This is a genomic window from Ensifer sp. GW101-20A05, from assembly GCF_059424735.1.
The window spans coordinates 111,460-167,464 of the sequence record NZ_JBWKZT010000006.1; the positions used below are offsets into that span (position 1 = coordinate 111,460).

General features: G+C 62.7%; 53 protein-coding genes and 1 other RNA gene (2 of these 54 running past the window's edge). 21 read left to right on the forward strand and 33 right to left on the reverse strand.

From position 1 onward, the window contains the following. The 9 genes from glmM to tolQ all read right to left on the reverse strand — a co-directional run. Positions 1-652 carry the start of a phosphoglucosamine mutase gene (gene glmM, locus AC070A_RS17025; RefSeq protein WP_112997170.1) on the reverse strand. 701 nt of this gene lie to the left of the window's left edge, so 652 of the gene's 1,353 nt are visible here — the first part of the coding sequence; the start codon lies at positions 650-652; the stop codon falls past the left edge of the window. Positions 653-967: 315 nt separating this feature from the next. Further along, positions 968-2,908, reverse strand: a complete 1,941-nt coding sequence (ftsH, locus tag AC070A_RS17030; protein WP_112997171.1) for an ATP-dependent zinc metalloprotease FtsH — start codon at positions 2,906-2,908, stop codon at positions 968-970. Positions 2,909-3,009: 101 nt separating this feature from the next. Beyond that, positions 3,010-4,350, reverse strand: a complete 1,341-nt coding sequence (gene tilS / locus AC070A_RS17035; protein ID WP_112997172.1) for a tRNA lysidine(34) synthetase TilS — start codon at positions 4,348-4,350, stop codon at positions 3,010-3,012. Next, entirely contained in the window at positions 4,340-5,377 is a 1,038-nt protein-coding gene (gene ybgF, locus AC070A_RS17040; RefSeq protein ID WP_058321045.1) for a tol-pal system protein YbgF, read from the reverse strand. Before ybgF ends, tilS begins: the two co-directional genes overlap by 11 nt. A 275-nt stretch (positions 5,378-5,652) precedes the next feature. Further along, the gene (pal, locus tag AC070A_RS17045; RefSeq protein ID WP_057254697.1) at positions 5,653-6,186 is read right to left on the reverse strand and encodes a peptidoglycan-associated lipoprotein Pal; all 534 of its coding nucleotides are present in this window, start codon (positions 6,184-6,186) and stop codon (positions 5,653-5,655) included. A gap of 245 nt (positions 6,187-6,431) precedes the next feature. Further along, the gene (gene tolB, locus AC070A_RS17050; protein WP_057254696.1) at positions 6,432-7,742 is read right to left on the reverse strand and encodes a Tol-Pal system beta propeller repeat protein TolB; all 1,311 of its coding nucleotides are present in this window, start codon (positions 7,740-7,742) and stop codon (positions 6,432-6,434) included. Between the two features lie 79 nt (positions 7,743-7,821). Further along, positions 7,822-8,901, reverse strand: coding sequence for a cell envelope integrity protein TolA (gene tolA, locus AC070A_RS17055; RefSeq protein WP_112997173.1), 1,080 nt, complete (start codon positions 8,899-8,901; stop codon positions 7,822-7,824). Between the two features lie 9 nt (positions 8,902-8,910). Beyond that, on the reverse strand, positions 8,911-9,363 hold the full coding sequence (gene tolR / locus AC070A_RS17060) for a protein TolR (RefSeq protein WP_110879104.1): 453 nt from the start codon (positions 9,361-9,363) through the stop codon (positions 8,911-8,913). 27 nt (positions 9,364-9,390) lie between these two features. Next, a complete protein-coding gene (gene tolQ / locus AC070A_RS17065) occupies positions 9,391-10,113 on the reverse strand; it encodes a protein TolQ (RefSeq protein ID WP_057254694.1) in 723 nt (240 codons plus the stop codon). 295 nt (positions 10,114-10,408) lie between these two features. Here tolQ and AC070A_RS17070 point away from each other — a divergent pair, with 295 nt between their 5' ends. Both AC070A_RS17070 and ligD read left to right on the forward strand, forming a co-directional pair. Continuing rightward, complete coding sequence (locus AC070A_RS17070) at positions 10,409-10,717, forward strand: hypothetical protein (RefSeq protein WP_110879105.1); 309 nt, start codon at positions 10,409-10,411, stop codon at positions 10,715-10,717. After that, complete coding sequence (gene ligD, locus AC070A_RS17075) at positions 10,717-12,462, forward strand: non-homologous end-joining DNA ligase (RefSeq protein WP_112997174.1); 1,746 nt, start codon at positions 10,717-10,719, stop codon at positions 12,460-12,462. The genes AC070A_RS17070 and ligD overlap by 1 nt, the downstream gene beginning before the upstream one ends. Here ligD and ybgC read toward each other — a convergent pair. Then, a complete protein-coding gene (gene ybgC / locus AC070A_RS17080) occupies positions 12,459-12,944 on the reverse strand; it encodes a tol-pal system-associated acyl-CoA thioesterase (protein WP_112997175.1) in 486 nt (161 codons plus the stop codon). The genes ligD and ybgC overlap by 4 nt on opposite strands. A gap of 126 nt (positions 12,945-13,070) precedes the next feature. Here ybgC and AC070A_RS17085 point away from each other — a divergent pair, with 126 nt between their 5' ends. From AC070A_RS17085 to AC070A_RS17095, 3 genes are read left to right on the forward strand one after another with little or no spacing between them, the layout of a single operon-like run. Continuing rightward, entirely contained in the window at positions 13,071-14,291 is a 1,221-nt protein-coding gene (locus AC070A_RS17085; protein ID WP_058321039.1) for an NAD-dependent epimerase/dehydratase family protein, read from the forward strand. Continuing rightward, positions 14,288-15,148 (forward strand): glycosyltransferase, encoded by an 861-nt coding sequence (locus AC070A_RS17090; protein ID WP_057254689.1) that lies wholly within the window; start codon positions 14,288-14,290, stop codon positions 15,146-15,148. Before AC070A_RS17085 ends, AC070A_RS17090 begins: the two co-directional genes overlap by 4 nt. Beyond that, complete coding sequence (locus AC070A_RS17095) at positions 15,145-16,047, forward strand: NAD-dependent epimerase/dehydratase family protein (RefSeq protein WP_057254688.1); 903 nt, start codon at positions 15,145-15,147, stop codon at positions 16,045-16,047. Before AC070A_RS17090 ends, AC070A_RS17095 begins: the two co-directional genes overlap by 4 nt. A gap of 21 nt (positions 16,048-16,068) precedes the next feature. Here the strand turns inward: AC070A_RS17095 and AC070A_RS17100 are convergent, their stop codons facing one another. The 4 genes from AC070A_RS17100 to ruvC form a co-directional block, all read right to left on the reverse strand. Further along, positions 16,069-16,971 (reverse strand): metallophosphoesterase, encoded by a 903-nt coding sequence (locus AC070A_RS17100; protein WP_057254687.1) that lies wholly within the window; start codon positions 16,969-16,971, stop codon positions 16,069-16,071. After that, positions 16,972-18,012, reverse strand: coding sequence for a Holliday junction branch migration DNA helicase RuvB (ruvB, locus tag AC070A_RS17105; RefSeq protein ID WP_057254686.1), 1,041 nt, complete (start codon positions 18,010-18,012; stop codon positions 16,972-16,974). 95 nt (positions 18,013-18,107) lie between these two features. Beyond that, positions 18,108-18,725 (reverse strand): Holliday junction branch migration protein RuvA, encoded by a 618-nt coding sequence (gene ruvA, locus AC070A_RS17110; protein WP_057254685.1) that lies wholly within the window; start codon positions 18,723-18,725, stop codon positions 18,108-18,110. A gap of 119 nt (positions 18,726-18,844) precedes the next feature. Next, on the reverse strand, positions 18,845-19,357 hold the full coding sequence (ruvC, locus tag AC070A_RS17115; RefSeq protein ID WP_057254837.1) for a crossover junction endodeoxyribonuclease RuvC: 513 nt from the start codon (positions 19,355-19,357) through the stop codon (positions 18,845-18,847). A gap of 171 nt (positions 19,358-19,528) precedes the next feature. Between ruvC and AC070A_RS17120 the strand changes: the two genes are divergently transcribed. Beyond that, the gene (locus AC070A_RS17120; protein WP_057254684.1) at positions 19,529-20,530 is read left to right on the forward strand and encodes an LLM class flavin-dependent oxidoreductase; all 1,002 of its coding nucleotides are present in this window, start codon (positions 19,529-19,531) and stop codon (positions 20,528-20,530) included. 8 nt (positions 20,531-20,538) lie between these two features. On the opposite strand, the gene AC070A_RS17125 is transcribed toward AC070A_RS17120, so the two are convergent. The 8 genes from AC070A_RS17125 to AC070A_RS17160 form a co-directional block, all read right to left on the reverse strand. Then, positions 20,539-21,168 carry an HAD hydrolase-like protein gene (locus AC070A_RS17125; RefSeq protein ID WP_057254683.1) on the reverse strand — a complete coding sequence of 210 codons (630 nt, stop codon included), beginning with the start codon at positions 21,166-21,168 and terminating at the stop codon, positions 20,539-20,541. A 71-nt stretch (positions 21,169-21,239) separates the two neighbouring features. Continuing rightward, the gene (locus AC070A_RS17130) at positions 21,240-21,986 is read right to left on the reverse strand and encodes a YebC/PmpR family DNA-binding transcriptional regulator (RefSeq protein ID WP_057254682.1); all 747 of its coding nucleotides are present in this window, start codon (positions 21,984-21,986) and stop codon (positions 21,240-21,242) included. Positions 21,987-22,071: 85 nt separating this feature from the next. Continuing rightward, positions 22,072-22,554, reverse strand: coding sequence for a hypothetical protein (locus AC070A_RS17135; RefSeq protein ID WP_255571290.1), 483 nt, complete (start codon positions 22,552-22,554; stop codon positions 22,072-22,074). Between the two features lie 17 nt (positions 22,555-22,571). Then, positions 22,572-23,405 carry an MBL fold metallo-hydrolase gene (locus AC070A_RS17140; protein ID WP_113479395.1) on the reverse strand — a complete coding sequence of 278 codons (834 nt, stop codon included), beginning with the start codon at positions 23,403-23,405 and terminating at the stop codon, positions 22,572-22,574. Between the two features lie 279 nt (positions 23,406-23,684). Then, the gene (locus AC070A_RS17145) at positions 23,685-26,864 is read right to left on the reverse strand and encodes an efflux RND transporter permease subunit (RefSeq protein ID WP_113479396.1); all 3,180 of its coding nucleotides are present in this window, start codon (positions 26,862-26,864) and stop codon (positions 23,685-23,687) included. After that, positions 26,861-28,015: an efflux RND transporter periplasmic adaptor subunit gene (locus AC070A_RS17150; RefSeq protein ID WP_058321033.1), complete on the reverse strand. Its 1,155-nt coding sequence runs from the start codon at positions 28,013-28,015 to the stop codon at positions 26,861-26,863. Before AC070A_RS17150 ends, AC070A_RS17145 begins: the two co-directional genes overlap by 4 nt. A gap of 482 nt (positions 28,016-28,497) precedes the next feature. Then, the gene (locus AC070A_RS17155; RefSeq protein ID WP_065375266.1) at positions 28,498-29,322 is read right to left on the reverse strand and encodes a TIGR00282 family metallophosphoesterase; all 825 of its coding nucleotides are present in this window, start codon (positions 29,320-29,322) and stop codon (positions 28,498-28,500) included. A 213-nt stretch (positions 29,323-29,535) separates the two neighbouring features. Continuing rightward, a complete protein-coding gene (locus AC070A_RS17160; RefSeq protein WP_113479397.1) occupies positions 29,536-30,108 on the reverse strand; it encodes a 5-formyltetrahydrofolate cyclo-ligase in 573 nt (190 codons plus the stop codon). A 374-nt stretch (positions 30,109-30,482) separates the two neighbouring features. Here AC070A_RS17160 and AC070A_RS17165 point away from each other — a divergent pair, with 374 nt between their 5' ends. Then, entirely contained in the window at positions 30,483-30,680 is a 198-nt protein-coding gene (locus tag AC070A_RS17165; RefSeq protein ID WP_492384738.1) for a transcriptional regulator, read from the forward strand. A 125-nt stretch (positions 30,681-30,805) separates the two neighbouring features. On the opposite strand, the gene AC070A_RS17170 is transcribed toward AC070A_RS17165, so the two are convergent. After that, complete coding sequence (locus tag AC070A_RS17170) at positions 30,806-31,024, reverse strand: hypothetical protein (RefSeq protein ID WP_113479399.1); 219 nt, start codon at positions 31,022-31,024, stop codon at positions 30,806-30,808. Positions 31,025-31,136: 112 nt separating this feature from the next. On the opposite strand from AC070A_RS17170, the gene AC070A_RS17175 reads away from it, so the two are divergent. After that, positions 31,137-32,006, forward strand: coding sequence for a LysR family transcriptional regulator (locus AC070A_RS17175; RefSeq protein WP_058325933.1), 870 nt, complete (start codon positions 31,137-31,139; stop codon positions 32,004-32,006). A gap of 24 nt (positions 32,007-32,030) precedes the next feature. Here AC070A_RS17175 and ssrS read toward each other — a convergent pair. The 3 genes from ssrS to AC070A_RS17190 all read right to left on the reverse strand — a co-directional run bounded on the left by ssrS (position 32,031) and on the right by AC070A_RS17190 (position 32,901). Beyond that, positions 32,031-32,188, reverse strand: a non-coding RNA gene (gene ssrS / locus AC070A_RS17180) — 6S RNA. A gap of 54 nt (positions 32,189-32,242) precedes the next feature. Continuing rightward, positions 32,243-32,620 carry a cell division protein ZapA gene (locus tag AC070A_RS17185; protein ID WP_113479400.1) on the reverse strand — a complete coding sequence of 126 codons (378 nt, stop codon included), beginning with the start codon at positions 32,618-32,620 and terminating at the stop codon, positions 32,243-32,245. Between the two features lie 11 nt (positions 32,621-32,631). Next, a complete protein-coding gene (locus AC070A_RS17190; RefSeq protein ID WP_057254674.1) occupies positions 32,632-32,901 on the reverse strand; it encodes a DUF4164 domain-containing protein in 270 nt (89 codons plus the stop codon). Between the two features lie 339 nt (positions 32,902-33,240). On the opposite strand from AC070A_RS17190, the gene tkt reads away from it, so the two are divergent. The 6 genes from tkt to AC070A_RS17220 all read left to right on the forward strand — a co-directional run bounded on the left by tkt (position 33,241) and on the right by AC070A_RS17220 (position 40,546). Continuing rightward, positions 33,241-35,223 (forward strand): transketolase, encoded by a 1,983-nt coding sequence (tkt, locus tag AC070A_RS17195; protein WP_058321030.1) that lies wholly within the window; start codon positions 33,241-33,243, stop codon positions 35,221-35,223. A 75-nt stretch (positions 35,224-35,298) separates the two neighbouring features. Beyond that, positions 35,299-36,309 carry a type I glyceraldehyde-3-phosphate dehydrogenase gene (gene gap, locus AC070A_RS17200; protein WP_057254672.1) on the forward strand — a complete coding sequence of 337 codons (1,011 nt, stop codon included), beginning with the start codon at positions 35,299-35,301 and terminating at the stop codon, positions 36,307-36,309. 5 nt (positions 36,310-36,314) lie between these two features. Then, the gene (locus AC070A_RS17205) at positions 36,315-36,905 is read left to right on the forward strand and encodes a putative glycolipid-binding domain-containing protein (RefSeq protein WP_113479401.1); all 591 of its coding nucleotides are present in this window, start codon (positions 36,315-36,317) and stop codon (positions 36,903-36,905) included. Continuing rightward, on the forward strand, positions 36,905-38,101 hold the full coding sequence (locus AC070A_RS17210) for a phosphoglycerate kinase (protein WP_113479402.1): 1,197 nt from the start codon (positions 36,905-36,907) through the stop codon (positions 38,099-38,101). Before AC070A_RS17205 ends, AC070A_RS17210 begins: the two co-directional genes overlap by 1 nt. Before the next feature lie 248 nt (positions 38,102-38,349). Next, positions 38,350-39,375 (forward strand): class I fructose-bisphosphate aldolase, encoded by a 1,026-nt coding sequence (locus AC070A_RS17215; protein ID WP_113479403.1) that lies wholly within the window; start codon positions 38,350-38,352, stop codon positions 39,373-39,375. A 235-nt stretch (positions 39,376-39,610) separates the two neighbouring features. Further along, the gene (locus AC070A_RS17220) at positions 39,611-40,546 is read left to right on the forward strand and encodes a PhzF family phenazine biosynthesis protein (RefSeq protein WP_113479404.1); all 936 of its coding nucleotides are present in this window, start codon (positions 39,611-39,613) and stop codon (positions 40,544-40,546) included. Positions 40,547-40,665: 119 nt separating this feature from the next. Here the strand turns inward: AC070A_RS17220 and AC070A_RS17225 are convergent, their stop codons facing one another. Beyond that, positions 40,666-41,217, reverse strand: a complete 552-nt coding sequence (locus AC070A_RS17225; RefSeq protein WP_113737113.1) for a TetR/AcrR family transcriptional regulator — start codon at positions 41,215-41,217, stop codon at positions 40,666-40,668. Between the two features lie 104 nt (positions 41,218-41,321). On the opposite strand from AC070A_RS17225, the gene AC070A_RS17230 reads away from it, so the two are divergent. Beyond that, the gene (locus AC070A_RS17230) at positions 41,322-42,836 is read left to right on the forward strand and encodes an MFS transporter (protein ID WP_113737112.1); all 1,515 of its coding nucleotides are present in this window, start codon (positions 41,322-41,324) and stop codon (positions 42,834-42,836) included. Positions 42,837-42,862: 26 nt separating this feature from the next. Here the strand turns inward: AC070A_RS17230 and AC070A_RS17235 are convergent, their stop codons facing one another. Then, positions 42,863-44,800, reverse strand: a complete 1,938-nt coding sequence (locus tag AC070A_RS17235; RefSeq protein WP_113737111.1) for a tetratricopeptide repeat protein — start codon at positions 44,798-44,800, stop codon at positions 42,863-42,865. Between the two features lie 111 nt (positions 44,801-44,911). Then, on the reverse strand, positions 44,912-45,067 hold the full coding sequence (locus AC070A_RS17240) for a hypothetical protein (RefSeq protein ID WP_093233901.1): 156 nt from the start codon (positions 45,065-45,067) through the stop codon (positions 44,912-44,914). Between the two features lie 305 nt (positions 45,068-45,372). Between AC070A_RS17240 and AC070A_RS17245 the strand changes: the two genes are divergently transcribed. From AC070A_RS17245 to rcdA, 3 genes are all read left to right on the forward strand, one after another. Then, positions 45,373-46,674 (forward strand): MFS transporter, encoded by a 1,302-nt coding sequence (locus AC070A_RS17245; RefSeq protein ID WP_093233947.1) that lies wholly within the window; start codon positions 45,373-45,375, stop codon positions 46,672-46,674. Then, the gene (locus tag AC070A_RS17250; RefSeq protein ID WP_057254664.1) at positions 46,661-46,849 is read left to right on the forward strand and encodes a DUF1192 domain-containing protein; all 189 of its coding nucleotides are present in this window, start codon (positions 46,661-46,663) and stop codon (positions 46,847-46,849) included. The genes AC070A_RS17245 and AC070A_RS17250 overlap by 14 nt, the downstream gene beginning before the upstream one ends. A 355-nt stretch (positions 46,850-47,204) precedes the next feature. Continuing rightward, on the forward strand, positions 47,205-47,723 hold the full coding sequence (gene rcdA, locus AC070A_RS17255; protein ID WP_043610604.1) for a protease adaptor protein RcdA: 519 nt from the start codon (positions 47,205-47,207) through the stop codon (positions 47,721-47,723). 76 nt (positions 47,724-47,799) lie between these two features. Here rcdA and AC070A_RS17260 read toward each other — a convergent pair whose 3' ends face one another. Then, a complete protein-coding gene (locus AC070A_RS17260) occupies positions 47,800-49,008 on the reverse strand; it encodes an MFS transporter (protein ID WP_113737110.1) in 1,209 nt (402 codons plus the stop codon). A 13-nt stretch (positions 49,009-49,021) separates the two neighbouring features. After that, entirely contained in the window at positions 49,022-49,264 is a 243-nt protein-coding gene (locus AC070A_RS17265) for a DUF1127 domain-containing protein (protein WP_255571292.1), read from the reverse strand. 115 nt (positions 49,265-49,379) lie between these two features. Here AC070A_RS17265 and AC070A_RS17270 point away from each other — a divergent pair, with 115 nt between their 5' ends. Then, complete coding sequence (locus AC070A_RS17270) at positions 49,380-50,888, forward strand: winged helix-turn-helix domain-containing tetratricopeptide repeat protein (protein WP_113737109.1); 1,509 nt, start codon at positions 49,380-49,382, stop codon at positions 50,886-50,888. A gap of 82 nt (positions 50,889-50,970) precedes the next feature. Here AC070A_RS17270 and rpmE read toward each other — a convergent pair whose 3' ends face one another. Then, the gene (rpmE, locus tag AC070A_RS17275) at positions 50,971-51,192 is read right to left on the reverse strand and encodes a 50S ribosomal protein L31 (protein WP_034806140.1); all 222 of its coding nucleotides are present in this window, start codon (positions 51,190-51,192) and stop codon (positions 50,971-50,973) included. 207 nt (positions 51,193-51,399) lie between these two features. Here rpmE and AC070A_RS17280 point away from each other — a divergent pair, with 207 nt between their 5' ends. Then, entirely contained in the window at positions 51,400-53,202 is a 1,803-nt protein-coding gene (locus AC070A_RS17280) for an ABC transporter transmembrane domain-containing protein (protein ID WP_113737108.1), read from the forward strand. 132 nt (positions 53,203-53,334) lie between these two features. Next, positions 53,335-54,327 carry a Bug family tripartite tricarboxylate transporter substrate binding protein gene (locus tag AC070A_RS17285; RefSeq protein WP_093233897.1) on the forward strand — a complete coding sequence of 331 codons (993 nt, stop codon included), beginning with the start codon at positions 53,335-53,337 and terminating at the stop codon, positions 54,325-54,327. 130 nt (positions 54,328-54,457) lie between these two features. Here AC070A_RS17285 and AC070A_RS17290 read toward each other — a convergent pair whose 3' ends face one another. Further along, positions 54,458-56,005, reverse strand: partial view of an FAD-binding dehydrogenase gene (locus tag AC070A_RS17290; protein WP_113737107.1) — the 3' portion only. It continues 99 nt past the right edge of the window; the window shows 1,548 of its 1,647 coding nt (coding positions 100-1,647); the start codon falls outside the window, past its right edge — the gene reads right to left on this strand; its stop codon occupies positions 54,458-54,460.

The following is a 56,005-nucleotide window of genomic DNA, read 5'->3' on the forward strand; positions in this document are numbered from 1 at the left end:
CGAGGTTGATGTTGAGGCCGTTCGGTTCGGTGCCGATGGTGACGACTTCCGCGCCAAGCTCCCAAAGCGCCGTCGGCGCTACCTTGTAGGCGGCACCATTGGCGCAATCGACGGCGATCCTGAGACCTTGAAGCGTGACGTCGCGTGGCAGCGTGCGCTTTGCGTGTTCCAGATAGCGATAGATGTCGCCATCGACGCGCTTCGCGCGACCGATGTCTTCCGACTTCGCCAGCTGCCCCGAGAGATCCTGGTCGAGCAACGCCTCGATCTTCGCCTCGATATCGTCGGAAAGCTTGTAGCCGTCTGGGCCGAAAAGCTTGATGCCGTTGTCCTGGAAGGGATTGTGCGAGGCAGAGATCATCACGCCGATATCGGCGCGCAGCGAGCGGGTAAGCATGGCGACGCCCGGCGTCGGGATCGGCCCGAGCAGGAAAACGTCAAGACCAGCGGCCGTGAAGCCCGCCACCATGGCGTTCTCGAGCATATAGCCCGAAAGCCGCGTATCCTTGCCGATCACCACACGGTGGCGATGAGCGCCGTTGCGAAAGATCGTACCGACCGCAATGCCGACCCGCATCGCCAGATCCGGTGTCATCGGAAACAAGTTGGACTGGCCGCGGATACCGTCGGTGCCGAAATACTTTCGCTTCATAAGAACTCCATCGTTCTGCCGGGTCAGGGCTGGCTTGGCCACCTCCGCCTGTCTGCGTTTTCCGCGACTGGGTTTCATTGACCGGACCTCATTCATACTTCTTGGATGCCGTCTGCTTGGCGATCAGCATTCCGTTCAAGGACAGCCATCGCAAACACGTCATGTCTTCTTTGACACAAAAGCGCAGCAAACGGCAGCGAGCCTGACATCAGAAATCGTTACATCCCGTTACCAAATGCCAGAGGCCGCGTGGCAACGAAAAGCCGCCACTCCACTTGAGGAGCGGCGGCTCGGATATACTGCCAACTGTGGCAATTATTGCGGCTGCGGCTCGAACCCACCTTCGGATTCTTCGCCCTTGCCCGCCGGACCTTCCTTCTTGGAACCTGCCGAAGGAACGGCCGAGCCGCGATGCGGCGGCGTGTCGTCGCCAAGGTCGCGCGCCGGCTTTTCGCCGCGGATCAGCGCCTTGATCTCTTCGCCCGTCAAGGTTTCGTATTCCAGCAGCCCTTCCGCCAGCGCCACGAATTCGTGGTTCTTGTCGGTGAGGATTTTGCGGGCGGTCTCGTAGGCCTCATCGATCAGACGACGGATTTCGTTGTCGATCTTCTGCGCGGTCGCCTCAGAAACGTTCTTCTGCTGCGCAACGGAGTGGCCAAGGAAGACTTCCTGCTGGTTCTCACCATAGGAAACCTGGCCGAGCTGGTCGGAGAAGCCCCACTGCGTCACCATCGCACGGGCAAGCTTGGTTGCCTGCTCGATATCCGACGATGCGCCCGAGGTGATGTTCTCCTTGCCGAAGGTCAGTTCCTCAGCAACGCGTCCGCCCATCATGATGGCAAGGCGCGAGACCATCCACTTGTAGCTCATCGAATAGCGGTCGCCTTCCGGCAGCTGCATGACCATGCCAAGCGCCCGTCCACGCGGAATGATCGTCGCCTTGTGCAGCGGATCGGCCGAGGGAACGTTGAGCGCCAGGATCGCGTGACCGGCTTCGTGATAGGCGGTCAGCTTCTTCTCGGCTTCGGTCATGGCCGACGAGCGACGCTCCGCACCCATCATGATCTTGTCCTTGGCATCCTCGAATTCGAGCATGGTGACAAGACGCTTGTTTCGGCGGGCGGCCATCAGCGCCGCCTCGTTGACGAGGTTCATGAGGTCAGCACCGGAGAAGCCGGGCGTACCGCGTGCAAGCACCTTGAGGTCGACGTTCGGCGCCAGCGGCACGTTGCGCACATGCACCTTGAGGATGCGTTCGCGGCCGTTGATATCCGGGTTCGGCACGACGACCTGGCGGTCGAAACGGCCCGGACGCAGCAGTGCCGGATCGAGAACATCAGGACGGTTGGTCGCCGCGATCAGGATGATGCCTTCGTTTGCCTCGAAGCCGTCCATTTCGACCAGCAACTGGTTGAGCGTCTGTTCGCGCTCGTCATTGCCGCCGCCGAGACCGGCGCCACGATGGCGACCGACAGCGTCGATTTCGTCGATGAAGATGATGCAGGGCGCATTCTTCTTTGCCTGCTCGAACATGTCGCGCACACGGCTGGCGCCGACGCCGACGAACATTTCGACGAAGTCGGAACCGGAGATCGTGAAGAACGGCACGTTGGCTTCGCCTGCGACGGAGCGGGCAAGCAGCGTCTTACCGGTACCGGGAGGGCCGACGAGCAGCACGCCGCGCGGAATGCGTCCGCCGAGGCGCTGGAACTTCTGCGGATCGCGCAGGAATTCGACGATTTCTTCCAGATCCTGCTTGGCTTCGTCTACGCCGGCAACGTCGTCAAAGGTGACGCGGCCATGCGCTTCGGTCAGAAGCTTGGCCTTGGACTTGCCAAAGCCCATGGCGCCGCGCGACCCGCCCTGCATCTGGCGCATGAAGAACAGCCAGACGCCGAGGATCAGAAGCATCGGAAGAAGCGTGCCGATGTAGCTCAGGAAGCCGGACGAGCCGTCGGTTTCCGGGCGAACCGTGACCGTCACGTCCTTGGCTTCGAGGCGCTCGGTCAGCGCCGTATCGACTGAAGGCGCGTAGGTCTGGAACGTTGCGCCGCTTTCGGAATAGCTGCCGATCACTTTCGAGCCGGTGATCACGACTTCTTTGACGCGGCTCGCATCCACGTCCTTGAGGAATTGCGAGAACGGAATCTCGCGCGAGCCGGTGCGCTCCGTCGGCTGCTGGAACATGCTGAACAACGCGATCAGCAGAAGCGCTATGATTGCCCAAAGGGCAAGATTACGAAAATTAGGGTTCATCGAACTCCCCGGAACCTGTCACGGCCCGCGCATTTCGCCGGGCCGCTGTCTTGCTCCCTAACATAGGGTTCTGGCGACGCATTGCCAAGGCAAACCGGCTTCTACCGTTCCATTTCTGTCAATAGATCGTGAACCGGTGGCGGAAGATAACGCTCTCGTCCGAACAATCCCGCGATCCTGTCCGCCATGATCCTGTCGAAACTCGGCAAAAAGGTGTCGTAGAGGCCGATCCTCGGCTCGATTGTGGCAGATGCGACATTTTTGACGTCGTCGGACACGATGCGGGGCGCCGACAACGACACACGACCGGCAACGCCCGGTGGCAGGCCTGCGGCAATAAGTCTCTGCTGTTGTGGTCCGCGACCGCCTTCCACGGTCAGCGCAAGAGGACCGTCGCCAGCATTGCGGATCAGAAAGCGGTCATCCCAGACGCCGGTTTGCCCAGCCTGCACCGTCAGATCCTCGATACCGCGCGCCTCGCGATAGAGATAGAGCCCAGTCGAGCGCCGGTCGAAGACGACGCGTCCCGCGGTCAGCCGCCCCGGTGTCCCTTGCTCCAGGAAATTTACCAGCCGTTCCACCGTCTCGGCCGCAGGCAGATGTGCACGGCCGCCGAGGACGGTCGCCAGCGCAAGCAGCGCCCGTTGCCAATCGATGTCGCGGCATTGGCCGGCCATCGAAGAAGGGATTTCCGCGACCAACCCCGCATGCACCCGCACGTGCCGTTCGAGCAGGGCGGCGGCAGCTGCCGACGATCGCGCCCGGGACCGGGCGTCCCAGGCGCCGGCACCGGTCTCCAGCGAAGATGCCAACGCGGTCCGCGCACGTACCCGCTCGAAGCGCGTGTTCAGGTTGCTCGGATCATCGAACCAGCCGACTTTGCGGTCGGTGAGAAAGGCGCGAATGGCTGTGCGGTCGAGCGTGAGGAACGGTCGCAGCACCCAGATGCGCCGGTCATAGAGCGTGGCCTCCGCCATGCCCGCGGCACCGGGTCCCTCCCCGCGCTGTGCGCGCATCAGGATCGTCTCTCGCTGGTCGTCGAGCGTGTGACCGGTGACGATTGAGGACGTTTCGAAGCACTGCGCAGCGTCGGCCAGCAATGCATAGCGCGCCTCGCGCGCCGCCGCCTGAATGCCGGTACTGGGCTTCGGCCCGTCCCATCGGGTGATGATATGCGGTACGCCCAGGCTCTCGCAAAAGGCCGCGACACCGCGCGCCTCATCGGCCGATTCCGGCCGCAGCGCATGATCGACCGTGCAGGCGGCCAGGAAAAACTGTGTGGGCTTGGTTGCCTCGATCGCCTCGTTGAGAGCGAGAAGCAGTCCTTTCGAGTCGCTGCCGCCGGAGACGGCCACGAGAATACGTGCTGGTCTATCGAAGGAGGCAAAAAATCGTTTTGCCGTTTCGACAACGGCCAGTGGCGGGTGGGCCTCAGCAGCCAAAACGGCTCTGCTCGCTCGTCACCTTTGCCTTTACCGCCGGCGAAGCCTTCGGGTAGCGCTTGTTGACCTCGCGCAGCGTCGCGCAGGCCGTTTCCTTGTTGTCGAGCGCACCGAGCGACATGCCGAGCTTCAGCAGCATCTCCGGCGCCTTCGGCGACTTGCCGTGGGCCTGGTGCGCGTTCAGGAAGGTCTTGGCCGCGTCACTGTATTTGCCCTGCGAATATTGCGCCTCGCCCAGCCAGAAGCTGGCATCGGCCGCCTTGTCGCCCTGCGGGAACGCGGCCAGATAGTCGCCGAATTCCTGTTCCGCCGTGCTGTAATCGCCGGAAAGAACGTGGCCGTAGGCCGACTGGTAGAGATCGCCGGGATTGTCGAGCGAGGCGGTCTGCTGATTGCCCGGGTTAGCGTTCAGGCCACCATCGTCGGCGGGCAGACCCGCGCCGGCTTCGACACCCGGAGGCGTAGCGTTCGCGCCAGGTTGAGCATCGGTTGTCGCCGAGACCGGATTGCCGCTCTGGTCGAAGACGATCTGGCCAAGCGTGGTCGGCGCAGCCGCGCCATTGGAACCCTGGCTACCAGCCGAAGGAAGACCGGAGGCAGCCATGTCGCTGCCGCCGCCTGCCGGTGCCATCGTCTGGCTATCCGTCACCCCGGGGGTGACGGACGCCTGATCGCTGGTCTTCGGCGTCTGCAATGCGCCGCTCTTCTTCGGGGAGGCCTTGCCGCTTTCCAGGTCCTGGAAGCGGAACTCGTTGTCCTCCTGGAACTTCCGGATCTGCTCCTGCATCTGCAGCAGCTGGAAGCTCATTTCCTCGATACGCCCGTTGAGCGAGCGGATCTGTTCCTCAAGCTGGCCAAGCCGTGCGGTCTCGGCCGACTGCACCTTCACCACGGGCAGGTTCTGCGCGCCGGCTTGAGTTTCAGTCGTTCGGGCCAGCAGCCCTGAAAGCGGCATGGCGTTCGCCGTCTGGCCCAGGCCCGCAAGGGCCGCAAGACCGATCAGCCCCGCCACGACAAATTTCTTCATTTCATTTGTCCTGTTCGAATACCGGTTGTCCCACCCTTGACCAGGGGCCCGCAATACATCTCGCCGAGTCAACTGGGTGATTGCCGCACAGTTTTCCAATTGCCCTGAAAAAGCAACGGAGTTCGGCCAAAGTGTGGTAAAAAAGCAAAGGGCGGCTGAGAGCCGCCCTTTTAATTTAGAAGTCTGTGATCTTAGGAACACGGTGTGTTCCCTGGAACACGGGCATTCCCCCGAACACGTCATGCTACCCGACCGAGCCAGGCTCGGCCGTGAGATTACATGCCAGCGCCACCGAGGACGGTAACCGCGCGGCGGTTCTGCGACCAGCACGAGATATCGTCGCAGACGGCAACCGGCTTTTCCTTGCCGTAGGAGATCGTCTTCATGCGGTTTGCCGGAACACCCTGGCTGACGAGGTAGTCGCGCGTGGAGGCCGCACGGCGGGCGCCGAGCGCAAGGTTGTATTCGCGCGTGCCGCGTTCGTCGGCATGGCCTTCGATCGTGATTGCGTAGTTCGGGTACTTGGCGAGCCACTGGGCCTGGCGGGCGAGCGTCTGCTGCGCGTCGGCGCGGATCGAGGTGGAGTCGGTGTCGAAGAAGATGCGGTCGCCGACGTTGACGGTGAAGTCCTGCTGCGAACCCGGCGTTGCGGCGCCCGCGCCGCCGAGGCCGAGCTCGTTGGCATTGTTCGGCATGTTCTTCTTCGATGCACAGCCAGCGATAGCAAGCGTCATGACCAGGGCGATCATGACCGGGTTGCGAGCGATGGTCTGCATGCGGCCTACGGCCGGGGTGTCAATTCGGCTCATGCGCCGGTCTCCTTGGGAAGTGTCTGAATTCACGGTTGCCAGACTGTAACCGGAAGCGGTTAATCGCTTTTCAACAGTTATGGTTAACAAATCGATAATTTTAGCTCGGGGCCTGCTAGACCAGCACTTTGCGGCGAGAAAGCGGCATCGCTGCCACATTTTCCCGCCGCAAATCGGGTCAGGCCAGAGCGGGATGAGGAAAACTGTGTGCGGTTTTCCGCCCGCATCCCGCTCCTCATCGTGATCTACTCGAGCAGCGGCGACCAGGCCGGGTCGGATGCGAAGCCCTGCGTCTGGATCGGCTGCTCGTTGTAGCCGGAAATATCGATCGAATAGAGCTGCGGTCCGCCGGCACCGGCGCCCTGACGGAAGAACATCAGCACGCGGCCGTTCGGCGCCCAGGTCGGCCCCTCGTTGTGGAAGCCGGTGGTCAGGATGCGTTCGCCCGAACCGTCGGGCTTCATCACGCCGATCGAGAACTTGCCGCCCGACTGCTTGGTGAAGGCGATGAGGTCCCCGCGCGGCGACCAGACCGGCGTCGAATAGCGACCGTCTCCGAAGGAGATGCGACGCTGGCCGGAGCCGTCGGCACCCATGACGTAAATCTGCTGGCCGCCGCCACGGTCGCTTTCAAAGGCGATCTGGCTGCCGTCAGGCGAATAGGACGGTGCCGTGTCGATCGCGGCCGTGTTGGTGAGGCGTGTCGTCGTGCGCGAGCGCAGGTCCATCGTATAGATGTTGGCGTTACCGTCCTGCTGCAGGCTCATGATCACGCGCTGGCCATCAGGCGAGAAGCGCGGCGAAAACGTCATGCCGGGGAAGTTGCCGACGACTTCGCGCTGTCCGGTCTCGAGCTGCAGCAGGTAGACGCGCGGCTGCTGGTTTTCGAACGACATGTAGGTGACTTCCTGGCGGTTCGGCGAGAAGCGCGGCGTGAGCACGATGTCGTTGGAATTGGTGAGCGCACGGGCGTTGAACCCGTCCTGGTCCATGATGGCCAGCTGACGCTTGCGCGCCGTCTTCGGGCCGCTTTCGGCGACATAGACGATGCGCGTGTCGAAATAGCCCTTTTCACCGGTGACGCTCTCATAGATGGCGTCGGCGATGATGTGGGCGACGCGGCGCCAGTTTTCCGGCTGGGTGAAGAACTGCTGGCCGGTCATCTGCTTGCTACCGAACGTATCCCACAGGCGGAACTCAGCCTTCAGCCTGCCGTCGCCTTCCTGCGTCACGCGGCCGGTGACAAGCGCCTGCGCATTGATGACCTTCCAGTCCTCGAAGCGCGGCGTGGCGTCAGGATTGCTGATCTTCTCGATGAAGGCGCCCTTGTTGATCGGTGCGAATAGGCCGGACCGCTTGAGGTCGGCTGCGACAACGTCGGAGATCTTCTGGCCGAGTTCACCCTGGAGGAAGTCGGTAACCGCGATCGGCAAGGGCTCGACCTTGCCTTTATTGATGTCGATGACAACTTCCGCGTTTGCGGGCGCTGCCGCCACGACGGCGACCAACATGCCCGCAGCCACCATCAGGGCACGGAAAAGAGAGACCTTGATCATAGAGACAAGCCTTTCAGCTTAGTATGAAGGGTTTGCAGGGTTGGTTTGCTATCCGGCATGGGTTCCAATACCGGCAGCGTTAAAGCGCGAATTCCGAGGGGTCGAAATTCAGCACGAGGGTATTCCATCCTTTTTCGCCTTCATATTTTTCGGGCGGCAGGTTTTGTAGCGGAGCTGAGCGGCGGAGCGCGCGCATGGTGCTGCTTTCAACAGCGCGGCGCGTACCCTCAGGCCCGCCGGTTGCGGTGACCTCAGGCTCGCCGACGATGTTGCCGGCCGGATCCAGCTGTACGCGGATCGTGACGCGAACCTCCGCGACACCAGTCAAGCCGGCGGTCAGCGCCCAATTGCTCTGGATCTGGCCCTTCACGCCGTCGATCTCGTTGGCGCTGAGGCCCACGCCGACGGTCTTCTTGCCGCCGAGCGCCGCCTCTTGCGTCGAGCGCTTGGCGCCACCGGCGGACGGATCCTGCCGGTTGAGCAGCGCTGCAATCTCGTCGGCGTTGAACTTGCTTTCCTCGGTGGAGGCTGCCTTCTTCTGTTCCTTCGGCGTTGCCTCGTTCTTGCGCTCAGGCGTTTTGGCGCTCTGGGCCGGCTTTTCGACCTTGGGCTTTGCGGCCGGCGTCGGCACCTTTTCGGGCAACGCTTCGGCTTCCGGGTTCTCCGCCGGCTTTTCTTCGGCTGGCGCCGGTTCCGGCTTGGTTTCCGGTTTCACTTCCTGCTTCGGTTCCGGCAATGCCGCAACTTCGGTCGCAGGCTCGGAGGCGGGCTTCGTCTCCTCGACCTTCTTGATTTCCTGTTCGACCGGATCGGGCGTCGGCTCGGGCTTTTCGTTCTTTTCCGGAGAGGCCGTGGCTTCGCTCTTCGACGGCTTGGCGTTCGGGGTCGGCGGCGTCTTCAGGTCCGTGTCGTTGTCGCCGACATTCTCGGCAGGCTGGTTCGTTTCCGGACGCTTGGTCGGAACCGGCGACGACGTCTCCTTCTTCGGCGCCTTCTTGTCGCCCTGCTGAACCTGCGTCATTTCCGAGTAGGGAACGATGTCGACAGGCAGAGCCTCGACGTCGGCGACCTGAAAGTCAGCCGGGCTGCCAAGCGACACCAGCGCCCAGGTCAAGACCATGGCGTGGAGGACAGCAGATGTAGCGAGACTGCCCTTCATCGTGGACGATCACTTTTCCTGTTCTTGCAGCGTCACGAGGCCGAGGTTCTTGAACCCGGCGGCCGAGATGCGTGCCATGACCTTCATCACCGTGCCGTAGTCGGCATTGGTGTCGCCACGAACATAGATGCGTTCGTTGTAACCGGTGGTGGCAATCGCCTCGAGCTTCGGCACAACCTCTTCGATCGCGATCGGCGTTTCCTGCAGGAAGATCTCGCCGGCCGGATTGACCGAAACGGTGATCGGCTGCGTATCGGAGTTGAGCGCCTTCGCCTGCGTTTCCGGCAGGTCGATCGGCACGCCGACCGTCATCATCGGTGCTGCCACCATGAAGATGATGAGCAGCACCAGCATCACGTCCACGAAGGGCGTGACGTTGATTTCGCTCATGATCGCTTTCCTGCCGCCGCGGCGACGACGACCGCCGCCCGAACCCTTGGCTCCGCCAACCGACATACCCATCAGCGTGGTCTCCGTATTCTCTGGCGATTATTGCGCGGCCTGACGCGGGCTCTGCAGCTTCTCGTCGATCTGCCGCGACAGGATGGCCGAGAACTCGTCGGCGAAAGCTTCCATGCGCGCCGAGAGCTTGCCGGCGTCGGCCGAAAACTTGTTGTAGGCGATAACTGCCGGGATAGCGGCGAGAAGGCCAATCGCCGTGGCGAGCAGCGCTTCGGCAATACCGGGCGCCACGACCGCAAGGTTGGTCGACTTCGAACCGGCGATCGCCTGGAACGAGGTCATGATACCGACGACCGTACCGAAGAGGCCGATGAAGGGTGCGGCCGAACCGATCGTCGCGAGCGAGCCGAGGCGGGCTTCGAGCGATTCCGATTCCCGTGAAAGCGTCACGTCCATGGCGCGGTCGATACGCATCTGCAGGCCGATCGGCGAGCGGGCGCCGCGTTCGAAGCTCTTCTTCCATTCGCGCATGGCGGAAACGAAGATCGCCCCCATGCCGGCGGTCTGCCGGTCGGCAAGCGTGCGGTAGAGCTCTTCCAGCGACTGTCCGGACCAGAACACCTGCTCGAAGCTATCGAGCTGACGGCGCACACGGCCGTAGTTCAGCGTCTTGTCGACGACGATCGCCCAGGTCCAGACCGAGGCGGCAATCAGCCCCAGCATGACCAGCTTCACGACAAAGCCCGCCTGCATGAACAGCGACCAGAGGGTCACATCGTGCGTCGCAGCGGCCAATCCAACCTGTTCCATCGTCTTCAGTCCCCGAATCCAAACACCCGGCAAGAGCTGCTCATGCTCGTGACCGGGTAGCCCAAACGTCCTGTTTGCAAGAATGCCCGGCACCGCCGTAGATCGCACCATCGCGACCTTTATTAGCTTTAGGTTGCCTTCTTGCCGTCAATTTTGGTCAAAGGATGACGTGCACTGCACAAATCCTGATGCAGTGATTAAGACACCATTATGGTTAAGCAACCGTTACCGAACTGTGTCTTTGCAGTATCATCTGGCCGCCGGAACTTACGTTCGCCGGGCACGTTTCTTCGCCATGGCTCAGCAGACGACACGACAGCGCGACAAACGGCCCTCCTCACCGCATTTTGATCCACGGGACCGGCTGATCCTGGCGCTTTACGCCCAACTCAAGGCCGAGCGCGAAACCCGCGCGGCGTTGGAGGACGCGCTTGCCCACGGCGTTCTGTCGTCCGATGTCCTTCAGGCAATCATCTCCGATCCAGTTCCGGTTGTCACAAGCGAGGATATCGCCCACATCGAACGGGCCCTCGCCCACGAGACCCGACCGACTGAATCCCCTGATGGGACGCCAACCCTCCGACGATTGAGTGGAGGCGGGTAATGGCTGCACGCCGTGATCCGCTCGCCGAATACAACAAGCGCCGCGATTTCAAGGAGACCCGCGAGCCCAGAGGCAGCCGCAGCCACAGCCGGTGGAAGCGCAAGCGCTTCCTGGTGCAGAAACATGACGCGACGCGCCTGCATTACGATTTCCGGCTGGAATGGGACGGGGTGCTGAAAAGCTGGGCCGTGACCCGGGGACCGAGCCTCAACCCGCAGGACAAACGTCTCGCCGTTCGCACCGAAGACCACCCGCTTGCCTATGGCGATTTCGAAGGAACAATCCCCGAGAAGCAATATGGCGGCGGCACCGTCATGTTGTGGGACACCGGCTGGTGGGAGCCGGAAAACGATCCGGATGAAGGATTGCGCGAAGGCAAGCTGACGTTTCATCTGCACGGTGAGCGCCTGCAAGGTGGCTGGGCGCTGGTCCGCATGCGGCCACGCCCTGGCGAGAAGCGCGAAAACTGGCTGCTCATCAAGGAAAGTGACGACATCGCCACCGAAGATGGCGAAATTCTCTTGGAGGATCATCAGACGAGCGTCACCACCGGCCGGACCATGGACGAGATCGCCGCGGGAGAAGGCGAACGGAAGAAACATGTCTGGGCTTCCAACAGGAGCACATCAGAGAACCTCAGGGCCGGCGCAGTCGATCCGCCGTCGACGAAACAGAGCAAATCGCCCACACTCTCGACCAGGACGATTTCCGAGGGGCAACGGAAGCGCAAGGAGGCAAGTGCCGTGACACCCGAAACGCCGAAACCGGCAACGAAGTCCCGGGGCAAATCCCAGGTGAAAGCCGCGAAGGCGTCGAGCACGAAAGATAGCTCGAGCGCAGCAGAGGAAACGGTCCTCGGCGTGCGGATCACCCATCCGGAGCGGATCCTGTTCGAAGGTCAGAGCATCAGCAAACTCGATCTCGCCCGCTACTATGCCGTCGTCGCGGATCGGATGTTGCCATACGCCGCCGAGCATCTGCTGTCGCTTGTCCGCGCCCCGCAAGGCGTCAAGGGACCACGTTTTTACCAGAAGCATGCGAGTGAAGGCTTCCCGGACGAGATCAAGGAAGTTCCCGTCACGGAGAGCTCCGGCGAGACCGAGAACTACATGTATGTGCGCGACGCCAAAGGAGTGGTCGCTGCCGTGCAGATGGGCACGCTGGAGTTCCACATCTGGGGCTCGCGCTTCGACAAGCTTGAGACCCCCGACCGGCTGATCTTCGACCTCGACCCCGACGAGGGCCTCGACTTCGCGGTGGTCAAGACGGCGGCCGTGGCGCTGCACGACGCGCTCGACGAGATCGGGCTGAAATCGATACCGATGGTCACGGGCGGCAAGGGCGTCCATGTCATCGTGCCATTGGTAGCGCGGGCCACCTGGCCAGAAGCCAAGGGCTTCGCCAAGACCTTTGCCCAGGGTTTTGCCGAGCGCGAACCGGACAATTTCGTCGCCACCATGTCGAAGGAGAAGCGCAAGGGCCGCATCTTCATCGACTGGCTGAGGAACGAGCGCGGCGCGACCGCGATCGCCCCCTATTCCACGAGAGCACGATCCGGCGGACCGGTGGCAACACCCATCAGCTGGGACGAGCTTTCCGCGCTTGAAGCCGCCAACGGCTTCCGGATCCCCGACATTCTCGAACGGATTGAAAGCGGCATAGATCCCTGGCGGGACCTGGCGAAGGTCAGGCAATCCCTGACCAGGAAGATCCTGGACAAGCTCGGAGTCGAGGACGTCGACTAAACCGTGTTTGTCGAGGACGTGCCGGGCTGGCCGGCGCTCTCCTTGGCGTGATGGAACTTGTAGGCTAGCGCCTCCGGCAGCCGCCGCGGCCGGCCCTGGCCGTTGATGACGGCGATGATCACCTTGGAGGCGGTCAGCAGTTGCTCGCCGCGACGGATTTCCTGCAGCAGCACCATCTTGGCGCCGCCGGCCTTCTCCGTGACCGTGGTGATCGTCAGGATATCGTCCATACGCGCAGGCAGCTTGAAGTCGATTTCCATGCGGTGGACGACGAAGACCAGACCTTCGCTGTCACCTTCGATCGCGAGCGTCGCCTGTTCGACGCCGAGCAGGCGCAGGAAATCGGTGCGGGCGCGCTCCATGAAGTGCAGGTAGCGGGCGTGATAGACGACGCCGGAAAAATCGGTGTCTTCGTAATAGACGCGCTGGATCAGCCGATGGCCGTTTTCGGTCAGTTCGCCTGCAAGCGAAATCAGGGACATGCTTTTCTCCGCAAGTACATCCCGTTTCCTGTGCAGGAACAAAAAGCCATTTGCAAGCATTGCAGCGTTGTCACAATCCTATCCTATCACGTGACGGACTTCCTTCCCTCGATCAGGAGAACGTGCATGAAGATTGCGATTCTCGGTGGCGACGGTTTCGTCGGCTGGCCTACGGCTCTTCACCTGTCCGATACGGGCCACGACGTCCATATCCTCGACAATCTCTCCCGCCGCTGGATCGATACGGAACTCGGCGTGCAATCGCTGACGCCGATGGATTCGATCCAGGAACGCACCCGCATCTGGCATGCAGAAACCGGCCGGCGCATCCATTTCAATCTCATCGATCTTGCCCGCGATTACGAACTCCTCAAGAACTGGCTCGCCGAGCATCGCCCTGATGCGATCGTGCATTTCGCCGAGCAGCGTGCCGCGCCCTATTCGATGAAGAGCGACCGCCACAAGAACTACACGGTCAACAACAACGTCAACGCCACGCACAATCTCCTGAACGCGCTGGTCGAACTCGGGCTCGACGCCCATCTCGTGCATCTCGGCACCATGGGCGTCTATGGCTATTCGACCATTGGTGCTGCGATCCCCGAAGGCTATCTGCCTGTCGGTATCGAAACGATGGGCGGCGAGACCGTCAGCCAGGAAATTCTCTATCCGTCCAATCCCGGCTCGATCTACCACATGACCAAGTGCCTGGATCAGTTGCTCTTCCAGTTCTACGCCAAGAACGACGGCCTCAGGATTACCGACCTGCACCAGGGCATCGTCTGGGGCACCCATACCGAGCAGACGCGCCGCCACGCCCAGCTCATCAACCGCTTCGACTATGACGGCGACTATGGCACCGTCTTGAACCGTTTCCTCATTCAGGCGGCGATCGGATATCCGCTGACGGTACATGGCACCGGCGGCCAGACGCGCGCCTTCATCCACATCCAGGATTCTGTCCGCTGCATCGAGCTGGCGCTGAAGAACCCGCCCGCCCGCGGCAGCCGCGTCGAGATATTCAACCAGATGACCGAGACCCACCGGGTGCGCGACCTCGCCGAGATGATCGCAGCGATTTCAGGATCGCAAATCGCCTGGCTGCCGAACCCGCGCAAGGAAGCGGCCGAGAACGAACTCGTCGTGCACAATGAGAAGTTCTTAGGCCTCGGCCTCAACCCGACGCGGCTGCAGGACGGGCTGCTGTCGGAAATCGTCGATGTCGCGAAGAAATTCGCCTATCGTGTCGATAGAACGCGCGTGCCTGCCGTCTCCGCCTGGACCAAGGACATCGCGCCGCTGATCAACCACGACCCAGAGGGCAAGCGGCTGAAATCCGTTTCATGACATCAAACGACCCTTCGGAGGGGCTGCGCCCCTCCTCGCCACCCTTGGCCGATCATGCCTTCGTGACGCTCGTCACTAATGCCGACTATGCGCTCGGTGCCCGCGCGCTCGCACGCTCCATCCGGCTCACGAGCACCAAGGCGGACATCGTCGTGCTCCATACGGGCGGCGTAGCGCTCGAAGCACTGGCGCCGCTGGCCGAGTTCGGCTGTCGCCTGATCGAGACCGATCTCTTGCCGCTTTCCGATGCCTTCAACGAGCGTCATCAGCGCCGGAACGTGCATGAGAAGGCACCCTTCACCAAGGGCCGCAAACCGGCCTTCCACTCGCCGCTCGACAACTTCTGCAAGCTCAGGCTCTGGCAATTAACCGAATACTGCCGCTGCGTCTTCATTGATGCCGACGCGGTTGTGCTCCGCAACATCGACCGGCTGTTTGCCTATCCGGAATTCTCCGCGGCCCCGAATGTCTATGAAAGCCTCGCCGACTTTCACCGGCTGAACTCCGGCGTCTTCGTCGCCGAACCGTCGTTGGCGACATTCGACAGGATGCTCGACCGGCTCGACGCACCCGATGCCTTCTGGCCACGCACCGACCAGACCTTCCTACAAAGCTTCTTCCCGGATTGGCACGGCCTGCCGGTGACGATGAACATGCTGCAATATGTCTGGTTCAACATGCCCGCGCTCTGGGACTGGCGCTCGATCGGCGTGCTGCACTACCAGTATGAAAAGCCCTGGGAAAAAGACCATCCGCGTGCCGGGGCCCTGCGGCCACTGATCGACCTCTGGTTCGCCTACCTGACCGGGGACGACATTCCGGAGATCGCCTCCCTCCCCAATCCGGCGCACCGATGAGCAGGGTGCTGGTCTCCGGCGGCACCGGCTTCGTCGGCCGCTTCATCGTCGAGCATTTGATCGCCCATCGCTACGAGGTGATCGTTAGCGGCCGCCATCCCCCCGATAACAGCTTTTTCTCGCGCAACCTCCCCTTCGTTCCGCTCGTCCTCGATCTGGATCGCGATCAGTCCGCCGCGTTCGATGGCATTGACGGCTTTGTTCATGCCGCCTTCGACCATGTCGAGGGCAAATATCGCGGCGGTGAAGGCGATGATCCGGAGGGCTTTCGCCGTGCGAACATCGATGGCTCGATCCGCCTGTTCGAGACCGCTCGCGCTGCCGGCGTCAAACGCTGCGTCTTCCTGTCGAGCCGCGCCGTCTACGGCAGCAGGCGCCCAGGCCCCATCGACGAGACATTCGCACCCGATCCGGACACGCTCTATGGCGCGGTGAAGGTCGCCGTGGAAGATCACCTACGCCTGCTTGCGACCGAGGATTTCAGCGTGGCAAGCCTGCGCGTCACCGGCGTTTACGGCGCGGCCGCTCCTGGCAGGCAGCACAAATGGGCCGAGCTGTTTGCGAACTATCTTGATGGAAAACCGATCCAGCCTCGGATCGGCACCGAAGTTCACGGCGACGACGTCGGCGCCGCAGTACGGCTCATGCTGGAAGCGGATAGCGACACCGTGCGCGGTGAGGTCTTCAACGTTTCGGACCTGCTGCTCGATGTCAGGCAAATCCTGTCGGTGGTGCAGACGCTGACCGGGTCTCGGCACCCATTGCCGGAGGCCGCTTCAGCGGATGGCTATCTCGTCATGTCGACCGAAAAGTTGCGCCGGCTTGGCTGGCAACCCGGTGGATCCGAGCTGTTGGCGACGACGATCAGGGAGTTGGTCACAGACAGCAAGTCGGCGTAAAACCCCCGACGCCTGACCGGGCTAACCGAGGTCGATGACGACGATCTCCGGCGGCACGCCGAAACGGACCGGTGCAAGCGAGCAGCCGAGACCGCCGGAGACGATCAGGTTGCGGTCGTCCTCGACCATGTGCCCATAGGCATAGCGATCGCCGAAACGCGAAGGCACCACGGGCGCGAAGCCGAGAAGCCGCACCTGCCCGCCATGGGTATGACCCGACAGTGTCAATGCGACCCGTGGGGGAACGCTCGGGAAGATGTCCGGCTCATGTGCCAGCAGAACGACCGGATCACCGTCATTCACCTGTGCGAGCGTGCCGTCGAGATCGTCGAGACCCGCCATGCGCTGGCGCTGCCACTTCTTGCCCGGCACCAATGCAAGCTGGTCTTCGAGACCGGCGATCCAGAAGCCCTGCCCGTCCTTTTCCAGCCGGATTGCCCGGTTGCTGTAAACGTTGATGCCGACATCCTGCAGCGCCTTGTGCCCGAAGGTCGGACCGCCGCCATTTTTCTGCGCGGTCTTGTCCTCCCACCAGTCGTGATTGCCCATGACGGCATGCACGCCGAGCGGCGCCGAGAGGGTCGCAAGCGCCTTCGCCCATTCGCTGGAATGCACGTAGCGGGTCACGAAGTTCATGCCGGCCGCATAATCGCCGAGCAGCACCGTCACGTCGCCGCCCAGCGCGTTGGCCTGACGGCAGATCGAAGCGATGCGACCTGCCGGCATCCAGGGCTCGCAGGCATGGATATCGGCGAGCGCGACGACGCGCAGCTTCAACCCGGGCGTCCAGCCGGGCGGCGTCAGGGTGTAGCGGGTCACGTTCAGCCGGGCCAACGGCTCGACGGCGAAGGCGTAACCGCCGAGCGCCGCCATGCTGGCGATACCGCCGCCGATCACTTTCAATAATCCGCGGCGGGTAATCATCTATTCGTCCTCGAGTGTCAGCCGGAACTGCGTCGCCTCGACCTCTTTCGGCGGGTTGAGGCCGATATGTTTCCAGGCATTTGCGGTCAAGATACGACCGCGCGGCGTACGCTGTATGAAGCCCTGCTGGATCAGGTAGGGCTCGATGATGTCTTCGATCGCATCACGCGGTTCCGAGAGACCGGCGGCGATGGTTTCGATGCCGACAGGCCCGCCGGCGAAATTCTGTGCGATCATGAAGAGATAGCGGCGGTCGAGCTGGTCGAGCCCCATATTGTCGACCAGCAGCCGCGTCAGCGCCTCGTCGGCGATCTTCCTGGTCACGGCTTCGGCGCGCGCCACTTCGGCGAAATCGCGCACCCGCCGCAACAGCCGGCCGGCAATACGCGGCGTACCGCGGGCGCGGCGGGCGATCTCGCGCGCGCCATCGTCTGTCATGCCGAGGCCCATCAGCCGGGAACCTCGGCGCACGATCGATTCCAGTTCCTCGACCGTGTAGAAGTTGAGACGCACGGGAATGCCGAAACGGTCACGCAGCGGCGTGGTCAAGAGGCCGAGGCGGGTCGTCGCCGCGACCAGCGTGAACTTCGACAGATCGATCTTTACCGAACGCGCCGCCGGGCCTTCGCCGATGATCAGGTCGAGCTGGAAATCTTCCATCGCAGGATAAAGAATTTCCTCGACCGCCGGATTGAGCCGGTGGATCTCGTCGATGAAGAGCACGTCGCGTTCTTCGAGATTGGTAAGCAAAGCCGCAAGGTCGCCAGCCTTGGCGATAACCGGACCGGAGGTCGAGCGAAAGTTGACGCCGAGTTCCTTGGCCATGATCTGCGCAAGCGTCGTCTTGCCGAGGCCGGGCGGGCCAACGAAGAGCACATGGTCCAGCGCCTCGCCGCGGTTCTTGGCCGCTTCGATGAAAATCTTCAGGTTGGCGCGCGCTTCCGCCTGGCCGGTGAATTCGTCCAGCGACTGCGGGCGCATGGTCGCATCGAGATCTTCACCGCGCTTTTCCGGCGTTATCAGACGTGCCGCGTCAGTCATGCATTCGTTCCAATTGGTCAGTCGTCATGGCGCAGGTACTCACCTGCGTCCGGCCCTCTTCCGTTCTGCCTTGAGCGCCCCGCCAAGGCAAGCGATCATCGCGCCAGTTCCTTGAGGCCGAGGCGAATGAGCTTGGCACTGTCGCCCCCCTCACCGCCATTCTTCAACGCGGCGGCCACCGCATTGGCCGCCTGGTCGCGTGAATAGCCGAGATTGGTGAGCGCCGAAACCGCATCCGATACCGGCGCGGACGCGACCCCTTCGCCGAGTTCCTGCTTGAGGCCGATCGAGCCCGACATCTCGCCGGCAAAGGACGGTGCCTTGTTCTTGAGCTCGGTGACGATACGAACCGCCACCTTGGGCCCGACGCCCGGCGCACGCGAGACCGAGGTCTTGTCCTGCAACGCAATTGCATTTGCCAGTTCGCCCGGCGTCAAGGTCGAAAGTACCGCGAGTGCCACTTTCGAGCCGACGCCCTGCACGCTTTGCAGGAGGCGGAACCATTCCCGCTCCAGCGCAGTCAGAAAGCCGAAGAGCTTCAACTGGTCCTCGCGCACATAGGTCTCGATGAAGAGCATCGCCGCCTCGCCGGCCGATCCGAGCTTGGACAGCGTGCGCGCCGAACAAAAGGCGACATAGCCGACGCCATGCACATCGAGCACGACATGATCCTCGCCGATCTCGTCGATGGTACCCTTCAATTTGCCGATCATAAGGCGTCTCTCGCGGTGGGCTGGGATGGTCGCTCAGACCATCGGAAAATTTCTTGTCTACAGTGCCGCGCGTCTACAAGACTCGCTAAGGTCGCTTTAACACTTTAGATCTGCTGCAACTACGCCATCAATGCGGCGAGCCGGCTTGTCACCGATTGACGGTTGTGAGCATGACAAATGGCGATGGCCAATGCGTCCGCCGCATCGTTGCCCTTGAATTCGACCTTCGGCATCAGAACCTTGATCATCATGTGGATCTGCTGCTTCTCGCCGTGGCCGACGCCGATCACAGCCTTCTTGACCGCGTTCGGTGCATATTCGGCGACCCTGAGGCCCGCGCGCGCCGGCACAAGCATCGCAATGCCACGCGCCTGGCCGAGTTTCAGCGTCGCGGTTGCATCCTTGTTGACGAAGGTCTGTTCGACCGCCGCCTCGTGCGGCTGGTAGCTGTGCACCACCTCGGCAAGCCCGTCGTGCAGCTGGCAGAGTCGCGAGGCGAGATCCATCTCGCCATCGGAGGTCACCGTGCCGGAGGCCACGAAGCGCAGCGAGTTGCCGAGCGTCTCGATGATGCCCCAGCCGGTACGGCGGAGGCCCGGATCGATGCCGATGATGCGAATCGTGTTCTGCATGAAATTCACCCTATGATGCTCGCCCGGACGCTGCCAGCAAAAAGTGAACAAAACAAAAACATACGCACAGGTGAGACGGGCTTCAGGATTTCTTCGCCACTGCCCTTGGATTGAGGAAAATTGAGCTTACATAGCCTTTCATCAATTTCCCTCAATAAAGGGCTCCATGCCATGGCGACTTTCTCCGTCCTCGATCTTTCCCCGATCACGCAAGGAGGCAGCATCGCCCAATCACTCGAAAACTCGCGCCGTCTGGCCCAGGCTGCCGAGGAAAACGGCTACCAGCGCTTCTGGCTCGCTGAGCATCACGGCATGAAAGGCATTGCCAGTGCGGCGACCTCGCTGGTGATCTCGCATGTGGCCGCAGCCACGAAGACGATCCGCGTCGGCTCCGGCGGCATCATGCTGCCTAACCATTCGCCGCTGGTGATCGCAGAACAGTTCGGCACGCTGGCCGCACTCTATCCCGGCCGCATCGACCTCGGCCTCGGCCGCGCACCCGGCACCGACATGCGCACCGCCCAGGCGCTGCGGCGCAACATGGAAGCAAGCGGCAACAACTTCCCGAACGACGTCGTGGAACTGCAGGCCCTGCTCGGCCCTGTCGCAGAGGATCAGAAGATCATCGCCGTTCCGGGCGCCGATACCAACGTGCCGATCTGGCTGTTGGGCTCAAGCCATTTCAGCGCTCACCTCGCCGGCATGCTCGGCCTTCCCTTCGCCTTCGCATCGCATTTCGCGCCAGACATGCTGCTTTCGGCGCTGGAGATCTATCGCGAGCGCTTCACGCCGTCCGAGACGCTCGACAAGCCGCATGTCATGGTCGGTGTCATGGGCGTCGCCGCCGATACGGACGAAGAGGCCAACTATCTCTTCACCTCGATGCAGCAATCCTTCGTGGCGCTGCGGCGCAATGCGCGCGGACAGTTCCCGCCGCCGGTTCAATCGATGGATGGGCTCTGGAGCTATGACGAAAAGATCTTCGTCGACCATTCGATGATGTATGCCGTCGTCGGCGGGCCCGAGACGATCCGCCGGAAAATCGGAACCTTCCTCGATCAGACGAAGGCCGATGAACTGATCATTTCCATGCCGATCTTCGACATGGAGGCGCGCCTGCATTCGCTTCGCCTCTTCGCCGACGCGCAGAAGGAACTCGTCAAGGCCGCATGAAGCCGCAATCAGATCGCTCCGAAGGCCGGTGCGATTTCATCCATGCGTGAAAAGAACCGATCCGGTCCGAGCCCCTGCAGAAAGTTCGGATCGGCATAGCCCCAAGAAACGGCGCCAGCCGCCACGCCAACCTTGCGCGCAGCCTCGATGTCGCGCGCCTCGTCGCCGATCGCCAGCACGCGCGCCGGATCAAGACCGGAGTGACGGATCGCCCGCTTGAAGTGCTGCGCCTTGCCGAAAAGCGCCGCGCCACACTCATAGAGATCGACGGTCGCCGCCACGTCGCCGAGCGCGGCGCGAATGCCCTCCTCCGCGTTCGAACTGACAATCGCAATGCCGATGCCTGCCGCCTTCAATCGCAAAAGCAGATCGGCCGCACCTGGAAACAGCCGCACGGACGCGGCCTCGGACGCCATGGCCCGGCGCATGAAGCCGGCAATCTGCGGCAGCTTCCACATTGGCACGCCGAGATGCGCGATGATCTCGCGATTGCCCATCGTCCTCAGTGACTGGAATTCCTCGACGGAAAGCTCGCGGAAGCCGTAGCGCCGTGCAGCACTGTTGCACGCGGCCATGAAGCTCGCCGCCGTGTCGGCAAGCGTGCCATCGAAATCGAAGATCGCGAAGTCATAGGTCATCGGGCCATCCAAAGAAAAACCCGTGCCCTTTCGGACACGGGTGCATATTCCGGTAACGATAGGCCGTCCGATCAGGCCGACAGCTTCGCCAGGATCTCGTCCGACACTTCGAAGTTCGAATAGACGTTCTGGACGTCGTCGTCGTCTTCGAGCGTGTCGATGAGCTTCATCAGCGACTGCGCCTTTTCTTCATCGACCGGCACGGTGTTCTGCGCCTTCCAGATCGCATTGACAGTCTCGGCTTCGCCGAGCGTGTCTTCGAGCGCCTTGGAAACGTCGCCGATCGCTTCGAAACCGCAGATGATGGTGTGGCCGTCCTCGTCGGTGGTCACGTCGTCGGCACCGGCCTCGATCGCCGCTTCCATCACCTTGTCGGCGTCACCGGCGGAGAGCTTGTAGGTGATTTCGCCGACACGATCGAAGGAGAACGAAACCGAACCGGTTTCGCCAAGCGCGCCGCCGGCCTTGGTGAAGGTCGAGCGCACGTTGGAGGCGGTACGGTTGCGGTTGTCGGTCAGCGCCTCGACGATAACGGCAACGCCGCCCGGGCCGTAGCCCTCGTAGCGGACTTCTTCGTAGTTTTCCGCGTCGCCGCCGGAGGCCTTCTTGATCGCCCGTTCGATGTTGTCCTTCGGCATCGACTGTGCCTTGGCGTTCTGGATCGCCAGACGCAGACGCGCGTTCATGGCCGGATCGGCCATGCCGGACTTGGCGGCAACCGTGATTTCGCGCGCGAGCTTGGAAAACATTTTCGAGCGCACCGCATCCTGACGGCCCTTGCGGTGCATGATGTTCTTGAACTGTGAATGGCCAGCCATGGCACCCTCTGCATGCATGAATTTGAATGGAATGGGGCGCCTTATAGTTTTATTGCCGCTTTCCGTCCAGCCGGGGCGCGGCTTTTCAGTCGGCAGAGACCTGCACACGGCTGAGCAGAAAGCTGTGTCCGTCGTCGCGGCGACAGGAAAGGCCGGTGCGTTCGGAAGCACACGCGAACGGCCCCCGTGACCAGCTTTGCCCATAGTCGAGCACCTGAGCTGCCGAGCAGCAGCTCGGATCGCCAACGGCGTGATTGAGTGTGGCGGCCCCTGCACGGCCGAGCGTGGCGCGGACATAGCGCGGCGCGACGATATCGCAGGCAAGCTCAGGCCCACCGTCCTGAGGCTGGTACACCGCGGTGCCGCCGGCCGGCGTGTAGACACAGCCGATATTGCCCGACGGCATCATGAACATCTCCTGTTCGCCCACGGGCTGTGCTGCCGTCTCGGGTAGGCTTTGCTGCTGTTGTCCTTCGGGAGAGGGCATGCGCGGTGGCGGTGCGCCGCCCGCCGCGGCAAGGGTCGAAAGGGAGAGAAAAATCGAAACGCCGACCACAAGCAACTTCATTGGGCGATCCTGAGTGTTCAGACGCCCTTGAGAATATAAATCAATGGTTTGCTTGGCAAGGAACGCAACGATACTTTGATGCTGGCGCTGTCAGCGAAGCGTTTGTCGTAGTCGTCGCCGAACATGTCGAGGAAGGCGTCGATCGGCGGGCCGCGGCGGTGCATCGGCAGGATCAGCGAGGCGCGCAGCCGGCTGACGACGCGGCTCATGCTCTCCGCTCCCATGGTCAGGCCACCATCGACGGGTACCATGAGTACATCGAGCCGGCCGATCTGGCGGTAATGGCTGTCGTCGAGTTCGTGATGAAGGTGGCCGAGGTGACCAATGCAAAGATCCGCTACCTCGAAGATGAAGATCGAGTTGCCGTCGTGCTCCATCGCGCCACCCGCACGGATATCCGTCGTGACGTTGCGGATATAGGTGTCTCCGACCACGAGGTCATGCCGGGCGGGCATGCCGTTCTCTCCCCAGCCATGCAGGACATTCTTGATCGCCGGGTCGGGGGCCAGCGTGTAGTGGCTCGAATGCGCCTTGTTCATCGTTGCGACCGTCGGCGGGGTCGAGGGCGAGAACCAGCCATTGTAATCGGTCGCGATCGAAACGCCGCCGGGCGTCTCGATCCGAAAGGTGGAATGGCCGAGATAGGTGATCGTTACCTCACCGACCACGGCCTTTCCCTTGGTGGCAGCAACGGGCGTGAAGCTGGCGAAGGTCGCCTGCGGTATGGCCTCTGCAATCGCCTGGCACTGACTGACATGGCGGGGCGGTTGCTGCGCATGCGCGACCGACGGCCAGAACGCGTGAATGAGCCAGATGGCGGCGAACGTGTAGACAAGGTACCGGAGCATCAGCCTTCACCTCTCTCACTTGCTTTTCTGACCTCGGGCCCGAAGGGCACGTGGCAGATAGCCGTTGCACAGCGAATGGAAGCCTTTGCCTTCGCTCGGCCTGATGATGGCGTCACGGGCAGGGAGAGAATTGTTCAAGGGCCTGTCTGCGTCCAGTTACAAACGGCTGCCCGTGCTCACATTTGCGTCACCGCCCTCGGCAGGAACAAGGAAACCTGACTCGTCCAACGACAACGCCCCGGCATTGCTGCCGGGGCGTTGCAACCTTGCGATTGCGTCCCGCTACTCTGCGGGATGGGGCGCCGGTTCGGTCATCGTCGCCGGCTTGCGCCGCCGGAAGGACCTGAGCGCCACGTAAAAGACCGGCGTCAGGAACAGGCCGAGGAAGGTCACGCCGAGCATTCCCGAGAACACCGCGGTGCCGAGCGACTGGCGCATTTCCGCGCCTGGACCGGTGGCGATCATCAACGGCACCACGCCGAGGATGAAGGCGAAGGCGGTCATCAGGATGGGCCTGAGGCGGAGTTGGCTCGCCTCCACCGCCGCCTCGATCGGGGTCTTGCCCTCGTCCTCACCTTGGCGTGCGAACTCGACGATCAGGATCGCGTTCTTGGCCGCAAGGCCGATCAGAACGATCAACCCGATCTGCGTCAGCACGTTGTTGTCGAGACCGCGGATGGACACGCCGACCAGCGCCGAGAGCACGCCAAGCGGCACGATCAGGATAATCGCCAGCGGCAGCACCCAGCTTTCGTACTGGGCCGCCAGCGCCAGGAACACGAAGACCACCGACAGTGCGAAGATGAACACCGCGGTGTTGCCCGTCTGGCGTTCCTGGAAAGCGAGTTCCGTCCACTCAAAGGTCGTGCCCTGCGGCAGAAGCTGGGCGGCGAGCGCCTCCATCTTGTCGAGGGCTGTGCCGGTCGAGACGCCCGGCGCAGGGTTGCCCTGCACCGGAACCGATACGTACATGTTGTAACGCTGCACGAGCGTCGGACCGGCGGTGTCGCGGATCTCCACAAGCGTGCCCATCGGCACCAGCGCACCGGTCGCGGAGCGAACCTTCAGCGCCAGAATATCGTCGCGCTCGATACGGTACTGCTGATCGGCCTGCGCCCGCACCTGGTAGACACGGCCGAAGGCGTTGAAGTCGTTGACGTAGGAGGTGCCGAGGTTGATCGACAGCGCCTCGAAGATGTTGGGGATCGGCACGTTGAGCGTGCGCGCCTTGTCGCGGTCGATCGCCAGGAAGTATTGCGGGCTGGAGGCTGAGAAGGTGGTGAAGACCCCGGTCAGCCCTTCCGTCTGGTTGGCGGTACCCATCATCTGATAGGCAAGCCCCAGCGCGCGCCGCATGTCGGCGCCCTGCCGGTCCATGATCTGCATCTTGAAGCCGCCGGAGTTGCCGATGCCGCGCACCGACGGTGGCGGTACGGCAATGATGAAGGCCTCCTGGATGCTCTGCAGGCTGCCATAGAGCTGTCCGATGATCTGGTTGGCACTCTGGCCGTGCTTCAACCGCTCTTCGAAACTCTCGAAGGGGGCGAAGACCACGCCCGAATTGGACGCGTTGGTGAACGTCGCACCGTTGAAGCCGGCAAAGGCGACGGCGCTCTTCACTCCAGGGACGTCCTGGATGATCTTCGACGCCCGCTTGACCACCGCGTCGGTGCGGTCGAGCGAGGCACCGTCTGGAAGCTGGATGACGACGATTGCGTAACCCTGGTCCATGGTCGGCACGAAGCCGCTCGGCACGATCTGCGCCATGTACCATGTGGCCCCGAGCAGGCCCACAAAGACGAGGAGCGCCGCGGCCACTGCCGTCTTCGTCGACACCAGCTTGCGCACGATCCAGGCATAGCCTTCGGCCATGCGGTCGAAACCGTTGTTGAAGCCGTTGGCCAGTGCCCGGCCGAAGCGCGTCAGCGGGTTGCGGCTCTCGTGATGGCCGTTTTCGTGCGGCTTCAAGAGGATCGCCGCCAGTGCCGGCGACAGCGTCAGCGAATTGAAGGCAGAGATCACTGTCGCCACCGAGATCGTCACGGCGAACTGCAGATAGAACTGGCCGGCGATGCCGGGGATGAAGGCCGTGGGCACGAAGACGGCGGTCAACACCAGCGAGATCGCGATAACAGCGGCACCCACTTCGTCCATGGTCACATGCGAGGCTTCGCGCGGGGTCATGCCGCGCGCGAGGTTACGCTCGACGTTCTCCACCACCACGATCGCATCGTCGACGACGATACCGATCGCCAGCACCAGGCCGAACAGCGTCAGCATGTTCAGCGAGAAGCCGAAGGCGTAGAGGAAGGCGAAGGTGCCGACCAGCGACACGGGGATCGCGACGATCGGGATGATCGCCGTGCGCCAGGACTGCAGGAAGACGAGAACGACGATGGCAACGAGCAACGCCGCTTCGCCGATCGTCTTGTAGACTTCGTTGATCGATTCCGAAATGAACTCGGTCGGATTGTAGACGATCCGGTATTCGAGCCCTTCCGGGAAATCACGCGCGACGTCGGTCATCACCTTCTGGATCTGCTCGGCAGCGTCGAGCGCATTGGTGCCCGGCCGCGAGAAGATACCGAGCGCCACCGCCGGGCTGCCGTCGAGATAGCTGTTGTTGACGTATTCGCGGGCACCGAGCTCGACGCGGGCGACATCCTGCAACTGCACGAGGCGACCGGTTTCCGTCGCCTTGACGATGACGTAGCGAAACTGCCGCGCATCGCTGAAGCGGCCGTCGGTGGTGACGGTATACTGGAAGGCGCTGTCGCCCGGCGCCGGCGGACCGCCGATCGAACCGCCGGAGACCTGCACGTTCTGCTCGCGCAACGCCTGCACCACGTCGCCCGCCGTCATGCCGTAGGCCGAGAGCTTCTCGGGATCGAGCCAGACGCGCAGCGCATATTCGCGCTCGCCGAACAGGATGACGTCGCCGACGCCGTCGAGCCGCACCAACAGATCGCGGATGCGCGTGCGGGCATAGTTCGAGACGTAGAGCTGGTCATAACGTTCGGTCGGCGAGAGCAGATGCACGACCATCATCAGGTCGGGCGAGCTCTTGGCCGTGGTGATGCCGATGCGTCGGACCTCTTCCGGCAGGCGCGGTTCGGCGATCGACACGCGGTTCTGCACCAGCACCTGTGCCTGGTCGAGATCGGTGCCGAGCTTGAAGGTAATCGTCAGCGCCATCGAGCCGTCAGCGGTCGAATAGGAGGACATGTAGAGCATGTTCTCGACGCCGTTGATTTCCTGTTCGAGCGGCGTCGCCACGGTGTTGGCGACCGTATTGGCGTCGGCGCCGGGATAGGCCGCCCGCACGACAATGGTCGGCGGCGCGATTTCCGGGTACTGCGCCACCGGAAGCTGGAAATAGGCAATGCTGCCGACGATCAAAAGGACGATCGAAAGCACCGAAGCGAAGATCGGTCGATCGACGAAGAAGTGAGCGAACCTCATTGCGTCGTCCCCGCCGCTTGCGCCTCAGGGGGAAGCTGAATCATCTCGGGCTTTACCTTGGTGCCGGGGCGCGCCCGCATCAGGCCGTTGACGACAATGGTCTCGTCGCCCGTCATGCCGCTGCGGATGACCCGATAGCCATGCAGTTTCGGTCCGAGCCGCACGGGCTTGGTCACCACCGATCCATCGGCTGTCACCTCATAGACGATCCGCTCGTTCTGGTCGGCGCCGATCGCCTCATCCGGAATGAGCACGGCCTTGTAGGTGTTCGAGCCTTCGATCTGCACACGGCCGAAGAGACCAGGCTGCAGCACCAGCTTCGGGTTGTCGAGACGGGCGCGCACGCGCATGGTGCCGCTCTGCGGGTCCACACGGTTTTCGGCGAAGTCGAGCTTGCCCTTGAACGGTTCCTCCTGCGAGTCGGCGATTGTGACGAGTACCTCGAGCGCACCGCCGCCTTCCTGCAACGCACTGCCGCGTTCGCGCGCGACCCGCGCATAGGACAAGAGCCGCCGTTCGTCGACGTCGAAGTAGAAGTCGATCGGATCGAGCGAGACGATCGTCGTCAGGACGGTCTGGTCCGCCTGCACCAGGTTGCCCGTCGACAGCAAGCGCCGGTCGACGCGGCCGCTGAGCGGCGCGGTTATGGTCGTGTAGTCGAGGTCGAGCTTGGCGCGCTCGACCGCCGCTTCCGAACCGCGCACCAGCGCCTGCGCCGAAAGCAGCGCACGACGATGATCGTCAAGCGTCGAAACCGACAGCGTGCCGGTGCCCGTCAGCGATTGCGTGCGCTTGAACTGGGACTCGGCGAATTCCAGCGTTGAGCGCGCCGATTCCAGGGTCGACTCGGCCTGGGAGAGGGCCGTGCGGTAGGGACGCTGGTCGATGACGAAAAGCTTGTCGCCCTTCTTCACCAGCGCGCCATCCGTGAAATTGACCTCGTCGAGATAGCCGCCGATGCGGGCGCGAACCTGCACCTCGTCGACCGGCTCGAAGCGGCCGATGAACTCGTCGCTGTCGATCACGTCACGCACGACCGGCTTGGCGACGGTCACGACAGGCAATTGCGCGTCCTGTGCTTGGGCACCAACAGCGGAAAGAAGGGAAAGAGAAGCGCCGACGATCATCGGCAAATGCCATTTAGACAACATGCATGCCCTCCGAATGCACTTTGGATGACGATGAGCAGCCCGACCGACCAACCACCGCAATCGCTTTGAATACTTCAGAACAGGACATGAGCGGAAAATCGCCGCATCACTCTCCCGCTCCGCACAAATACTCGGATCGGCAGCGACCCAAGAGGCAAAGTCACACAAGCAATTAAATGATACAGCGGTCCCCGCTCTGGGCCGGCGAACGCTGTTGGATCGAGATCGCCGGGCAGAGAGCGCCTACTCCCGATTGTCCGGTGACGGCAGCACAAGCCCGCAATTCAGGACTGCGGACGGTATTCATTACTGGAAAACACTCGAATACATCACGCCCCGGCCCGGCGTGATTTCGCGATAACCTGCCATCATTTGATGGGGTTGTCACCTTGAAAAAAATCAATTCCCGGAAGGCGATAACTGGCGGCGCGCGCCTCAACCAGAAGCGCGTTCGACAAGCCGGATGTGCTGCTGGCTTGGCTTTAGGACCAGAAATCCGGGATCGTCTCGGCCAGCCTTGGGCCGAGACGCAGCGGTGCGATCTTTTCGGCAAGCCCGGTGCGGTCGGAGATCTCGACGCCAAGCCCGCAGATGGTCGCGGGGCCGGAGGCCGCCTCGAAACGTCCCTTCGGCATCTTCGAAATGAACCGGTTGAGCGGCTCTTCCTTGTCCATGCCGAGCGAGGAATCATAGTCGCCGCACATGCCGGCGTCGCTCATATAGGCCGTGCCGCCATTGAGGATCTGGTGGTCGGCGGTCGGCACGTGCGTATGGGTGCCGACGACGAGGCTGGCGCGGCCATCGACGAAATGGCCGAAGCACTGCTTCTCGCTGGTGGCTTCCGCATGGAAATCGAAGACGATTGCATCCGCCTGCTCGCCGAGCGGGCAGGCGTCGAGAATGGCTTCCGCCGTCTTGAAGGGATCGTCGAGCTCCGGGTGCATGAAGACGCGGCCCATGACGTTGGCGACCAGCACACGGGCGCCGTTGCGGGCGAAAAACAGGTTGGAGCCGCGGCCAGGTGTGCCGGCCGGATAGTTGGCGGGGCGCAGGAACTGGTCGTGCCGCTCGCAAAAGACGACCGCTTCCTTCTGGTCCCAGACGTGATTGCCGGTCGTCACCACATCGGCGCCGGCATTGATCGTCTCGAGAAAGATGTCTTCGGTGATGCCGAAACCGCCGGCGGCATTCTCGCCGTTGACGATGACGAAATCGAGCTTGAGATCACCAACCAGTCCTGGAAGCCGCTCCCAGACCGCCGTACGGCCCGTCTTGCCCACCATATCTCCCAGAAACAGAAGCCTCATGCTCGCTCAAATCCCACCAGGGCAGCCCGGCGGAAGCGCGTCAGCGGTTGTTGCGTCCGGAACTGCGTAAAACAAAGAGATAGAGCGTCTACACGATCCCGACCGCGCAGGAAACGCCTTAGATGAAATCAGCGAAAACCGTGCAACGACCTGCCGCTACGACCTTTGCGATCTCAAGGCTTTAGCCCACTCCACGGTCTCGGCGAAATGAACTCAGAAATGCCGAAACCCGCTCTCGGTGAGCACGGCGTCCAGCGCGACATCGTGCAGTTCGGCCGGCACGGATGTCACTTCCTGGCAGTCGAAGGCGATTCCGATCAGCTTTGGCAGGTGGCCCTTGTTGCGCAGCCGGTCGATGGCGCGGTCGTAATAGCCGGCGCCATAGCCGATCCGGTGGCCGGTCGAATCGAACGCGGAAAGCGGTACGAGCATGATATCCGGATCGAGTTCCGGTGCGTCCGGTCCCGGACCTGTCGTGCCGAATCCGGTGGCGATGACGTCAATGCCATCGAGCAATTCGCGGAAGATGATCGTCTGCTTGTCCATGATCACGGGAAGGCAGAGCCTGGCACCACGCTGCTTCAGCCGCGCCATCAGCGGCCGGATGTCGACCTCGGAGCGGATCGGCCAGAAGCCGGAGACGATGTGTCCGGGATCGAGCGCGATGACGTCGCCAGCGTGATCGGCCATGGTCAGGCTCGCTTCGATCCGCATCTCCGCCGACATTGCATCGCGCAATGCCAGCCTCTCCTTGCGCAGTGCTGCCTTCAAATCCCTCGGTGACATCGCATCCTCTCCTGCCAACCCGCCGCCCGCCATCGTCGCCGGAGAAAATCACTTCCCGAAATGGCACAAGTTCCCCATCTCTCGCCGATTCCCGGGCCGGCCACCAGCCTGTTTACGCAATGGCATCTTTCACCCACCCACCGGCATCGCCGCATTTGCAGCAGTTTGCGACAATCATGTCACCCCCCTTCCCGGTTCGGCACAGCATTAGCTTTCCATTCATCATGGGCAAGGGTTCCGCTTTCGCGAAACATGAGCCGCGTGCAAATAAGGACACGATTTCAAACAATTAGCAGGAACTAATGCCCGTGTTCGATGTATGGACGCGCTCCTGCAGGCAGCAGTGGAAAAAGCCGACGTCCATGAAGGACCAGATGAACGAACTCGACCCGTTGGAACTGCGTTGCCTGACGCTCGCCGCACGCGGCCGCACGCGCGAGGACATGATGCGCGAGACCGACATTCCGCTCGATCGGATCGATCGGGCACTCACGGATGCCATGCGTAAGTTGCAGGCGGGCAATCTCGCCGAAGCGGTGTTTCGCGCCGCCAGGCTGGACCTCATCTCCTAGAGCATCCCGCTCTCAAGTGGAATCACTGGAGGAGGAAAGATGCTCTAGAATCAAAGTGCTAGAGCATCTTTGTGCGTTCATCTGAACGCACGGCGCTCTAGTCCCGTATCTGCCGGCAGATACGCTCACAACAGCCAGTGCGACCGGTAGGCGATCGCCAGCTTTTCCCGCTGCATCATGTCGGCTGCCTCATGATAGATCCCCGCATCGCGCAGGAGCGCCGGCTTGCCTGATGGCACGTCCACCGGGACCTCGGGAAACAGGACGTCGCAAGACCACTGCATCGCTCGACGCCGGAGCGCGGTGGAGGCTTCGGAAAACGCGAAGAGGGCAAGCACGCTCATGGGGAATGACCCTGCGCAAGATGATCGGACCAGGCAATCTTCGTCCTCGCGTTGACATCTGACAAACGAATTGCGAGCATGGCTGCTATCAGAATTTCTGATGGATACAACCATGTCCCTCCCCCTCGACAGCGAATTGCTCAGAACCTTTCTTGCGGTCGTCGACACCGGCAATGTCACACGCGCCGCCAATATTGTCGGGCGCACGCAATCCGCCGTCAGCATGCAGATCAAGAAGCTCGAGGACATGCTCGGCGACGCGCTGTTCGAGCGCCATTCGCGTGGCGTCGTGCTGACGCCGCAGGGCCTGCGGCTGCTCGACAATGCCAGACGCATCGTCACGCTGCTCGACGACACGGCCACCGCGATGCGCCAGCCCGCTCTCGACGGCGCGGTCCGGATCGGTATACCCGAGGAATACATCAACTCTACCCTGCCGAAAGCGCTCGGAACCTTCGCCGCCATCCACCCCGGTGTCGAAGTGACCGTTCAGCAGGGCGCTTCGATGACCAACATCGCGGCACTGGAAGCCGGCGAGCTCGACCTCGCTGTCGTCTTTGAACCCGGCGGGCGAACGAAGAACGAAGTGCTGATGATGGACCCGACCGTCTGGGTGACCTCCGAGCAGCACCGCACCGACGAGCGGCGACCGCTGCCGATCGCCACCTACACCTATCTGGAAGGCGGCTGGTGCGACGACCTCGCCCAGCGCAATCTCAGGAAATGCCGCCTGGAAAGCCGCGTGGCCTATGTCAGCCGCACCAGCGGCGGCTTGATGGCTGCCGTGGTGTCGGGCCTTGCCATTGCGCCGCTCGCCCGCAGCAGCATTCCGGCCGGGTGCCGCGAACTGACGGCCGATGACGGCTATGAAGTGATCGACCACTCCAACGTCGTGTTGCGGGTATCGAAAGCGGGGAACGGCAAGGACCGGATCGTCGAGGCCATGGCCGACGCCATTCGCCGGGCCTTTGCCGGAGATTGAACGGCTGCCTGAAGGGGGGAGAAGGTGCGATCCACACAACCGATGGATAGTTTACGATCCCGGGTACCTACAAAGTAGGTGGGCGCCATGTGTCCAGACCCACGAGCCCGGACAGGGACGGCTCCCTTGAGATCGAGTATGGCCCCGGGGATTGTGGTTCCTGTCGGGAAGCGCAGACCGCAGTCGATATATAAAGTGTCTCGGTGCTTCGCGCCAGAGGCTCGCCACCGAAACCTTTAGCTTGCCGGTGTCGTGGTGCGGCCGTTCAGCTTGGCGGCAATGCTGTGGATCTGCGCGGTGACTTCGCTGAGCGCAGAGGCCAGCGCCTCCTCGCTCTTCATCTGGTCGGAAAGTGCGGCATCGCGACCATCAGTCAGATTGCCGAGCTCGGCCTCGAGGCTCTTCAGCCGGCGGTTGACCTCGCTGAGCTCGTCCATGACCATGATGCCGGCCATGACGGTGAGGCGCAGATCGCCGATCTCGCCAAACTGGCTCTTGAGATGTCCGACATACTGATCGAATTTCGTGGCAAGCTCGGTCAGGTGACCTTCCTGCCCTTCCTCGCAGGCCATCCGGTAGGCCTTGCCGTCAATCGATACTGTGACCTGCGCCATGTCGCTTTATCCTAGCGGTCGAGCACCGCCCGAATGGTTTCCATCGCCGTCACGAGGCGGCGGGAAACCTCGCGGTTAACCTCCTCGAGCCGGTTCGCCCGGAACTGCGACTGGTCGAGTTCCTGTGCCAGTCGCGACCGGTCGGTGTTGACACGCCGAACCTCGCCTTCGAACTCGCCGAAATCCCGTTCCCTGTCAAACCGACCGTCGATCGCATTCTCCAGGGATTGCACTGCGTTCCGCAGTTCATCGATCGCCGCTTTGACAGTCTTTGCCGGCATGTGTTCCGAATACCTCGCCCGTGAGGCCGAATCGCCCGAATCCCGTCCGCCGCTTCGGCTCGATCTTTTTTAAACCTATTACGTAAGTCTCAACAATGCCAAGCTCCGCAAACAACTACGGAAGCTGTGGATGGATTGCGTAGCCGGCTTTCTTCAACGGCAGTGCGAAAGCTCTGTTGCATTGCGAGACAAGGACCTGAACGACCTGCCGTCAAATGGCCGCGGAAGGCCCGTATTTATTGACTCGCACGGCGCACCTGCTATGTGTCAGCCGCTTCTTGCGCGGTCTTTGGAGGATAGAGACCGTTCCCTGACCACCGAACGCAAAACGGAACAGTCATGATCTCTCGCGAAAAACACGACCGGATGGCAAATGCGATCCGTTTCCTTTCCATGGATGCCGTCGAGAAGGCAAATTCCGGCCACCCAGGCCTGCCCATGGGTGCAGCCGACATAGCGACAGTCCTCTTCACGCGCTATCTGAGCTTTGACCCCAAGAACCCCTCCTGGCCGAACCGCGACCGCTTCGTGCTGTCGGCCGGCCATGGCTCGATGCTGCTCTATTCGCTGCTCTATTTGACCGGCTACGAAGACATCACCATCGACGAGATCAAGAACTTCCGCCAGCTCGGCGCCCGCACCGCCGGCCACCCGGAATACGGCCACGCCGCCGGCATCGAGACGACCACCGGTCCGCTCGGCCAGGGCCTTGCCAATTCCGTCGGCATGGCGATCGCCGAACGCAAGCTTCGCGACGAATTCGGTTCCGACCTGATGGAGCACTATACCTATGTGCTCGCCGGTGACGGCTGCCTGATGGAAGGCATCAGCCAGGAAGCGATTTCGCTCGCCGGCCACCTGAAGCTCAACAAGCTGATCGTCTTCTGGGACGACAACAACATCTCGATCGACGGCCCGATCTCGATCGCCGACTCGACCGACCAGCACGCCCGCTTCCGCGCCTGCCACTGGAACACCATCGCCGTCGACGGCCATGACCCGGAAGCGATCGCCGCCGCGATCGATGAGGCCCAGAAGTCCGACAAGCCGACGATGATCGCCTGCAAGACGACGATCGGCTTCGGTGCGCCGAACAAGGCCGGCACCCACAAGGTCCACGGCTCGCCGCTCGGCGCCGAGGAAATCGCCGCCACCCGCAAGGCACTCGGCTGGGAAGCCGAAGCCTTCGTCGTTCCCTCCGACGTGCTCGACGCCTGGCGTCTGGCCGGCCTGCGCTCGACCAAGACGCGCAAGGAATGGGAAGAGCGCCTCGAAAAGAGCGATGCCGAGAAGAAGGCCCAGTTCGTTCGCCGCTTCTCCGGCGAGCTCGAAGGCCGTCTGTCCTCCGCCATCGACGACTACAAGAAGAAGCTTGCTGAAACCAAGCCTTCGCCGGCAACCCGCAAGGCTTCCGAAGACGCGCTCGAAGTCATCAACGGCGTTCTCGCCGAAACCATTGGCGGCTCGGCCGACCTGACCGGCTCGAACAACACCAAGACGAGCCAGACCAAGTCGATCACGCCTGACGATTTCTCCGGCCGCTACATCCACTGGGGTGTGCGCGAGCACGGCATGGCCGCTGCCATGAACGGCATGGCGCTGCATGGCGGCGTCATCCCCTATTCCGGCGGCTTCCTGATCTTCTCGGACTATTGCCGCCCGTCGATCCGGCTCGCCGCGCTGATGGGCATCCGCGTCATCCACGTGCTGACGCACGATTCCATCGGCCTCGGCGAAGACGGCCCGACCCACCAGCCGGTCGAGCACATGGCAGCACTTCGCGCCATTCCGAACCTCCTGATGTTCCGCCCGGCCGACGCCACGGAAACGGCCGAATGCTGGCAGCTGGCGCTCGAAAGCCACAACCGCCCGTCCGGCATTGCGCTCACCCGCCAGAACCTGATGGCCGTTCGCACCGAGTATGAGGAAGAAAACCTCTGCGCTCGCGGCGCCTATGACCTGATCTCGGCCGCCGACGCCAAGGTGACGATCTTCGCCACCGGCTCGGAAATCGAAATCGCCGTCAAGGCCTGCCAGGCACTGACCGCCAAGGGCATCTCGACGCGCGTCGTCTCCGTTCCCTGCTTCGAGCTCTTTGCCGAACAGAGCGAAGACTACCAGCAGGCGATCATCGGCAACTCGCCGGTCAAGATCGCCGTCGAAGCCGGCATCCGCCAGGGCTGGGACCACTTCATCGGCAGCGACGGCGCCTTCATCGGCATGTCGTCCTTCGGTGCCTCCGGTCCCTACAAGGACCTTTACAAGCACTTCGGCATCACGCCCGAGGCGGTGGTCGCCGCTGCGGAAGCCAAGCTTTCCTGATCAAGTTGCGGGGCGCGCCGAAAGGCGCGCCCCGATTTTTTCGTACTACGTCATCCAGACAGGGAGAGACCCGATATGACAGTAAAAGTCGCAATCAACGGTTTTGGCCGCATCGGCCGCAACGTGCTCCGCGCGATCGTCGAATCCGGCCGCACCGACATCGAAGTCGTTGCCATCAACGATCTCGGCCCCGTTGAAACCAACGCCCACCTGCTGCGCTATGACTCCATCCACGGTCGTTTCCCGGCCGAGGTGAAGGTCGAAGGCGACACGATCACCGTCGGCGGCCGCAAGCCGATCAAGGTCACGGCGATCAAGGATCCGGCAACGCTTCCGCACAAGGAACTCGGCGTCGACATCGCCATGGAGTGCACCGGCATCTTCACCGCCCGCGACAAGGCTGCAGCGCACCTGACCGCTGGCGCCAAACGCGTCATCGTTTCGGCTCCGGCCGACGGCGCTGACCTGACGGTCGTCTACGGCGTCAACCACGACCAGCTGACCAAGGACCACCTGGTCATCTCCAACGCATCGTGCACCACGAACTGCCTGGTTCCGGTCGTCAAGGTCCTGAACGATACCATCGGCATCAGCCACGGCTTCATGACCACGATCCACTCCTACACGAACGACCAGCCGTCGCTCGACCAGATGCACAAGGACCTCTACCGCGCCCGCGCTGCCGCTCTGTCGATGATCCCGACCTCGACCGGTGCTGCCAAGGCCGTTGGCCTGGTTCTGCCGGAACTGAAGGGCAAGCTCGACGGCACGTCGATCCGCGTTCCGACCCCGAACGTCTCGGTCGTCGACTTCAAGTTCGTCGCCAAGCGCAACACCTCGGTCGAGGAAATCACCAACGCCATCAAGGCTGCGTCGAACGGCGCGCTGAAGGGCGTTCTCGGCTACACGGAAGAGCCGCTCGTTTCGCGCGACTTCAACCACGACAGCCACTCCTCGATCTTCGCGATCGACCAGACCAAGGTCGTCGAAGGCAACTTCGTGCGTATCCTCACCTGGTACGACAACGAGTGGGGCTTCTCGAACCGCATGGCCGACACGGCGGTCGCCTTCGCCAAGCTCATCTAAGTCAGATGTTTCGCGCCCTTTCTCCAAAGACGGTCCGCTGGCGTCCGCTGGAAGGGGAAGGGCTCGAACACCTGACGCTGACGCAAACCGAAACAACCGACGGCGCGGTCATCCGCGCCGTCGGCGTTCTCATCGGCAACCGCGGCGGCACGCCCTATGGCGTGCGCTACCGGATCGATTGCGACGACACTTGGCACGTTCGCAAGCTCATGGTCGACACGACGGACGGCCGGAGCCTGCATCTGCGCTCGGACGTCCCAGGCCAATGGATGACGGCGCGAGGCGCTCCCCTCTCCGACTTCGATGGTTGCATCGATATCGACCTCGCCGGTACACCCTTCACCAACACGCTGCCGATCCGCCGGCTCGACCTCGGTCGCCAGTCCGGCACTGTAAAGCTCAAGATGCTCTACGTGCCGTTCGACACGTTCGAGCCCGTCGTGGACGGCCAGCACTACACCTGCCTCGATGATTTCAGGCTCTACCGCTACGAGGCCGAGGATCGCAGCTTTGCCGCGGACCTGCCCGTGGACGAGGACGGCCTCGTCATCGACTATCCCACCCTTTTCCAAAGACTATCACCGGAGACTATCTGATGACTTTCAAGACCCTCGACGATCTGACCGCCATCGCCGGCAAGCGCGTGCTGGTGCGCGTCGATCTCAACGTGCCGGTCAAGGACGGCGTGGTGACGGACGCGACCCGCATCGAGCGTGTGGCGCCGACCATCCGCGAACTGTCCGAGAAGGGCGCCAAGGTCATCCTGCTCGCCCATTTCGGCCGCCCGAAGGGTGAACCGGTCGCCGACATGTCGCTGAAGACGATCGCGCCGGCGGTCGAGGACGTGCTCGACCAGCGCGTCCACTTCGCCGCCGACTGCATCGGCGACAAGGCGAAGAACGCCATTGCCGAAATGAGCGACGGCGATGTGCTGCTGCTTGAAAACACCCGCTTCCACAAGGGCGAGGAAAAGAACGAGCCGGCCTTCGTCGAAGCGCTTGCCGCCAACGGCGACATCTACGTCAACGATGCCTTCTCCGCCGCCCACCGCGCCCATGCCTCGACCGAGGGCCTTGCCCATCACCTGCCCGCCTATGCCGGCCGCACCATGCAGGCCGAACTCGAAGCACTCGAACAGGGCCTCGGCCAGCCGAAACGGCCGGTCGTCGCGATCGTCGGCGGCGCCAAGGTCTCGACCAAGATCGACCTCCTCCAGAACCTCGTGACCAAGGTCGACGCGCTCGTCATCGGCGGCGGCATGGCCAACACCTTCATCGCCGCCAAGGGCATCAATGTCGGCAAGTCGCTCTGCGAGCATGACCTCGCCGACACCGCCAAGGCGATCATTGCTGCCGCCGACAAGGCCGGCTGCGCCATCGTTCTGCCGGACGACGGCGTCATCGCCCGCGAGTTCAAGGCCGGCGCCGACAACGAAGTGGTCGATATCAACGCCATTCCCGCCGATGCCATGGTTCTCGACGTCGGTCCGAAGTCGATCGCCGCCGTCAACGACTGGATTTCCAAGGCCGAAACGCTCGTCTGGAACGGTCCGCTCGGCGCCTTCGAGATCGCCCCCTTTGACAGGGCGACGGTTGCCGTTGCCAAGCACGCGGCCGCCCGCACCCGCCAGGGATCGCTGGTCTCGGTTGCCGGCGGTGGTGATACCGTCGCAGCACTGAACCATGCCGAAGTCGCCGACGATTTCAGCTATGTCTCGACCGCCGGCGGCGCATTCCTCGAGTGGATGGAAGGTAAGCCGCTCCCGGGCGTCGACATCCTCAAGCAGAAGTAACGCATCCAATCGGCGCGCGGACACAACCGCCGCGCGCCGGTCAACCAAGAAAAAATCTTGATTGTTCAATCGATTAAAAAATTTTAAATCGTTTTAGTCGCTTTTCTCGCCATTTTCCTGGACAATTTCGCCTGTTACTCGCGCCCTCGTTTGGAGCGTGGCGGCTGCCCTGTGCGCCGTCGGTCCGAAACTGTTTGTTTCAGTACCTGCCTGGTCCCTGGTGATCAGCGCTGTCTAGGGAGAAAAACATGAGCGAAAGACTGGAAGACATCGCAATTGCCATGGTCGCCAACGGCCGGGGGCTGCTCGCCGCCGACGAGTCTACGGCCACGATCAAGAAGCGTTTCGATACGATCGGCCTCGAATCCACCGAGACCTCCAGGCGCGATTACCGCGAGATGCTGCTGCGCGCCGACAAGGCGATGCGCAAGTACATCTCCGGTGTCATTCTCTATGAGGAAACCCTGTTTCAGCATGCCGTCGACGGCACGCCGCTGGTCGAAATCATCCGTGCCGCCGGCGCGATCCCCGGCATCAAGGTCGACGCCGGCGCCAAGCCGATGACCAATTTCCCGGCAGAGACGATCACCGAAGGCCTCGATGGCCTCGCGCAGCGGCTGGCGAAATATTACGAAGCCGGCGCGCGCTTTGCCAAATGGCGTGGCGTGATCGCCGTCTCCGATACCCTGCCGAGCCCGGGCGCCGTTCGTGCCAACGCTCATGCGCTCGCCCGTTATGCCGCCCTTTGCCAGGAAGCCGGCATCGTGCCGATCGTCGAGCCGGAGGTGCTGATGGATGGAGCGCCAGGCGACCATTCGATCGACCGCGCGGAGGAAGTGACGGAGTGGGCGCTGCGCACCACCTTCGAGGAACTGGCCGCCATGCGCGTCAGACTCGAAGGCATGATCCTGAAACCGAGCATGGTCATCGACGGCAAGAAGGCCCGCAAGGCTTCCGTCGCCGAGGTGGCCGAGCGCACGATAAGGGTGCTGAAACGGACGGTGCCTTCGGCCGTGCCTGGCATCGCTTTCCTTTCCGGCGGTCAGTCGACCGAAGAGGCGACGGCCCATCTTTCGGCGATGAACGCCACCCACGACCTGCCGTGGAAGCTCACCTTCTCCTATGGCCGCGCGCTGCAGCAGGAGGCGCTCAACGCCTGGCACGGCAAGGCCGACAACATCGGTGCCGGCCAGCGTGCCTTCTCGCATCGCGCTGAGATGTGCAGCCTTGCGGCCAAGGGCACCTGGAAGAAGGATCTCGAGAAGGCCGCATAAGGCATGGTCGAGAGATGAGATCCGAGGGGCCGCAAGTCGGCCCCTCTTTGCTTCGGCTTCATCCGCAGCAGGAATGCGTCGTCAACATCGCGGAGCGCCTGGACAGCAGGGCCAGCCAAGAGCTGGCTGCCCGTGCCGGATGGAACTTGTCACCGGAACAAGTTGGCGCCTTTGACGCGTGCGAACGCTGGCTTAAGTCTTGGCCTCGCAGCCAACTCCAGTGAAAGCCGGTGTCATGACCTCAGCCGCCTCGCCGCAATCCATCGCCTACGTCACTGTCGACGTCTTTACCACTGAGCGTTTCGCCGGCAACCAGCTCGCGGTCATCCCGGATGCCCGGGGCCTGAGCGACCAGCAGATGCAGGCGATCGCGACCGAGTTCGGCTACTCCGAAGTCACCTTCGTGCTGCCGCCGCGCGACCCCGCCAACACGGCGGAGGTCCGGATCTTCACGCCGACGATGGAGATTCCCTTTGCCGGCCACCCGAATGTCGGCACCGCCTTCGTGCTCGGCCGACAGAAGGAAATCTTCGGCCGTGTGCCCGGCGGCATCCTGCGCTTCGAGGAAAAGGCGGGGCTCGTCGAGGCAACATTGTCGCGGGAGAAGGGCGAGGTCATCGGTGCCCGCATCGTCGTTCCGCGCGGTCTGACGGCCGGCCCGGAAATCGACGCCGGGACGATCGCTGCCTGCGCATCGCTCACATCGGAAGCCATCAGCACGCGCATCCATACGCCTATCCGGCTTTCCGTCGGCCTGCCCTTCGCGGTCGCGGAAATCAGTGATATCGCGTCACTTTCGACGGCACGGCCGAATGTGACGGCCTTCCATGCAGCGAATGCGCGCTACAAGCCCGAGGAAGACAGCTTCAGCCTGTTCCTCTATGCACGATCGCCGCAAACGCCGTGGCAGATCCGGGCGCGCATGTTCGCGCCCCTCGACAATGTCAACGAAGATCCCGCCACCGGCAGCGCCTCGGCGGCCCTTTCGGCCTATCTCGTCTCGCTGCTGCCGGATCAGGATATCGATGTCGAGATCGCGATCGAGCAGGGCGTGGAGATGGGCCGGCGGAGCCTCATCGGCGCTTCTGTCCGCAAACAAGGCGGCATCGTTCGCCAAGTCAGCCTTTCCGGCAATTGCATCAGTGCGATGCGCGGTCTGATCGACCTCTAGCACTTTCCTCGGCGACCGTTAGAGCATTTCACTGTTTCATTGAAACAGCGAATTGCTCCAACTGTTTGAAATTGCGCAATTCCGGACGGAAAACCGTTTCAACTTTTCCTGGAACTGCTCTAGGCGGCGTCGCCGGGCTCCGGCAGCTTCAGAATATCGGCGAACATGTCCTGCCATTCGGCGTCGTCCATCTCGACGAAGCCGAAACCGCGCAGCAGGAAGACGCCCTCGGTGGCGAGGAAGGCAAGCCGTGCCCGGCGCCCCGCCTCCGTCGACAGGTCGATGCCATCGAGACGCGCGCGGTACCAGGCGCGGTTCTTGGCCATGTGCTCTTCCCGCTGCAAAAGGGCTGCCATCATGCCGGATGTGCGGGCATTGTCGGCCGTGTTCATTCGCGCAGTCACCGACGCATGGGCGCGCATCGCCTTGACCGGATCAGGATCGTCGCCGCCCTCGGCCGCAACCGCGGTGTCGAACTCGTTGAACCAACGCTCCATCATCGCGTCGATCAGACCGTCCTTGTTGCCAAAGCAATATTGCACGCCGCCCTTGGTGATGCCGGCCGCCTTGGCGACGGCATCGATCGTCAGGCCGGCAGCGCCGACGGCGTTCACGATCGCCTCCGCCGCATCCAGAACCTTGTTACGATCGATTGTTCGACGTCGTCCCATCTTGACTTCCTATTTCAAATCCATACGTACGTATTTAAATAATGACCCTGACGTTAACAAGACCTAGCCCCCAATTCCCTGTGGGTGGCCAATTGAGGTGTACTATGCATCCGCAAAATCGCTGGCTCATTCTGGCCATCGTATCGAGCGCACTCCTTTTGATCGTCGTCGATATGACGGTGCTCTATACTGCCCTTCCCCGCCTGACCCATGACCTCGGCGCGAGCGCATCCGAGAAGCTCTGGATCGTCAACGCCTACGCCCTCGTCGTCGCCGGCCTTCTGCCTGGCCTCGGCACGCTCGGCGATCGGCTCGGGCACAAGACGCCCTTCATCGTCGGTCTCGCGGTCTTCGGCGTCGCGTCGCTGATTGCCGCCTACGCGCCCACCCCTGCGATCCTGATCGGCGGGCGTGTGCTGCTTGCAGTCGGCGCCGCGCTGATGATGCCGGCCACGCTGTCGATCATCCGCCTCACCTTCACCGACGAGCGCGAGCGGGCGCTGGCGATCGGAGTCTGGGCCGCGATCGCCTCCGGTGGTGCCGCCATCGGACCGGTGCTTGGCGGCTTCCTGCTCGAATATTTCTGGTGGGGCTCGGTCTTCCTCATCAACGTGCCGATCGTCGCCATTGCCCTCCTGCTCGGCCTCGTCGTGCTGCCGAACACATCAGGCAATCCGAAACATCCGTGGGATGCACTCGGATCGTTCCAGATCATGGTCGGTCTCGTCGGTCTCGCCTATGCCGTCAAGGAAACGAGCAAGCGCGAACCATCGCTGGAAGCTGGCCTCGCCGCCGTCGTGATCGGCGCCATCGCGCTCATTCTTTTCGTGCGCCGCCAGCGCCGGAGCCCGCATCCGTTGATCGATTTCAGCCTCTTCCGCAATGCGGCGTTTTCCTCCGGCGTCGCTGCCGCGCTGGTCGCATCCGCCTCGATCGTCGGCATCGAGCTGGTCCTGAGCCAGCAGTTGCAGCTCGTGGATGGTCTTTCGCCGCTTCAGGCCGGCCTCTTCATTCTGCCAATCCCACTCGCGGCGTTCGTCGCCGGTCCGCTGACCGGCACCCTGCTGCCGCGTCTCGGCGCGGAAGTGGTGCTGCGCTCCGGCCTCATTCTCGCGGCCCTCGGTCTCGGCGGATACCTGCTGGCCCATGAGGCCGGCGCGCTGACCCAGATCGTCACCCTCGTCGTCCTCGGCCTCGGCATCGGCGCCTCGATGACCGCCGCCTCCAGCGCCATCATGTTCAACGCTCCGCCGGAGCGGGCAGGCATGGCGGCATCGATCGAAGAGGTCTCCTTCGAGCTCGGCGGCGCAATCGGCATTGCCGTTCTCGGCACCGTCATGTCGCTCGTCTACACCGCCTTCCTCGTGCTGCCGGAGGGTGCAGCCATTTCGCCGATGGCCCGCGACAGCCTCGACGAAGCCTTGCTTCTTGCCGAGAAACTGCCGGCGGATGTGGCTGGCGAACTGGTAACCCGCGCTAGGCTCGCGTTCGAGCAGGCCTTTACCGCAGTCGTGATCGTGGCGACGGCCATGCTCTTTGTCACCGGCGCGGCCATCTGGTGGTTGACGGGTGGCCGCAACACTGCGCCGGCGCAATCCCGTCAGGCAAGTCACCACTGAAAGCAACCGCCGGCACCCTCCGGCGGTTAGCGCAACCCCGCCTCGCATTTCGCGATCGCCTCGACCATCGCCTGGAAGCGGACATGGTGGCGAACCGCGTCAAGGTCGGAATCCTGCTTGAACCAGAGCAGCTGGTAGCACGAACTCTGTGGCAGCAAGGTTTCGAGCAGGTCGAGCGCCGCGTCGGTATCGCCGAGGATGGAATAGACGCAGGCTGTATTGTATCGCGCGACGACGTCGTCGGGATCGATTGCCAGCGCGCGCGCCGCCCATTCCCGGGCGCGCTGGGCTTCGCCCATATGAGCGAGGGCCAACGCGCCGCGATGCGCGGGGCCGGAGTTTTCCGGATTGAGCTCCAGCGCCCGCTCCGCCCGAGATATCCCGATCCTTGCCCATTGCGCACGTTCGACGTCACGGCCGAGCGATTTATAGGCGCTCATGAGATGGATCGGCGAAAGATAGTCGTCCGGCCGAATGTCAGCAGCGCGCTTGAAGAACTGGATCGCCGTTTCGAAGGCACCCTGCATAAACAGGAAACGGGCGTAATGGAAATTCGCCTCATAGAGGCCGGCATCGAGCGTCAACGCCCGCTCGAATTCGGCGACCGCCTCATCGTCCTGGCCGTCCTGGTGCAGCACCAGGCCGCGTGAGGCATGAGCCTCCGCAAGGTTCGGATCGATCTCCAGCGCTTTCGCGGTTGTGGAAAGAATGCTTTGCAGCGGGAACTCGTCCTCGTGCCAGTCGCGCAGCGCCGACTCGCAATCGGCGATGCCGGCATAGGCGCGGGCAAAGTTTGGGTCGAGTTCCACCGCCTTCAGGAACATGCGCCGGGCCAAGAGCAGATAGGACCGGGTCCAGGCATGCGAAAACTGCCGGCCGCGCAGGTAGTAGGTATAAGCTTCGACGCTCGTGGTCGGGTCGTTCTCGATCGCTTGTCTCTCCGCCGGCAAAAGCTTGATCTTGAGCTGATCGACGATAGCGTGGGTGATCTCGTCCTGAATGGCGAAGATATCGGTCAGGTCGCGGTCGTAGCGGTCGGCCCAGAGATGTGTACCGGTCAAGGCATCAATGAGCTGGCCGGTGATGCGCACCCGCGAACCCGCCTTGCGCACGCTGCCCTCGAGGATGTAGCGGACGCCCAGTTCCAGGGCCACCTGCTTCACCTTCACCGACCGCCCCTTGTAAGTGAATACCGTGTTGCGGGCGACGACATGCAGCTTCGAGATCTTCGAGAGATCGGTGATGATGTCTTCAGTGATGCCGTCGGAGAAGTATTCCTGCTCGGGATCATGGCTCATGTTGGTGAACGGAAGCACGCCGACCGAGAGCCCGTAGCCGTCATCAAGCACGATGGGGCCGACCCCGCTTGGCGCCGCCGCAACTTTCGTCGGCGCACCGAGCGCCACCGAATAGACATGCACGCACGCGGCAATGTTCTTCAGCGTGTGCTCACCCTTGTCGATGAAGCCGATATCAAGGCGGGTGCCGACGTGATCGCGCACCGTGGCGGAAACGGCAACGCCGGATGGCTCCGCCAGCCCTTCGAGACGGGCGGCGACATTGACGCCGTCGCCGAAGATATCTCCGTCCTCGACGATGATATCGCCGAGATGCACGCCGATGCGCAGCTCGATGCGCTTTAGCTGCGGCACGCTTTCATTGCGGATCAGCATGCCGCGCTGAATATCGACGGCGCAGGCGACCGCATTCACCACGCTCGCAAATTCGACGAGAATGCCGTCGCCGGTCAGTTTGACGATGCGGCCCTTGTGGCGGTGGATCTTGGGATCGACGAGTTCATTCTTGTGTCGCTTCATCGCGGCGAGTGTGCCGGTCTCGTCAGCGCCGATCAGGCGGCTGTATCCCACGACATCGGCGGCGAGAATGGCAGCGAGACGGCGTTCCAAGAAACCCTCGAATTCACTTCCGGAGTGAAAGAGGTAATCTAGCGCGTTATTCCCCATCTGTCCTGCGCCCTTTTGTAGTTGTAGCGAATATACGTACAACCCAATAGCATCGCGCAATCGGCTCCGGAGTTTCCAAAGAAACGGGTACTTAGAGGCAAGATGGCCTGGTTAAGGCCGGATCAGCACGGTCACCATCATCATGACGATGGCGAAGACCGCGATCTTCCAGAAGTCGCGGCGGCGGCGCAGACCAGGGATGCCGAGCGGCCACAGAAGCTGGATCACCATTGCCAGGAGCAGGATTAGGGCGAGCGCCTTCTGCATATTGCCCTCGTCTTCCGGGAGGCTGCCTCAACCGGCAAAGCGTTCGCAACGCCGGCACTCTTCGTCGCACGGAGCACCGCTTCCCCCAAAGGCTAGCGATACGCTGCGCTTGGCAAAAAGGGCTAGTGTTTTCGCGGACGATTTGCAATGACCGGCAATCGCTTGTTTCCTTCAATCGTCTCCGGTCGAAGGAAACAGGCGGCAAATCAAGGCACTGTAATCAAAGCGCTGTAGAGAGAAACCGGCTGGCAATTCACCAGGCACCGCCCTAACTTGCTGACGGCAGAACGAATTTCGGATGGATGATGAGAAAGAACCTGCTCCCGGTCGCTGCCCTCCTGCTCGGCACCTTGTTTCTCTTTCTGGGCAATGGTCTTCAGGGACTGCTTCTTCCCGTTCGCGGTACTGCTGAGGGATACCCGACCACCATCCTCGGTCTGATCGGTACGTCCTGGGCGGCCGGCTTCGTCCTCGGGTGCTTCTTCGCCCCGAATGTCGTCAAGCGCATCGGCCATGTGCGCGCCTTCAGCGTCTTTGCTTCTCTCATCGCCATCGTCGCGCTGTTGACCGGCATCATGATCGATCCGACCTGGTGGCTGATCCTGCGCGCGCTCACCGGCTTTGCCACCGCCGGCACGTCGATGATCATCGAAAGCTGGCTGAACGAGCGCGCCACCAATGAGAGCCGCGGCGTCATCTTCTCGCTCTATATCGCCATCACGCTTTTCGGCGTCGTCGGCGGCCAGATGATGATCCCCTTTGGCGACACCTCGACCAGCATCTTCTTCATGATCTGCGGCATCCTCTATTGTGTCGCCATGCTGCCGACCTTGATGTCCAAGGCCGCCTCGCCGCAACCGCTGAAGAAGGTCAGCCTCGACCTGCGCGGCCTCTACCGGAACTCGCCGGTTTCGTTCCTCGGCATCCTGCTCGTCGGCATCGCCAATGGCGCCTTCGGCACGCTTGGCGCCGTCTTCGGGCGACAGGCCGGCCTTTCCGACAGTACCGTCGCGGCCATGATGAGCGTGGCGATCTTCGCGGGCGCGGTGATGCAGCTTCCGGCAGGCCGCCTCTCCGACCGCATCGACCGTCGCTATGTCCTGGCCGCCCTTGCCGGTGTCGGCGCCGTCGCCGGCCTGCTCATCTTCCTGATCGAGCCGAGCCAGGTCTGGATCGTGCTGACGCTGATCGCAATCTATGGCGCCGCCGCCAACGCGCTCTATCCGATCGCCGTTTCCCACGCCAACGACTTCGCAACCGCCGAAGACTTCGTGAAGGTCTCCGGTGGCCTGCTGCTGCTCTATGGCATCGGCACGATCATCGGCCCGACGATCGGCGGTCCGGTCATGACGGCAACCGGTCCGTACGGTTTGTTCATGATTACCGCCTGCGCCCACATTTTGATCACAGCCTATGCCATCATCCGCAGCCGGATGCGCGCGCCCGTGCCGGTCGCCGACCGCGACGCCTTCTCGCCGGTCAATGCCGGTGCGCCGACGACACCGGAAAGCCTGCAGCTTTCGCCGCGCGCTGCCCCGTTCGAGGAAGCGCATAGCGAACCGGACAACAACCAGAAATGGGAGGATCAGACGGATGAGCCTGTTTGACGACGACCGACCACAAAAGAAGCTGGTGCACGAAATCGGCAGCGATCTTTCACTGCTTTCAGTCGATGAACTCACCCAGCGTATCGCCCTGTTGACGGAGGAAATCGCCCGGCTCGAAGCCGAGCGGACGCGCAAATCCGCGAGCCGCTCAGCCGCCGAAGGCCTGTTTCGCTGAGACCTTGCGGGAGCGGCCGCAGCGCAGCAAAACGAGGCGCGTTTAACGGCAAATTAAGCATTATCTGCGATTGTCGGGGTATCCGGAGCTTTCCGGTTTCAGACAATTTCTCCGACTGGCGAATGGGTCTGATTTTTCTCCCTGTTTTACCTTGAGAGCCGCTTTTCGCGGCTCTTTTTTTGTTTTGGCATAGCTTTCGCTAAAGAACTGTGGAGATTAACCCTTTCTTAAGAATACCCTTGCGCGAAATGCGCTATCGGATCATTCTTCGAGCATAGAGACGGGCAAGGATTTATTTCCTATAACTGTCCACTACCTGACTGTCGTGATGCGTTTGAACCAGGGAAAACAGGTCATGTCCGAGAGAGGATTGAATACGGTCAGTTTCGCAGGACACGCAGCGTCCTCGGCACAATTCAAGACGCTCTATTCGGAAGGCATGGGTCTGGTCGAGGAAACGGCGACATACCTCGATGGTCCCGGCCGCGCCGCCTCGAAGGTTCTGCCGCGCATGGCGTCGGTGCTCTATGCAGCCGAGTCCATGCGGCTTACCACCCGCCTGATGCAGATGGCCTCGTGGCTGCTCCTGCAGCGCGCCGTCAACAACGGTGAGATGAGCCGTGACCAGGTGATGTCGGAAAAGAGCAAGGTGCGCCTCGACAGCTTCAACGTCGACAAGTCCGCTCCCGGCTGGGCCGAACTGCCGGAATCCTTCCGCGACCTCATCGAGCGCTCGCTGCGCCTGCAGAACCGCGTCGCCCTGCTCGACCGCGAAATCTACCGCCCGCACGAAGCCGCCGCCATCGTTCCGGACAACCAGAACGGCGTCAAGGCGCAGATCAAGCTGCTGCAGACGGCCTTCGGCACCAACTGATAGCTCTTCGCTTCAGCGTGCGGAAAACAGAACCCGGCCATCGCCGGGTTTTTTGTTTCTCGCGTCGCTGGTGTCACTATCGCGCGCGCCGCATCTTCGCCAGCAGAAGCAGCACCAGCACGCAACTAAGGAAACCAAGAGCCAGCGGCAGTCCCCGATGGCCAAGCCACTGCATGGCTAGTCCTGTCGCGGGCGACCCCACGATGCCGCCGAGACCCCACGCAACCGCGAACGCCGCATTGCCGGCGATCAGGGCCTGGCCGGTGAAACGCTCGCCGAGCTGGATCAGCGACATCGTGTAGATGCCGAACGAGACCCCGCCCCAGAGGAAGACGAGCGGCCAGACGAGCCAGGAGTTGAAGGCCCATGGCAGCAGCAGGCACCCGATCAGCGAGACCAGCACACAGAACAACATCGTCCGCATCGAGCCCATCTGCTCGGCCATGCGCCCGAGAAATACCTGAAGCAGCGCATTGCCGGCGATGAAACAGGTAATGAGAGAGGCGATCCGCTCCTCGGCACTTCCGAGCGTGGCGCCATAGGTGGCAAACATCGAAAGCAGGATCTGCTCGAAAGCGGCAGCGGTGAAAACCGCAAACAGAAGAAGAGGCGCCAGCGCCAGGAAAGCGCCGACGGAAGTTGCCTCGCCATCCTGCGGCATGTCAGGCAGGCGCGGCACGACTGCGAGCAAGATCATGCCGCAGAGAAGGAAGGCCACGATGCCGATCAGGAAGGGCGACCAGCCCTCCGTGCCGACGAGGCCGAGCGACAGCGGACCAATAGCGAAACCGCCCGAAACAATCGAAGAATAGAGGCCCATGATGCGGCCCCGGCGCGACGGAGGCGTGATCGTGATCAGCCAGGTTTCGCTGATCACGGAAAGCGGATTGGCAAAGAAGCCGAGCAGGAAACGCAGCGGCATCCAGGCCCAGAGCTCCTGGGTCCAGGCGATCGCGAACAGTGTTAACGCGGCAAACAACGAGCAAAGAATAGCAAGCCACGCCGCACCGAAGCGCCGAACCAGCGCCGGAATGAGGGGAGCGGAAACGATGAAACCCAGCGGCGTCATCGCCGCCGACAGGCCGATCAGTCCCGGTGTCGTTCCCTGCCGCTCCAGAATGAAGCTGAGCAGCGGATAGGTCAGCCCCTGGGCGACCGCGAACACCGTGACCGTTGCGATGGTGCCGGCGATCGCCGCCCAAAGGATTGGTTGTTCGCGCGGCAGGATCAGGTCGCGTGAATGACGACGTTCCGTCGCACGCAGAGACTCTTGGTCCGATATCATTTCGACACGCGCCTCATGCCTGCCAGAACCATTTGGCGATTTCGATCTCGACCTGTCGCCTTGCGAGGCCGATATCGTCGATCAAATGCGGGTCGCTACTTGAGAGCTGCTCGAGATCCCGGCGAAAGCGCGCCCTCCTGTCCCAGGTCGCGATAACGCCTCTGAGCGTTGCTAGGCCGGCGCGCAAACGCAGCGGCTTTTCTTCGTGCACGCGTGCCGCCTGGTGTCGGGATGCAGGAATGGGAATGTGGTTCATGGCAACCTCCATATCGGCCCGAAAGACCGACGAATTCTGCAGGACACGAACCGGAGCGTAATTAAGCGCGTCCAAAAAGTTCTCAAAAACGTCCAAACGAACTATAGATGCGCCCATGCAGGAAACGCGCTTCGCCTTTGGTCCCTTCGTACTTGATCCGGGTGCGGGAACGCTTCTCCGGGACGATGATCCTGTCGCGATCGGCTACCGCGGACTGAGGCTGCTTGCGGCGCTCGTCGCGCGGCCCGGCGAAATCCTGGGTAAAGCCGAACTGATGGATGCGGCGTGGCCGAAAACGGCCGTCGAGGAAGGCAATCTCACCGTCCAGATCGCGCAGCTCAGAAAGCTGCTTGGCCCCGCCGCCGACGGCGGCGAGTGGATCTCGACGATCCCACGCGTCGGCTATCGCTTCACAGGAAGCACGAGGACGCTCGGTGCGGCGCGGCGGCGCCTGTCCCTGCCGGACAAGCCGTCGGTCGCCGTGCTGCCCTTCGTCAACGTCAGCAACGATCCCGAGCAGGAGCCCTTCGCAGACGGGCTGACCGAGGACCTGATCACCGACCTGTCCAGGATCGCCGGCCTGTTCGTCATCGCCCGCAACTCATCCTTCGTCTACAAGGGCAAGGCGGTGGATGTACGCGCGATCGCGGAAGACCTTGGCGTGCGTTACCTGCTGGAAGGCAGCGCCAGGCGCGCAGCGGGACGCGTGCGCATCAATGCCCAACTGGTCGACGCACTGAGCGGCGACCATCTCTGGGCGGAGCGCTTCGATCGCAGCCTGGAAGACATCTTCGCCGTTCAGGACGAGGTTACGGCCAAGATCGTGGAAGCGTTGCTCGGACAATTGCGCCCTCCGCCGCTGCCACGCAACCGACCCGGCAACATCGAGGCCTACGATCTCTGCGTGCGCGCCCGCAGGTTGATGGATGATACGCCGCAGGCCGCCCAGGAAGCGCACCTGATGCTGACGCGTGCGGTTTCGCTCGACCCCGATTATGCCGAAGCCTACCGCTGGCTGGCGATGAACCACTGGATGGGACGGGTGCACTCCGGCGGACCGACGGAGGCCGCCCGCAGCCTTGCCCTGCAGCTCGCGCGCAAAGCCGTCACGATCGACCCAAACGATGCCGGCAGCCGCTGGATCCTGGCCTACCTGCTCGCATATGAGCGCAGCTTTACCGAGGCGGAGGCGGAATTCGCCAAGGCGATCGAACTCGACCCGAACGAGGCCGACACCTGGGCGGCGTTGTCCGACATCGACGTTCTCGCCGGGCGGGTCGAAGAGGGCCTCGCGCATATCCGCAAGGCGTTCCGGCTGAACCCGTTTCCGGCAAGCTGGTACTATCTGACGCTCGGCCAGGCGCAATATGCGGCCGGCGATTACGAGGCCGCTGTCGAGACGCTGCGCAGGGACGAGACCTATCGCACGAGCTCACGCCGGTTCCTGGCGGCAAGCCTCGCCCAGCTGTGCCGCCTCGACGAGGCGCATACGGAAGCGGACCTGTTTCTCGTCGCCAACCCCGGCTTCACGATCCGCCACTGGGCGGCGACCGAGCCGTTCCGTAACGACGCCATGCTTGCGCATTTCGTCGACGGCTTTCGCAAGGCCGGCCTTCCCGAGTGACGGGCGAGCCGGCGGCATCCTGATCGGCCAACAAAAAGCCCGGCGCGATGGCCGGGCTTTAAGAATGCCGAGAGGCGTTCGATTAGAGGCCGAGGCCTTCGAAGCGCTTCTTGAACTTGGAGACGCGACCGCCGCGGTCCATGAGCTGCTGGTTGCCGCCCGTCCAGGCCGGGTGCGACTTGGGGTCGATTTCCAGGTTCATGGTGGCGCCTTCAGAACCCCAGGTCGAGCGGGTTTCGTATTCGGTGCCGTCGGTCATGACTACTTTGATGACGTGGTAATCGGGATGGATGTCTGCCTTCATAACGATCTTCCTAGAGTTCCAGGGTCCAATTGTCGCAAGGCATTGCGACTTCGAGACCGAACACGTAAATGAAGCCGCGGACCGGCTGAAGGGCCACGGCTTCCCAATTCGATGCCGTGCCTATACATCAAGGTCTGCGGGATAACAAGTGCCGCGCGGAAGACTCATGGGCAAAGCCTTTCCTCCGTGGTTGGCGAAAGGGGTCAAGTGTCCGAACGAGAAATCCAGGCGCCAGCGCGTAAATCCATCCGCCCGCTGGCCACGCTCCTACCTTATCTCGCCCGCTACCGCCATCTGGTCGTCGGCGCAAGTATCTCGCTGATCCTCGCCGCGGTCACGACGCTGGCGCTGCCGCTCGCCATCAGGCGCATGGTCGACAACGGCTTCTCCAGTCCCGATTCCGGTTTCATCAACACCTACTTCTCGATGTTGATGATGCTCGCCATCGTGCTCGCTCTGGCAAGTGCGGCGCGCTACTACTTCGTCATCACACTCGGCGAGCGCATCGTCGCCGACCTCAGGCGCAACGTCTTCGATCGCGTCACCCGGCTTTCCGCCTCCTTCTTCGACGTCAACCAGTCCGGCGAGATCGTCTCGCGGCTGACGGCCGATACGACCCAGGTCAAGTCGGCGGTCGGCGCCACCGCCTCGGTGGCGCTGCGCAACCTGATCCTGTGTCTCGGCGCCATCGGCATGATGGTCTATACCAGCCCTAAGCTCTCGAGCCTGGTGCTGATCGCGATCCCGATCATCGTCTTCCCGCTTGTCGGCTTCGGCCGCTCCGTCCGCCGCCGATCGCGCGAGGCTCAGGACACACTCGCCAAGGCGTCCGCCTATGCCGGCGAGGCAATCGCCGCATCCCGCACCGTGCAGGCCTTCAATGGCGAGGCACTCGCCAACAACCATTTCGGATCCGCTGTAGAAGATGCCTATGGCGCTGCGCGCGCCGCGATCAAGGCGCGCTCGGTGCTCACTGCCTTCGCCATCACCATGGTTTTCGGCAGCGTCGTTGCGGTGTTGTGGTTCGGCGCGCATGATGTGCTGTCGGGCAATCTTTCCGCCGGCACCCTCAGCCAGTTCCTGCTCTACTCGGTCTTTGCCGCAGGCAGCCTCGGCTCGCTCTCCGAAGTCTGGGGCGAGCTCTCTCAGGCCGCCGGTGCCGCCGAACGGCTCAACGAACTGCTGACGGAGATCCCAGAGATCCAGGCGCCGGCAAACCCCGTCGCCATGCCCGCACCGGCCGCCGGCGCCATCGCCTTCGACGACGTTTATTTCGCCTATCCGGCGCGACCCGACTACAAGAGCCTGAACGGCCTCAGCTTTGCGATCAAGCCAGGCGAGACTGTCGCCATCGTCGGCCCTTCCGGCGCCGGCAAGAGCACGGTCTTCTCCCTGCTCCTCCGCTTCTACGATCCCGCCAAGGGTGCTGTAACCGTCGACGGGCTCGATGTCCGCACGGTCGATCCGAAGGAACTGCGCGACCGGCTGGCGATCGTGCCGCAGGATGTCACCATCTTCGCCTCCTCGGTTCATGACAACATCGCCTTCGGCGTGCCTGGCGCGACCCGTGAGGCGGTGCGCGCTGCGGCCGTCGCCGCCCAGGCAGACGAGTTCATCAACCGCCTCGACAACGGCTACGACACGCTCGTCGGCGAACGCGGCATCACGCTATCCGGCGGCCAGCGGCAACGCATCGCCATTGCCCGCGCGATCCTCAGGAACGCATCGATCCTGCTCCTCGACGAGGCCACCTCGGCGCTCGATGCCGAAAGCGAGACGCTGGTGCAGAAAGCCCTCGATGGCCTGTTGCGCGAGCGCACGACGATCATCATCGCCCACCGGCTCGCAACGGTTCTGAAGGCGGACCGCATCCTGGTTATGGATCATGGCCGGATCGTCGAGGAGGGAACGCACGTCTCCCTCATCCGCCAGGGTGGCCTCTACGCCAAGCTTGCGCGGCTGCAGTTCGACCACGGCGCCGAGGCCCTGTTCGTCGCCACGAAAAACTGAGGCGTTGCGACGACGACCCTCCCGATTTCACACCTGGCAGTTGCCGGCTGAGAAGCGAGCCCTATTGTTATGGGGCCGGCCTGCCAAAGGCCGTTCTCTGCGGTTCGCAGACATGATCGGGAGGAAATTCGCATGGCATTTTCGCAACTGACCCGGCGCGCAACGCTGATGCTGGGCCTGATGGCGCTATCGGCGCTGCCCTTTAGCACCCCGGCCCTCGCCCAGGGCTTCCCAGACCGACCGATAACACTGGTCGTTCCCTTCGCCGCCGGCGGGTCGACCGACGTGGTCGCCCGCATCGTCGCGCAGAAAATGTCTGAAGACCTCGGCGAGCAGGTGATCGTCCAGAACGTCGCCGGCGCCGGCGGCAATCTCGGCGCGGCCAATGTCGCGCGCGCCGATGCGGACGGCTACACGATCCTGATGGGAACCGTCGCCACCCACGCGCTCAACCCACTGATCCTCAAGACCAAGCCCTATGATCCGGAGAAGGACTTCGCTCCGATCTCGCTGCTGGTCATCGTGCCCAACGTGCTCGTCGTCAATCCGGAGCTCCCAGCCAAGAACGTCGAGGAACTGCTGGCGCTCTTGAAGGCCAAGCCCGACGAATACAGCTATGCCTCCTCCGGCAACGGCACGCCGCTGCACCTCTCCGGCGAGCTTTTCAAGAAAATGGCCGGCGTCAGCATGCAGCATATCCCCTACAAGGGCGCCGGTCCGGCGCTGAACGACGTCATCGGCAACCAGGTGCCGATCATGTTCGACAACCTGCCCTCGTCCTCCGGGCACATCAAGGCAGGCACGCTGAGGGCACTTGCCGTCACCACGGCGGAACGCGCGCCCTCCTTCCCCGATGTTCCGACGGTCGCTGAATCCGGCATCCCAGGCTATGAGACCTATACCTGGAACGCGCTCTTCGCCCCGGCGAACACGCCGCAGCCTGTGGTCGCCCGCCTCAACGAGGCAGCAAACAAGGCCCTGAAGGATCCCGCCGTCATCGAGCGCATGAAGGAATTCAGCGCCAAGATCGTCGGCTCGACGCCGGAAGAGCTCAGTGCGCATGTGACGGCAGAACTGGCGAAGTGGACGCCGGTCGTCCGCGACGCCAACGTGCAGATGGATTGATCGTCAGCCGACTTGTCCAGACATTCGAAGCATTTGCCAAGTTTAGCTGCACGCTCGGCCGTCCCCTCTCCCCGCGTGCGGGGAGAGGGCTAGGGTGAGGGGCAGCCCAAAAGCGAGCGGCGGGAAGCGATCACACCCCAGCAGCACCCCGCCCCGCCACGCGGCCGGAAAAGATGCAACCGCCGAGGAAGGTGCCTTCGAGCGCATTGTAGCCATGCATGCCGCCGCCGCCGAAACCGGCGACTTCGCCGGCGGCATAGAGGCCCGGCACCGGCTCACCCGATTGTTCGAGCACCTGGCCCGAGAGGTTGGTCTGCAGGCCGCCCAGCGTCTTGCGGGTCAGGATATGCAGGCGAACGGCAATCAGCGGCCCGGCTTTCGGATCGAGCAGCCGGTGCGGCTTGGCAGTACGCAGCAGCCGATCGCCGCGATAGGCGCGGGCGCCGCGGATCGCGGTGACCTGCGCATCCTTGGAGAACGGGTTGGTGATCTCGCGATCGCGCGCCTCGATCTGTCGGCGTAGATGGTCGAGCGACAGCCGGTTCTCGCCCGTCAGTGCATTCATCGCCGGCACAAGGTCCTCGAGCCGGTCCCGGACGATGAAATCCTCACCCTTGTCCATGAAGGCCTGGACCGGCGCTGGCGGGTTCTTGCCGAGCCGCTTCAGGAGCAGAGAGATGCTCTTGCCGGTCAGATCCGGGTTCTGTTCCGAACCGGAAAGCGCAAACTCCTTCTTGATGATCGCCCGCGTCAGGATGAACCAGCTGTAGTCGTGACCACTGTCGCGGATCGCCTGCAATGTGCCGAGCGTATCGAAGCCCGGCATCGCTGGCGCGGAAAAACGGTTGCCGTCGGCGTCGCACCAGAAGGATGATGGGCCGGGCAGGATGCGGATGCCATGATCCGGCCAGATCGGGTCGAAGTTCCTGAGCCCCTCGGTGTAGTGCCACATGCGGTCTGAGTTGATGACCGAGCCGCGCGCCCGGCTGCTGATCTCCAGCATGCGTCCGTCGACGTGATGCGGCACGCCCGAGACCATGGTTGCCGGCGGTTGGCCAAGGCGCTTGCGCGGCCAATTGCGGCGAACGAGATCATGGTTGCCGCCGATACCGCCCGAGGTGACGACGATCGCACCCGCCGATATCTCGAAATCGCCGGAGACGTCGCGTGAACTGCGCTCGCCCCGCCCGACCGGATCCTCCTTCAGCAAGGCACCGCGGGCGCCCGTCACCGTTCCATCCGTGATGATGAGCTCATCGACCCGATGGCGGAATCGGAAGCGCACCAGACCGCGGCTTTCCGCCTCCCGCGTCAGCCGCACGAACGGATCGAGTACCGCTGGCCCCGTGCCCCAGGTGACGTGGAAGCGCGGCACCGAATTGCCGTGGCCATGGGCAAGGCCGCCGCCGCGCTCGGCCCAGCCGACGACCGGAAACCAGCGCATGCCGAGGGAATGCAGCCAGCGGCGCTTTTCGCCCGCGGCAAAGTCGAGATAGGCTTCCGCCCAAAGCCGCGGCCAGTGGTCCTCCGGACGGTCGAACTGCGAAGACCCCAGCCAGTCCTGCCAGGCAAGCTCACGCGTGTCACGAATGCCCATGCGCCGCTGCTCGGGGCTATCGACGAAGAACAGACCGCCCAGCGACCAGAAAGCCTGACCGCCAAGGTTTTGTTCGCCTTC

What these genes read in the sequence shown, in the direction of transcription:
- AC070A_RS17220 (WP_113479404.1), top strand. Translation starts at nt 39,611, where the DNA reads ATGACCTCAGCCGCCTCGCCGCAATCCATCGCCTACGTCACTGTCGAC.
- AC070A_RS17100 (WP_057254687.1), bottom strand. Translation starts at nt 16,971, where the DNA reads ATGATTACCCGCCGCGGATTATTGAAAGTGATCGGCGGCGGTATCGCC.
- AC070A_RS17190 (WP_057254674.1), bottom strand. Translation starts at nt 32,901, where the DNA reads ATGCCGGCAAAGACTGTCAAAGCGGCGATCGATGAACTGCGGAACGCA.
- ligD (WP_112997174.1), top strand. Translation starts at nt 10,717, where the DNA reads ATGGCTGCACGCCGTGATCCGCTCGCCGAATACAACAAGCGCCGCGAT.
- AC070A_RS17135 (WP_255571290.1), bottom strand. Translation starts at nt 22,554, where the DNA reads ATGAAGTTGCTTGTGGTCGGCGTTTCGATTTTTCTCTCCCTTTCGACC.
- AC070A_RS17120 (WP_057254684.1), top strand. Translation starts at nt 19,529, where the DNA reads ATGGCGACTTTCTCCGTCCTCGATCTTTCCCCGATCACGCAAGGAGGC.
- AC070A_RS17225 (WP_113737113.1), bottom strand. Translation starts at nt 41,217, where the DNA reads ATGGGACGACGTCGAACAATCGATCGTAACAAGGTTCTGGATGCGGCG.
- AC070A_RS17265 (WP_255571292.1), bottom strand. Translation starts at nt 49,264, where the DNA reads ATGAACCACATTCCCATTCCTGCATCCCGACACCAGGCGGCACGCGTG.
- ruvB (WP_057254686.1), bottom strand. Translation starts at nt 18,012, where the DNA reads ATGACTGACGCGGCACGTCTGATAACGCCGGAAAAGCGCGGTGAAGAT.
- AC070A_RS17070 (WP_110879105.1), top strand. Translation starts at nt 10,409, where the DNA reads ATGGCTCAGCAGACGACACGACAGCGCGACAAACGGCCCTCCTCACCG.
- ybgF (WP_058321045.1), bottom strand. Translation starts at nt 5,377, where the DNA reads ATGAAGAAATTTGTCGTGGCGGGGCTGATCGGTCTTGCGGCCCTTGCG.
- AC070A_RS17155 (WP_065375266.1), bottom strand. Translation starts at nt 29,322, where the DNA reads ATGAGGCTTCTGTTTCTGGGAGATATGGTGGGCAAGACGGGCCGTACG.
- tolQ (WP_057254694.1), bottom strand. Translation starts at nt 10,113, where the DNA reads ATGGAACAGGTTGGATTGGCCGCTGCGACGCACGATGTGACCCTCTGG.
- ybgC (WP_112997175.1), bottom strand. Translation starts at nt 12,944, where the DNA reads ATGTCCCTGATTTCGCTTGCAGGCGAACTGACCGAAAACGGCCATCGG.
- AC070A_RS17160 (WP_113479397.1), bottom strand. Translation starts at nt 30,108, where the DNA reads ATGTCACCGAGGGATTTGAAGGCAGCACTGCGCAAGGAGAGGCTGGCA.
- AC070A_RS17270 (WP_113737109.1), top strand. Translation starts at nt 49,380, where the DNA reads ATGCAGGAAACGCGCTTCGCCTTTGGTCCCTTCGTACTTGATCCGGGT.
- AC070A_RS17260 (WP_113737110.1), bottom strand. Translation starts at nt 49,008, where the DNA reads ATGATATCGGACCAAGAGTCTCTGCGTGCGACGGAACGTCGTCATTCA.
- AC070A_RS17205 (WP_113479401.1), top strand. Translation starts at nt 36,315, where the DNA reads ATGTTTCGCGCCCTTTCTCCAAAGACGGTCCGCTGGCGTCCGCTGGAA.
- AC070A_RS17150 (WP_058321033.1), bottom strand. Translation starts at nt 28,015, where the DNA reads ATGTTGTCTAAATGGCATTTGCCGATGATCGTCGGCGCTTCTCTTTCC.
- tolB (WP_057254696.1), bottom strand. Translation starts at nt 7,742, where the DNA reads ATGATCAAGGTCTCTCTTTTCCGTGCCCTGATGGTGGCTGCGGGCATG.
- gap (WP_057254672.1), top strand. Translation starts at nt 35,299, where the DNA reads ATGACAGTAAAAGTCGCAATCAACGGTTTTGGCCGCATCGGCCGCAAC.
- AC070A_RS17085 (WP_058321039.1), top strand. Translation starts at nt 13,071, where the DNA reads ATGAAGATTGCGATTCTCGGTGGCGACGGTTTCGTCGGCTGGCCTACG.
- AC070A_RS17285 (WP_093233897.1), top strand. Translation starts at nt 53,335, where the DNA reads ATGGCATTTTCGCAACTGACCCGGCGCGCAACGCTGATGCTGGGCCTG.
- AC070A_RS17170 (WP_113479399.1), bottom strand. Translation starts at nt 31,024, where the DNA reads ATGAGCGTGCTTGCCCTCTTCGCGTTTTCCGAAGCCTCCACCGCGCTC.
- AC070A_RS17145 (WP_113479396.1), bottom strand. Translation starts at nt 26,864, where the DNA reads ATGAGGTTCGCTCACTTCTTCGTCGATCGACCGATCTTCGCTTCGGTG.
- rpmE (WP_034806140.1), bottom strand. Translation starts at nt 51,192, where the DNA reads ATGAAGGCAGACATCCATCCCGATTACCACGTCATCAAAGTAGTCATG.
- AC070A_RS17125 (WP_057254683.1), bottom strand. Translation starts at nt 21,168, where the DNA reads ATGACCTATGACTTCGCGATCTTCGATTTCGATGGCACGCTTGCCGAC.
- pal (WP_057254697.1), bottom strand. Translation starts at nt 6,186, where the DNA reads ATGAGCCGAATTGACACCCCGGCCGTAGGCCGCATGCAGACCATCGCT.
- AC070A_RS17210 (WP_113479402.1), top strand. Translation starts at nt 36,905, where the DNA reads ATGACTTTCAAGACCCTCGACGATCTGACCGCCATCGCCGGCAAGCGC.
- tolR (WP_110879104.1), bottom strand. Translation starts at nt 9,363, where the DNA reads ATGGGTATGTCGGTTGGCGGAGCCAAGGGTTCGGGCGGCGGTCGTCGT.
- ftsH (WP_112997171.1), bottom strand. Translation starts at nt 2,908, where the DNA reads ATGAACCCTAATTTTCGTAATCTTGCCCTTTGGGCAATCATAGCGCTT.
- tkt (WP_058321030.1), top strand. Translation starts at nt 33,241, where the DNA reads ATGATCTCTCGCGAAAAACACGACCGGATGGCAAATGCGATCCGTTTC.
- ruvC (WP_057254837.1), bottom strand. Translation starts at nt 19,357, where the DNA reads ATGCAGAACACGATTCGCATCATCGGCATCGATCCGGGCCTCCGCCGT.
- AC070A_RS17235 (WP_113737111.1), bottom strand. Translation starts at nt 44,800, where the DNA reads ATGGGGAATAACGCGCTAGATTACCTCTTTCACTCCGGAAGTGAATTC.
- AC070A_RS17185 (WP_113479400.1), bottom strand. Translation starts at nt 32,620, where the DNA reads ATGGCGCAGGTCACAGTATCGATTGACGGCAAGGCCTACCGGATGGCC.
- AC070A_RS17130 (WP_057254682.1), bottom strand. Translation starts at nt 21,986, where the DNA reads ATGGCTGGCCATTCACAGTTCAAGAACATCATGCACCGCAAGGGCCGT.
- AC070A_RS17215 (WP_113479403.1), top strand. Translation starts at nt 38,350, where the DNA reads ATGAGCGAAAGACTGGAAGACATCGCAATTGCCATGGTCGCCAACGGC.
- AC070A_RS17090 (WP_057254689.1), top strand. Translation starts at nt 14,288, where the DNA reads ATGACATCAAACGACCCTTCGGAGGGGCTGCGCCCCTCCTCGCCACCC.
- AC070A_RS17175 (WP_058325933.1), top strand. Translation starts at nt 31,137, where the DNA reads ATGTCCCTCCCCCTCGACAGCGAATTGCTCAGAACCTTTCTTGCGGTC.
- AC070A_RS17165 (WP_492384738.1), top strand. Translation starts at nt 30,483, where the DNA reads ATGAACGAACTCGACCCGTTGGAACTGCGTTGCCTGACGCTCGCCGCA.
- tolA (WP_112997173.1), bottom strand. Translation starts at nt 8,901, where the DNA reads ATGAAGGGCAGTCTCGCTACATCTGCTGTCCTCCACGCCATGGTCTTG.
- AC070A_RS17250 (WP_057254664.1), top strand. Translation starts at nt 46,661, where the DNA reads ATGAGCCTGTTTGACGACGACCGACCACAAAAGAAGCTGGTGCACGAA.
- AC070A_RS17245 (WP_093233947.1), top strand. Translation starts at nt 45,373, where the DNA reads ATGAGAAAGAACCTGCTCCCGGTCGCTGCCCTCCTGCTCGGCACCTTG.
- AC070A_RS17095 (WP_057254688.1), top strand. Translation starts at nt 15,145, where the DNA reads ATGAGCAGGGTGCTGGTCTCCGGCGGCACCGGCTTCGTCGGCCGCTTC.
- rcdA (WP_043610604.1), top strand. Translation starts at nt 47,205, where the DNA reads ATGTCCGAGAGAGGATTGAATACGGTCAGTTTCGCAGGACACGCAGCG.
- ruvA (WP_057254685.1), bottom strand. Translation starts at nt 18,725, where the DNA reads ATGATCGGCAAATTGAAGGGTACCATCGACGAGATCGGCGAGGATCAT.
- AC070A_RS17240 (WP_093233901.1), bottom strand. Translation starts at nt 45,067, where the DNA reads ATGCAGAAGGCGCTCGCCCTAATCCTGCTCCTGGCAATGGTGATCCAG.
- AC070A_RS17230 (WP_113737112.1), top strand. Translation starts at nt 41,322, where the DNA reads ATGCATCCGCAAAATCGCTGGCTCATTCTGGCCATCGTATCGAGCGCA.